Source organism: Pseudomonas sp. LBUM1640, from assembly GCF_059716225.1.
In genome coordinates this window covers 3903217-3959040 of the sequence record NZ_CP166816.1, presented here as the reverse complement: position 1 = coordinate 3959040, position 55824 = coordinate 3903217, and the positions used below count along the sequence as shown (strand labels likewise).

Here is a 55824-nt window from a genome sequence, read left to right as displayed (position 1 = left end):
AAAAACTCGGTGGTTATGCCGTCGACGGTTTTGCTGATGCGCCGACCAAACGGGTCATAGCGATAGCTGGCGGTTTGCCCGTTGGGCTGGGTGATGCCGATCAAGCGGTGCTGGCAGTCGTAGCGATATTCGGTGACGAGTTGGTGGCCTTTACCGCGCCGTTGGCGGGTCAGGTTGCCAAAGGCGTCATAGTCATAATGATGATCGCCCTGAATAACCAACCGATTCCCCGCCACGATGTCCGGGCCGGGGCGGTCCTGCATCAGAAGGTTACCGGCCGGGTCGTGGCCAAAGCGTTCCTGCTGGTCTTGCGAATGATCCGCGCGGGTCAGGCGGGCGAGGGGGTCGTAGTGGTAGTGGTGTTCGCCTTTGCGGGTGTCGAGCAGGCGGGTGAGGTTGCCGGTTTTGTCGTAGTCGTAGTGGCGGCGGTAGTGCTTGTGGTCCTCTTGGGTCACTGCGTGGGCGTGCAGGCGGTTTTGTTCGTCGTAGTGATAGTGGCTGAGCAGTTGGCCTTGCTGGCGTTGGCGTTCGCGGCCGGTTTTGAAGAGGTGGGAGGTGAGGGTTTTGCCATTTAGCTCGACGGTGGCGAGGTGGCCGCCTTTGTCGTGGTTGAAGGCGACGCGGTTGTTGTCTGGCAGGCGCAGGTTTTTCAGTTGGCCGCAGGCGTCGTAGCCGTAGCGCAGGGTGCCCCAGCCTTGGTGGTCGGCGGTGAGGCGGTTTTGGCTGTCGTACTCGTAGGCTAACGCCCAGTGGCCGTCGTCTACGCTGAGAAGGTTTCCCTGGCGGTCGTAGGCGTAATTAACGACTTCGCCGTCGGGCAGGGTTTTTCGTACGAGGCGGCCGGAAGGGTCTCGCTCGTAACGGGTGATTAGCTGACTGCCATCGTCGCCGTGTTCGGTTTTTTCCAGCAGGTTGCCGTTGAGGTCGTAGACGTAGGCCGTACGCTGGCCGTCAAAACCGGTTTCCTGCTGGATCAACCCGTTGGGGTGGTAGTCGAGTTGGTAGGTTTCACCGACTTCGTTTTCGATCTCGGTCAGGAGTAACCGAGTGTTGTCGTAGCGGTAGTTGACCTGGGTGCCGTCAGAATTAATGCGGCGGCTGATCAGGTGCAGGCCGTCGGCGTATTCGTAGCGGGTGACGTGGCCCAATTCGTCACGTTCAGAGGTGATTTTTCCGTACGGATTGTAGCTGAATTCGCGCGTGGCACCGCCTGGAAGTAGGACACGTATCAACCGCCCAACACTGTCCCACTGATACTGGGTCAGCGCGCGATGCTCATCCTCGCGCGCAACCTGTCGTCCAACATCGTCATAGCGATAACGCTTGATACCGCCATTCGGCAGCTGTTCCTCAACGAGCTGCCCACGCTCATTCCAGACCAGCCGATGACACCCGTTATCCGGATACCAAACCCCAATCAACTGCCCGTGCTTGTTGTAGGTGTAGTCCGTAACGTGGCCGTCAGGATCAGTCTTACGCGTAACGTCGCCTTGTTCATTACGCTCGTATTTCCAAACCGCCTCACCCCGCCGTACAACTCGTACGAATCCGTTGTCATGCTCGTAGGAAGTCGGCTCATCCTCCCCCGGAAACAACGCCACCAAACGCCCTGCGTCGTCGTACTGATACGCCGTCACCGCCCCCAGCGGGTCCTGCTCAACCGTCAGTCGGCCCTTGTCGTCATAGGATTTGAAGTGCTCAGCGCCGTCCGGATCAACCCGCTGCACCAGCCGCGCGCGCTGGTCATGGACATACACTTCCTGGCTGCCATCAGCGTTGTGAACCGTGACTCTGCCTCCGTCTTCCCACGCATACCGCGTGTCCATCTGCGAAAAACTGGCCCAGTGCCGAACACATCGCGCGGCCTTTCCAGACCGTTCCCACTCCCAAAAGAAACTCGCCCCACCGGCCAACTGCCGCTCAAGAATTACGTGCTGGTCGTCGTACCGATAAACCTCGCTTTCACCGACAGCGTTGGTCGCCGATACCAGTCGTCCCGCCTCGTCATAGGCGTAGGAAACGACGTTCTGTTCAGTTACCCACACATACGGCTCACGCCCTTTGGCGCGATGAACCTGATAGTCCACCGCCACAATGCGGCCCAGTTCGTAGCGCAAAAACAAACAACGGCCGACACCGTTATCCAGCCGCTCAATCCGCCCCAAACGATCACGAGAAATGCGCAACCGGTTGTCATACGCATCGCTGATTGCCGTCAGCACACCGTCGCGGAAATGGTAGAAACGCGACGCCTGCGCCAGCACCAACTCATCGGGCAGAGCACCCAAATAGATCGCCGCTTCGGCCAAACTATTGGTAATCGCCGGACGAGCAACAGTCGGCAAGGGCAGGGCAGTCGAGCGATTCTCATGATCCGTCCAAACCACTGAATCACCGTCCACCACCAACCGCTGCGCCAGCGCATGACTCCAACCAAACCCCAACCCGCAATCCACTTCGACCGCACTGGTGCGGTACAACCGCGTCCACTCAAACGGCAAAATCCCGTCCAGCGCACCGTCGGTAAGGGTCAGCAATTCCTCCCCGGTGACCATCGACACCGGGCAGCCATTGGTGGCGGTTTTATCCGCAGGCGCCGCCGCATCTCCCTGCGGGTTCTTCGCAGCAGCAGGCACATCATCCACATGCTCTTTGTGCTTGAGCACTGCGTTCTGCCGCGCCCGCCAGCGCATCTGCATCGTGCCTTGCTTCAGCCCACCGACCACTCCGCGAACCGCCACTGCCTTGTAGCGATCCACCGCTTGCATGAACTTGGTCAGAATCCCGAGCACGCTCCTGACAAAGCCAACAGCCGCATCAAGTATCTGTGCGCCATACTTGACCAACCGCAAGCTCAGGTACGCCACACCCGCCGCAGGCAGCGCGATCATCAACACCGCGCCAATCACCAGGTCGATCAACAGCGACACCACAAACCCCGCCGCCGCCTCGGCTATATCGCCGGGCGGCAGTGCGTCGAGCCACAGCATCGCCGTGCGCACCATCAGGTACAGCGCCGCCTCATCACTGGCCAGCAACATCGCCTTTTCCATGACCTGCGGCGCATCGGTGGCCAACTGCGCCAACTTGGCGGCCTCGCTGCCGAGTTGCTCGACGTACTTCAGCGGGTCTTCAAGAATCGCCTGCACCAGCTTGATGCTGTCCCACACGTCCCTGATCGCCGCCCAACTGCCCGCCAGCACGCCGCTGCCAATCGCGCTGGCGGTGGATTGCTGCCAGGACGGTTTGAAGCCGTTCCATTGTTCGCGAAGCCATTGCTCCAGGTCGGCTGTCAGCCCGGCGTAGGACGCAAACAAGGCGTCTACTTGCTGCGCAGAGACGCCGCCTTGTACGCGTACCTGATAGCGCCCGCCGGCCACGCACGTGTGTGAGCCTTTGCCATGCTCATCGAGCATGACAACGGTGGTACTGCCATCCTCCAGCCGAATCACCTCAACCGGAATGTTGCCGATCGGCACGTCGTACACCGACTCGAATTTGCTCTCGATCTTCAGCTCGCCCCCCGCCGGGCAGCGCGCAACCGTGGAAAAATCCGCATCGGAAATACTGAAAGATCGTTGCGACCCCCCAACCCGCAGCACCCGATCCATCCCCAACAACGACGGCATGTCCGCTGCATGGCTGACCGAGTCCAGCGCCCGCGCATACCAGGCGCCCATCTGCTGGCGATACTCCGCCAGGCTCTGATGGAAGCCATTCAGTTCATGTTCGATAAAGGCAATGTGGGCGGCGTTGGTCATCCGTGACGTCTCGGCAAAAGGGCAAGGCGTCGGAGCATGCCGCAGGAAAAAGCGCCTGGATGAGCGGCTGGAAAAATCAGAAATGGACGACTTTAAGCGGGCGAAAACCGCGAAGAACTAGCCCGAAGGCCTACACCGAAAAGCGATAAAGCTGATTGCGCAAAAAGCTCGTCAAATAAAAACCACTCTCATCCTTGCCCGATTTTTCGACATGGCCGTCATGGTTAATAGAACCTCTATTACGCAGGATTTCCCATGTCGCGCCTTGCTCGTCCCTTGCACCCACTGGCCCTGTCAGTGGCGTTTGCCTTTGCCGCCGTGCCATTGCTGACGGTCCAGTCTTCCTTCGCTGAAGACAGCAGCAGCGCGTTGCGCCGTTTCTCGATTGCCGCCGGCGACCTCAGCCAGGCCCTCAATAGCCTGGCCGAGCAAGCCGGCCTGGTACTGGCGTTTGATGCAAGCTTGACCCGTGGCAAGCGCAGCAATGGCCTGAGCGGGCAATACGACACCGACGTGGCGCTCACCCAATTGCTTGCCGGCAGCGGCTTGCAGGCGTTGAAGATCTCTGCCGACCGCTACCGCGTGGAGGCTATCCCGGAGAGCGGCGGCGCCATGGAGTTGCAGGCCACCACCATCAGCGGCGCCTACCACAGCGAAAGCCCCACCGGGCCAGTGGTTGGTTATGTGGCCACTCGCAGCCTGTCGGGCACCAAGACCGACACCGCGCTGATCGAAACCCCGCAGTCGATTTCCGTGGTCACCAAGGACCAGATGCGCGCGCAAAACGCCGAAAGCCTCAACCAGATCCTGCGCTACAGCGCCGCCGTAGTCCCGGAAACCCGTGGCGCCACGGCCTCGCGTCTCGACCAGTTGACCATCCGCGGTTTCGCCCCGGCCACTTACCTCGATGGCCTGCGCATGCCGTCGAGCCGGGATGCCTTGCCGCAAAAAGACGCCTTTGACCTGGAACGCGTTGAAGTGCTGCGCGGCCCGGCCTCGGTGCTGTACGGGCAGGGCACGCCGAGCGGGGTGATCAACATGGTGACCAAGCGCCCATTGGACACGCCGTTTCATGAAGTCGGCGTCGAGTACGGTACCTTCAACAAGAAGCGCACCACCTTCGACCTCAGCGGCCCGCTGGATGATCAGGGCGTGTATTCCTACCGGGTAGCGGGGTTGTTCGATGACGCCGATGGCCAGGTCGAACACACCGAGACCCGCCGCCAGTCGCTGTCCAGCGCCTTCACTTGGCGCCCGGACGATGCCACTTCGCTGACCTTGCTCGGGCATTTTCAGAAGGACCCCAAAGGCGCGTCCTACGGTTCCGTGCCCGCCTGGGGTTCGGTATTGCGCAGCCCCACCGGGCGTAAGATCGACGTGGACTTTTACGACGGCGAAAAGAGCTTCGAGAAGAGCGACCGCGAGTACTACTCCATCGGCTACGCCTTCGAGCATCACTTCAACGATGTCTGGACCGTGCGCCAGAATGCGCGTTACCTGCGCGCCGAGGGCATCTACCGCAGCATTTACAACAGCAACCTGCAGGCCGATTACCGCACCTCCACGCGGTCGACCATCGCCACCGATGTCGACATGGACGCCTACACCCTCGACAACCAAGTGCAAGCCAAATTCGACACCGGGCCCTTGCAGCACACGCTCTTGATGGGCCTCGACTACCAGAACACCCGCACCGACACCAAGGCCGGTTACGGCAAGGGCCCGAACCTGGACATCTTCGACCCGGTGTACGGCGCGCCTGTGGTTACGCCGGCATTCGCCACCGACGCCACCTCCCGCAGCGAGCAGACCGGGGCGTACCTGCAAGAGCAAATGAAGTGGGACAAATGGGTGCTGTTGCTCGGTGGTCGTTATGACTGGGCCAGCACCGACAGCACCACCAAAACCATCAGCTCCGGCGCCAAGAGCAAGTCGTCCCTGGACAGCAAGGCGTTTACCGGCCGTGTCGGCCTGGTCTACCTGTTCGACAACGGCCTGGCGCCGTATGCCAGCTATGCGGAGTCGTTCAACCCGCAATCGGGCACCGGTTACGGCGGTTCGGTATTCAAGCCGACCGAAGGCAAGCAGTATGAAATCGGCATCAAGTACCAGCCACCGGGCAGCAACAGCTTTATCACCGCGGCGATTTTCGACCTGCGCCAGAGCAACGTGCCGACCCTGGACCCGGACCCAAGCCACCTGTGTGGCAATGGCCGCTGCAGCGTCCAGGACGGCGAACAACAATCGCGTGGCTTTGAACTGGAAGGCAAGGCCAGCCTCAACGATAACCTGGACATCACCGCGGCCTACGCCTACCTGGACAACCGCGCGAGCAAGTCCAACAGCACCGTGCAGTACGCGCCGCTCACCGATAAAGGCATCGGCCCGGCGATCCCGGTTGAAGGCACCACCACCTACGGCGTGCCGCGCCACACCGCCTCGGCGTGGGCCGACTACACCTTCCATGACGGCCAGCTCAAGGGCTTCGGCGTCGGCGCGGGCGCGCGTTATGTGGGTTCGTCGTGGGGCGATACCGCCAACACGCTGAAAGTGCCGGGTTACACCTTGATGGATGCGGCGGTGCACTACGACATCGCGAATATCGCCAACCCCAAGGACAATCTGCGCCTGGCGTTGAATGCGACGAACCTGGCGAACAAGGAATACGTGGCGTCTTGTTATTCCTATTCATGGTGCTGGTATGGCTCGCAGCGCACCGTGCAGGCGAGCGCAACGTACCAATGGTAACTGGGTAAGTGCGCTTTCTGTGGCGAGCGCGCTTGCTCGCGCTGGGGCGCGCAGCGGCCCCTCATCAGCACACCCGTGTACGTCAGGCAGAATGTGGTGTCGGTGGTGGGGCCACTTCGCAGCCCAGCGCGAACAAGCTCGCTCGCCACAGGTGTGTTTGCTTAAGCAGATAAGGCAATTTAATGGCCCCTTTGTAACAAAATTCTCGCCAGAATCACTTTTATTTTCAGGTGGTTAGGTGAGGAAGCAAATGCGCACTGTTGGAATCATGCTGATCGCTTGCTCATTGGCAGGCGGCGCAGCTGCCGTGCAGGCACGGGAGCTGCGCGAGGGTGACAAGTACATGTGCAGTTGGGGCGCCGGCACCGCCGCCAGGGCCCAGGAACTCAAGCTGTCGGGCGTGTCGCTGTATGCCGCGCGGCAAAAGATCCAGACCATCAAGTTCAACAAGTCGTGGATGCGCATGATGGCCATGGGCATCACCGAACAGACTTACGACAGTCGCTCACGGCTCAAGCCCGAGGCGATTCGCCAGAGCTTTTACCAGGATTGCCTGCGCTACAAAGTGGCACGTAAGTAAATGCGGGCACTGCTCGGTGTGAGCGCGCGCCCACGCAAGCACCGGCCAGTGCAAAATCTGCGTAAGCCTGTCCAACTTTGCCGTGGCGCCGCTGGCCATACTGGCGCCAGGCATACCAAGAGGCGCAGGCCATGACTGATTATGTATTCACCCCCGAACACACCCCGTCGCTGGCCATCCAGGGCAGCACGGCGCGTTTCCCGTTGCGCCGCGTATTTTGCGTGGGCCGTAACTACAGTGAACACGCCCGCGAGATGGGGCATGACCCGGATCGCGAGCCGCCGTTCTTCTTCATGAAACCGGCCGATGCGGTGGTGCCGGCGGAGGGTGTGATCGCCTATCCGCCGCTGACCGCCGACCTGCACCATGAAGTGGAGCTGGTGGTGGCCATCGGCAAGGGCGGTGTGGATATCCGTCCTGAAGATGCTTTTTCCCACATCTGGGGTTACGGCGTCGGCATCGACCTGACTCGCCGCGACCTGCAAGCCCAGGCGAAAAAGCTCTCGCGCCCGTGGGAATGGGCCAAGGCCTTTGATGAGTCGGCACCGACCATTGCACTGCAACCCGTCAGCGCAGTAGGGCACCCGGCCACCGGTAAAATCTGGCTGAAGGTCAACGGCGAGCAACGCCAGGTCGGCGATCTGGCCGACCAGATCTGGTCCGTCGCCGAAGTCATCAGCCATGCCTCTCAATCCGTAGCGCTCAAGGCCGGCGACCTGATCTTTACCGGTACACCCGCTGGCGTTGGCGCGTTGCAGCGCGGCGATGTGCTCACCGCCGGTATCGACGGCATTGGCGAGCTGAGCTTCACGCTTGGCCAAGGTTGAGGCTAAAGTGGTGCCCAGGCCAATCGAGAGACCGTTATGCCAGGCACCCGCGTCACCACCTATGGCATGGAACAACGCAGCGACCGCCCCGATTTCTATATCCGCGACAAACGCGGGCGGGCGGCGCTGACCAACCCACATCGGCATGAATACTTTCAGATCCAGATCAACCTGGGCGGCGACACCGTGCAGCATATCGGCGGCGCGGTGCGGCCGTTTCCGCACAAGGCCCTGGCGTTTATCCTGCCTCACCGCCTGCACGTGATTCCCCATCCTGAAGACGGCGAATTCATGCTGATCAACTTCAGCCAGGCGTTTTTCCTGCCGCAGCTGACCTGCGACCCGCTGGACCTGGAAGACATTCCCATCAGCCAGGCGCCGGAACTGTCGCCGTTCCGCTTTCAGGAGCAACTGGATTTCATCCTCGAGGATGCGGCCTTTGACGAAGTGAAAACCTGGCTCGCGCACATGCGTGTCCTGGACGCCCATCGCACCTTCGGCGCCCGTGAGCGACTCAAAGGTTATCTATTCCAACTGATCGGCCTGGTGTGCGAGCTGTACGCCGAACCCTTGCAGGCGTTTGCCGCCAACAACGCCACCCGGCGCGGGCGTAAAGACGCCTTGGCGCGGGTGCAGGGCTACATTCGCGAGCATGTGCACGAGCCGACCCTGAACCTTACGGACGCCGCTGCAGCCGCCTTTCTGTCGCCCAACTACCTCACCCATCTGTTGCGCAAGGAAACCGGCAAACCCTTCTCGCAGTTGGTACTGGATCGCCGCATGCAATTGGCGCGCACCTTGTTGCTCAACAGCGCGCAGATGATCGGGGTGATCGCTTTGCGCTGCGGGTTTACCGATGAGGCCTACTTTTCTCGTTGTTTCCGCAAGGCCCATGGGCTGGCGCCGGGGCAGTTTCGTCGCCAGCAACAGGCGAATGCGCTGTAGTTGAGGTGGGCGGATTCGGGGGCTGCTGGCCGGGCTTTTTACAAATCCACGACAAACCTTATGTTTCTATTTGCATACAATTGCATCCTTCAACAGGAGGCCCGTATGCAAACGCTTATACGCGTGGCGACGCTGGACGATATCGACACGCTCTTCGCTATCCGCACCTCGGTGGTGCAAAACCATCTGAGCCGCGAACAGATGACCGACCTGGGGATTACCCCGCAGGTGTTGGCGCACAGCATTCGCCAAGCGCCGTGTGTGTGGATCGCCGAGGTGGAGGGCCAGCCTGCGGCCTTCTGCATGGTCGACCTGGCCGCAGGCGAGGTGTTTGCGATGTTCGTGCAGCCTGGCTACGAAGGCCGTGGCTTGGGCCGGCGCTTGATGGCGGTGGCTGAAAAGGCCTTGTTTGAACAGCATGAAACCGTGTTTCTGATCACCGATGGCCGTGACGAAATCCGCGCCAACGGGTTTTACCAGCGGCTGGGCTGGTCGAAGGTTGACCGGGCTGAGGGTGACGACGTTCGTTACGAGAAGAGCAGGGTGCCTTAATGCCATGAACCCACCAGAAGCCCCTTCGTCCTACAGCTTTCGCTACTTCGCGCTCGGGGTTCTGTGCGTCGCGGTATTACTGGGCGGCTATTTCGTACGGCTCAATGCCCAGGTCGATCGGGAGCGGGTCGCGGCGGCCGAGCGTTTGGCGCTTTGCAGGCAAGTGGAGCGCGTGGCCAGTGCGGCGTCGTCAAACAGTCTGGAACTTCGCGATACGTGCCGGCAATTAAACGGGCAGTCGTCTAACAGTGCCGCACCGCTTTAATCAATAACCATTTTTAATATAAGGAAATATAAGCGCTACTTGCACCAAAAAGTGGCACTTGTACGCTCGTCTACCTTAAAAAAGGTGTGGTTATTGAATGACTTACGACGCTTTTAATCCGACGAAAGGATTAAATTAATCTTGTTACAGCTTTTTCCAATCGGTACTATAGCCGGGCGTTCACCTCCCACGGTTTATGCATTTTTAAATCCCAAGTTTCCATCAGCTACTTGGGATTTTTTTTGCCTGGAATTTGACCTCGGCGTCAAACTTCACTATCGGCAAATTCTGCGCGCATTCGGCCATTACGTTTGGCCTGGTACAGCAACTTATCGACCGATTCGATAAACCCCAGCATGTCGCTGTTGGGTGTCACCAGATGCGTACCGACCCCCAGGCTCAGGGTCAGCAGCTTGGAGACCGCTGAAAAGCCATGCTCGATCTGCTGCTGGCAAATCAGGTGCAGGCAACGCCGCGCCACCTGCCGGGCAGACGCCGCGTCGGTTTCCGGCAGCAACCACACAAACTCTTCGCCGCCGATACGCGCGATGAAATCCCGTGGCCGGTTGGCCGCCAGCGACAAGGTGCGGGCCACCTGGCGCAAGGCTTCATCGCCCTTGATATGGCCGTAGTGGTCGTTGTACTGCTTGAAAAAATCGATATCGAGGATGATCAACGACAGCGGCAACTGGCTGCGTTGGGCGCTGGCCCATTCACGCTCCAGCACGGTGTCGAACATGCGGCGGTTGGCAATGCCGGTGAGGCCGTCCTGGAAGGAATATTCCTCCAGTTGTTTCTGCAGGCGGATCAGGTGCTCTTCGTTCTTCTTGCGCTCACTGATATCAAACATGAAGCCGATCAACGCTTCGACCTCGTCGCCTTTGCGCACCACATGCACCACATCGCGGATCCACACATAGTCGCCGTTGGCCGTCAGCGCCCGGTAATCGGCCTCGTGATCCACGCCGGCACGTGATTGCGACACGCAAAAATTCACCACGTATTCGCGGTCGTCCGGGTGCATGCGTTCGACCCAGTCGTCCACGCTCACCCAGCTTTGCGGGGTCCAACCCAACAGCGCTTCGATCTGCGGGCCGATATAGCTGAAGGTCATCGTCTGCCAGTCGATGCGCCAGGGAATGGCCTTGGTCGACTCCAGCAGCGTTTTGTACACGTCACTGTCGGGCTGGCTCGGAGGAATGATGCTCATGGCGGGCGGCTCGCGGTGATGGCAAAGAGCCAAGAGCGTCTTTTGAACCACGCCTTGAGTCAAGCCTTCGCCACAGCAGCAGACGAGAGGTCGCGTGCTGGGTTTCTGGCGTCAGCGCCCCAGCGTTTGCGCGGCAAAATGCGGCACAGGTAGCACTTTTGAATTAATTGTTCAGTGGCCGGCAAAAGCTTATCTACGCTGGATGCATCACACCTACAGGGTAAAACCCAGGGACGGGGGCTTGTCATGATGTCGATCACCGATCTTAACCGCATCATGGCCGTGGGCTTCCTGCCGCTGTCCTGTGATTGCAGCCTCAACAGTGACGGTTCGCTGCGCATCCGCGTGTTTGAACCGGCGTCCGGGCGTGTCGACCTGTTGCTGACCCGGGTGTCGCCCCAAGGCCTGGACAGCGTCCGTTCCATCGCAAACCTTATTGGCGAATTGCGCACCGAGATCAACGCCGGGCGTCGGGGTTTTGCGGCAGTCAGTTAGCTGTTGACGGTGCTGCTGGGCGTGGAGACCGCGCCATAGTAGCGCCAGCAGCAATGCCGGTGTTCCGGCAGGATCACACAGCCGCTGAGGCTGGCAATGAGCAGGGCGGCAACAAGCATAGTCAGGCGACGAGACATGGTATTTCCTCATGGTGTGTGCGGTGTTACGCCTTGAACGCCGCCACCTGCACAAATCCGTCGCACTGCTTTCAAACATTTCATCAAGCGCCGCCATCCCCTGAGTAATACTCGCCTTAACCACCGTCGAAAAAATTTCACATTTCTCGCGACGGATTTTTCCTACCCCACCGTTCAACCCATCAGCAGCGAACACTTTCGTCCGCCGTATGAAGGAGTTGCCATGAACCCACTGGCCAAATTGCGCTACGCCTTGCTGATCCCGCTGGCGTTCGCCGCGCTTGTCAGCACCCCGACCTTTGCCCAGACCGAAGTAATCATCCGCCAGGCGCCACCGGCGCAGCGCGTCGAAATGATCCCCGCTGAACGCCCAGGTTACGCCTGGGACCGTGGCCACTGGCGCTGGGAACGCGGCGCCTATGCCTGGGTGCCGGGCCACTGGCAGCCGGTGCAGCGCAATGCCCGCTGGGAACCTGGGCACTGGGAATCCCGTGGCCCGAACTGGTACTGGCGCGAAGGTCATTGGATCCGCTGAACCTGAACCTTAGCCAGTGCATTGGGAACCACCCGATTGAAAGACACTGATCCGGACGTTGAGCTACTGGCGCGTATCAGCAACAACGAGCCTGCCGCCGTCAACGAAATGGTGACGCGCAAGCTCCCGCGTTTGCTGGCGCTCGCCAGTCGGATCCTCGGGGATGCCGACGAGGCCAAGGACGTGGCCCAGGAAAGTTTCCTGCGCATCTGGCGTCAGGCAGCCAACTGGCGGCCTGGCGAAGCGCGCTTCGACACCTGGCTGCACCGCGTGGCACTCAACCTGTGCCACGACCGGTTGCGTCGGCGCAAGGAACGCCCGTTGAACGAAGACGAGGTTGTCGAGCTGGCGGACAGCGCGCCGCCCCCTGATGAACAGTTGGAAACCGCCGATCGCAGTGCAAGGATGGCCGCCGCGTTGGCAACCTTGCCCGAGCGCCAGCGCGAAGCCATTGTGTTGCAGTACTACCAGGAGCTGTCGAACATCGACGCCGCGGCCCTGATGAACATCAGCGTCGAGGCACTGGAGAGCCTGCTGTCGCGGGCCCGACGCCAGTTGCGCAGCCAACTTGCCGACACACCCGGGCCCGCCCGCCCAGGAAGGGGAACACCATGACACCTGAACGATTTGCGCACCTGGCTGACGCCTACGGCGCCAGCTTGCATCGCTGGCCCATCGCCGAGCAGGCGCCGGCCCAGGCATTGCTCGACAGTGGTAACGCCAGCGCTCACCAGGCGTTGCGCGAGGTCAGTTGGCTCGATGCGCAGCTGGACAGCCATCAGCTGGCATTTGCCGACCCGGCGCTGGCGCGGCAGATTCGCGATTGCGCACCGCGCCGTGCGTCGTTCTGGTCGCGCTATGCCAACTGGCTGTCACCGGCCGGGCTGGTCGGCGCTGGCCTTGCCGGCATCGCCGCCGGGGTGCTGGTGGCGTCGCTGAGCGTGCCGCTGCCGATGCTGTCATCCGACGTGCTGCCCAGCGTCTTCGATCAGGGCGATGCCGACGTCGTCTTTACCGTCAACGCCGAGGAAGCTGAGCAATGACCCCCAAATCCCTTAAACCGTGGTTGCTCGTGTCGGTGTTGCTTAACGTGTTTTTGATCGGCGGCGTGGGCGGCGGCCTCTACCACTGGATGGCCGCTGCCAAGCCAACCGAAGCGGTGGTCAACCAGCACGGCTTGCGCCAGGCGATGATCAAATTGCCGGCGGAGCGCCGCAAGCAATTGCGTCAATTGCTGCGCCAGAACCGTGCCGACAGCCAGCCGTTGATTATGGCTGGCCGCGAGGCGCGCTTGGGCGTGATCAAGCAGCTGGAAGCGCCGAGCCTGGACCGCGAGGTGCTGGTTGCGGAACTGGCCAAGGCCCGTGAGGCCGACGTTGCGCTTAGGGCGTTGGTGGACACGACCCTGGCGCAGTTTGCGAGCAATTTGCCGCAGGATGAGCGGCAGAAACTGGTTGAGGCGTTGTACCAGCGTGGGCAGGCCAAAAGTCGCGAGAAACTTCCCCAGGTAGCGGGGAATAAACCGCGCTCTTGAAGGAAGGGGCGGTCTTCGAGACTGAAGAGATCCAATAATGTGGGAGCCGTCGAGCTTTATCGAGGCCGCTTTTATGAGGGCAGATTGTGGTTTCCCTGATACATGGAGATCTAAATGTGGGAGCGGGCTTGCTCGCGAAAGCGGTGTGCCAGGCACTGAATATATTGGCTGACCCACCGCATTCGCGAGCAAGCCCGCTCCCACATTTTTGACCGAGCAAGGCTCCAACAACTTTACAGCTACGCCTTTCTGTGGGAGCTGGCTTGCCGGCGATGCCCTCTCTGAAACCCACCACATCCCCAGAAGAGTCAACGTGGAGCCATTAAAAAGTTGTGTAGATACCTATGGCCATCGGGGGCAAGCCCCCTCCCACATTAGATGTGTGTGGTGCCTACCAGCACTTCCTGCTCGCGCCCCGCACTGTTGACGTTAACCGTGCGCGCAACGCTCACACCATCCCCTTCAAACACACACACCACCCGATCACGAAACGCCGTTTGCGGGTAGATCCAGGTCATCTCCAAGGTCTTCGCATCCAGCCAGCGGGCGCCGGCGACGATCTGTGCGTCCTTGAATGCATAGCCGTGGTGCAACGCCCGGCCGGGCATGCTGGTACTGCCTGCGCGCCAATGGTCGATGCCTACCGCCAGGCGATGGGTCGTCTCGGCGTCGGTGAGTTCGAAGGTCAGCACGTCGTCTTTAAAGTCAAACGCTAACTCGCGCACACCCAAGCCGTTTTCCGCCACCGCAAACACCCGTTTCGAATCGGCAGGCGCTGCACAGGCCGATACCAGCGGCGGTCGCTCTGCCATGTTTGCCAATCGAGCCTCCAACCGCGTATCCGCCTCAGGCGCTGCACTGCCGTTAAATGCCGCGGGGAAATGCCGCTCGATAAACGGCATGATCTCTGCTGAGTTCTTCATGCCGCCCACCAGCACCAGTGTGGCGCCGTGTTCGCGGTACACGGCGGCCATTTGCACAAACACGCCCAATGCGCTGAAGGCGCCGCTGGGTTTCATCATCCAGTGGTAGCCGTAGCGGCTGTCCGGCCCGCCCTGGGGTTGGGTCGCAGCCTTGACCCAGGCGGCGGGCAAGACTTGCCGGCCGTTCCACATGCCGTCCTGGGCGTGCAACACCGCCAGTTTCAAAACCGCCGACACCGGCGCGCGCAGGCCGTTGCCACCGGGGTTGACGCCATCCGGGCCGATGTCCCAGGCGTGGTTGTGAATCTCCAGCGGCGCAAACAGGCGTGGCGTGAGGTAGTCGTGCAGGGTTTGCCCGGTGACGCGGTTGATCAGCGCCGAGAGCATGTAGCTGGCCGCGCTGGTGTAGACGTATTCGGTGCCGGGCGCGTAGGCCAGGGGGATTTTGAAGAACTCGGCAATCCAGCTGCTGGTGATGCCGCGCCAGACCGAGCCGGAAGTGTTGCTGGCGTGGCCGGTGCGCATGGTCAGCAGGTGCTCGACGGTCATGTCGGCCAGGCGCGGGTCGGCGTCGGCGGGGACTTCGTCGGGGAAGAAGCTGACCAGGCGATCCTCCAGCTTCAGCAGCCCGGCGTCGATGGCCAGGCCAATGGCGCAGCCGGTGAAGCTCTTGGCCATGGAATGCAGCACGCGTGGCTCGTTGGGGTCGACCGGCCAGGTCCAGCCTTCGGCAACCACGTGGCCGTGGCGGTGCAGCATGAAGCCATGCAGGTCGAGGCCGGCAGCCTTGACGGCATCGAGAAACGCGATCACCTGATCGGGGTCAACGCCCATGCTGCTGGCGCGGGTACGGGGTAATCCATCGTAAGAAATTGGCGGCATGAAAAGGCTCTTGAACAGTGAAGATCAACGGCTGCGATGCACCAGCCGGGAATAGGAAATCAGCATGCTGGTGAGTTCCTGGCTGACGCCGGTCAGCGGCGAGGAACGGCGGCTGATCAGGCACACATCGCGGGCCGCCAGCGGTTCTTCGATGGCAATGGTGGTCAGGGCGCTGGAAAACAGCTTCATCCCCGGCAGCATGCGTGGTTCGATGGTCAGGTAGTCGGTTTCGGAGACGATGTGCAGGGTTTCCAGCAGCGAGTCGGTGGTGATCGCAATTTTCGGCGGCGCCAGGCCCTGGGTGCGAAACAACTCCACCAGGCGGTTTTCCGCGCCGCCGACCACGCCGGACGGGCGTACGCTGATCCACTGGCAGTCCACCAGCGCCTGCACGGTTTTGGCCTGGGCCAGCGGATGGCCCTTGCGCGCAATAATGCCGGCGTTGGAGCTGTAGAGGCGGTCGATGGCCAGGTCAATGTCGGTGACATTCGGCGCCAACGGGCACAGCACGAAGTCCAGGCGGCCGTCGCGCACCTTCTCGACCAGGCCTTTGGTGGTGCCGCTGGCCACATGCACCTGGATACGCGGGAAGCGCTGGGTGAAGTTGCTCAACACCGGCAACAGCAATTCGGCCAGCGGTTCGGAAGTCACACCCAGGGCGATATGCCCTTCGGGTTCGCCTTTCCAGGGTTGCAGGTCGAGCAGGGCGCGTTCGCAATCGAGGGTGATGGAGCGCGCGCGCACCAGGAACACCTCGCCGGCGGGCGTCAGGTTGATGCCTTGGTTCGAGCGTTGCAACAGCACCACGCCGAGTTCTTTCTCAAGGGTTTGGATCGATTGGGTCAAGGTGCTTTGCGCCACATCCAACTGGCGCGCGGCAGAGCGGAAACTGCCTTTTTCAACCACGGCACAGAACGCACGAAGATGGGTGAGTGTCATGAAGGCCTGCCTCGAGTGTGGCGCATTTAAACCATTGAATGCCCGCCAGCTTATCTGATGACTATAGGTGCGCCCAGATCGGTTTGAACGATCAGGTTCATTATTTATGATCACCTGAAAACAGCTTCAACCCCCGATTTTTCGGTAGGCTCGGGGCAGGGCGACACAGCCATTGCCGGTGATCGGAAATACCGAGCCTGATCACCTGGAGCGTTCTTCTCAAGTGTGCGGCGTGAAGAATAAGATCGGTCCAGGAACATGCGCCGACCGTGAGCGGCGACTAAAACAACAACAACTATTCAGGTGTTCGGCCGTGCCTCGTTTTGGGTCCTGCCAGCGTCCGAACCCAAGCGTAAGGATCACTTAAGGTGCATTTATTGATGAACAAGACTTTAATCCTGGCAGGCGCCTTGTCTGCGGCGCTGATGGGCACTGCCCACGCTGAAAGTGTCTTGAAGGTGGCGCTTAACGCCGATATTCGCAGCACCGACCCCGGTGTAAACCGCGACACCAACTCTGACGCGGTGATCATGCACATCACCGAAGGGCTTGTAGCGTTTCGCGAAGACGCGACCGTTGGCCCGCTGCTGGCCAAGGACGTGCAGGTGTCCGACGACGGCCTGCGCTACACCTTCCACTTGCGTGACGGGGTGACGTTCCAGAACGGCAAGCCGCTGACCTCCGCCGACGTACTGTGGACCTGGAAGCGTTTTCTCGACCCCAAGACCCAATGGCGCTGCGCACCTGAATTCGACGGGCATGGTGGCGCCAAAATCGTCGACATGAGCGCGCCGGACCCACTGACCGTGGTGTTCACCCTCGACCAGCCCAACGGCCTGTTCCTCACCAGTACCGCGCTGCCGGAGTGCGGTGGCAGCGGCATCCTGTCGCCGGACTCGGTTGCCGCCGATGGCAGCTGGAAGGCGCCGATCGGCACGGGGCCGTTCAAATTGGGCGAGTGGAAACCCGGCCAATACGTCGAACTGCTGCGCAACGCCAACTACAGCGCCCGCGACGAGAAAGAACCTGACGGCTACACCGGCAACAAGACCACCACGCTGGACCGTGTGCGCCTGCTGGTGATCCCCGACCCGGCGGCGGCCAAGGCGGCGTTGCTGTCGAAAAACGTTGACCTGCTGATTGACGTGACGCCAATGGATGCCACCGAACTGGCCGCCAACCCCGGTGTGCGCGTGTCCTCCAGCGGTACGATGTCGGTCAATGCCTTGCTGTTCCAGACCCGCGACCCATTGCTTAAAGATGTGCGCCTGCGCCAGGCCATTGCCCACGCCCTGGACTCGGCGCAAATCGTCGAAGCCCTCACCGGTGGCCGCTCCAAGGCCAACAATTCGATGGTCGCGCGCGGCAGCCATTACCACACCGCCGTCGAAGACCAGGGCTACACCTTTGACCCGGCCAAAACGGCGCAACTGCTGCGCGAAGCCGGCTACAAGGGTGAGCCGATCAAGTTGATCGTCAACAAACGCTACGCGGCGATCTTCGACATGGGCGTGTTCGTGCAGGCCATGGCCAAGGCCAGCGGCATCAACCTGGAGCTGGAAACCCTGGAGTGGGGCACGCAATTGGAGCGCTACCAGAGCGGCAACTATCAAATGATGGCGTTCCCGTATTCCGAGCGCCTCGACCCGGCCCTGAGTTTTGACTCGATGACCGGCGACAAAGACAAGGAAGCGCGCAAGGTCTGGGACAACCCCGAGGCGCGGCACTGGCTGCGTGAAGCCCAGCGCGAAGGCGACATCAGCAAACGCCAGGCGCTGTTCGACCAATTGCACCAGCAAATGCTCAAGGACGTGCCGCTGATCCCGATGTACAACGGCAATGCGATTGCCGCCAGCCGTGACTACGTCAAGGGCCTGCGCACCTGGCCGGTGTCCAAGCCGCGTCTGTGGACCGTCAGCGTGCCAGCGTTGGGGAGCAACTGAGGATGTTTCGTTTTATCTCTCAACGCCTGGCGATGTCGATTCCGACCTTGCTGCTGATCTCGCTGATGGTGTTCGCGATCATCCGACTGGTGCCGGGTGACCCTGCGTTGCTGATGCTCGGCGATATGGCCGATGCGCATAGCCTGGAAGTTGCACGCGCATCTTTAGGCTTGGACCAGCCGTTGCCGGTGCAGTTTGTGATCTGGCTCAAGGCGGTGCTCAGCGGCGATCTCGGGCATTCGATCACCACCAACGAGGCGGTGCTGCCGCTGATTCTGGACCGCTTTCAGGTGAGTGCCGGGATTGTGCTGGTCTCGGTGCTGCTCGCGGCCTTGATCGCGGTGCCGGCGGGCTTGCTGGCGGCGTGGAAGCAGGACAGCGCGCTGGATTTTGGCGTGGTCTCTACCGCAACCCTGTTGCTGTCGATCCCCAGTTTCTGGCTTGGCCTGCTGTTGCTCTACGCCTTCGGCATCAAGCTCGGCTGGTTGCCGGTGGTGGGTTACGTGTCGTTCGGCCAATCGCCGTGGCAGGCCTTGAGTTTTATCGTGCTGCCGATTGTCACCTTGACCCTGGTGGAACTGGGCGCAATCACCCGGATGGCGCGTGCCAGTGCGATTGAAGTGCTGCGCCTGGAATACATCACCCATGCGCGGGCCAAAGGTTTGTCGGAGCGTGCGGTGCTGTGGCGGCATGCCTTGCGCAACTCGTTTGCGCCGACACTGACCTTGATCGGCCTGATCCTCGGCAACCTGCTCAGCGGCATCGCGGTGCTGGAAACCGTGTTCACCCTGCCGGGCATTGGCCGGCTGATGGTCGACGCCATCTACGCCCGGGACTACCCGGTGCTGCAAGGCTGCCTGCTGCTGGTGACCTTTGTTTATGTGCTGGTCAACCTGTTGGTGGACCTGCTGTACCCGCTCTTCGACCCCAGGGTTAAGTTATGAATAAGCCACTTCCTGTTGCTCCCGAGGTGCTGCTGGCCGCACCTGCGCGTGCCCCCAGGGCCTGGCGTGTGCCGCCGTTGAACGCGCTGATCGGCGTGAGTTTGCTGGCCTTGCTGTTGATCATGGCCGTGCTGGGCCTGGTGTGGACGCCCCATGACCCGTTGGCGCTGAACCTGCTGGCGCGTTTGCAGGCGCCCACCGCCGCGCACTGGCTGGGCACTGATGAATACGGCCGCGATGTCATGAGCCGCTTGATGATCGGCGCGCACACCAGCCTGTGGGTGAGTGTGTTGACGGTGACCATGGCGATTGTCGCCGGCACGTTCCTGGGCTTGCTCGCCGGGTTCCTGCGCGGCTGGGTCGACCGCGGCCTGATGATGATCAACGACGCGCTGCTGGCGTTCCCCGGCATCCTGTTGGCGCTGGGTTTGATGGCGATCATCGGCCCGAGCCTGTATGGCATCGTCTTCGCCCTGAGCCTGGCCTACACGCCGTCGGTGGTGCGCGTGGTGCGCGGCACGGTGTTGTCGCTGCGCGAGAAGGAGTTTGTCGAAGCCTCGCGGGTGATCGGCAACTCCGAGCTGTACACCATGTTGCGCCACATCGCACCGAACTGCGTGGCGCCGGTGTGTGTGCTGGCCACCAGCATGTTCGGCTGGGCGATCCTCGCCGAAAGCGCCTTGAGCTTCCTGGGCCTGGGCGTGCCGCCACCGGCTGCTACGTGGGGCAACATGCTCGCGGCCAGCCGGCCGTATATCGCCACGGCCAGCTGGCTGGGGCTGTTTCCCGGGGTCTGCATCGCCATGGCGTTGCTGGCGTTCAACCTGTGTGGCGACGCGTTGCGTGACCGCCTTGATCCACGGATGAGTAAATAACCATGACCGACGTATTGCTGGCAGTCGATCACCTCAAAATCCGCGTCGGCGCCCACGGCCCGCTGGCGGTCAACGACTTGAGTTTTACCATTGCGCCGGGCGAAATCGTCGCGCTGGTCGGCGAGTCGGGCAGCGGCAAGACGTTGGCTGCCCGCGCCGCGATCGGCCTGTTGCCACCGCCGCTTGCGCAGTGCGGTGGCCAGGTGCGGTTCCAGGGCCACGACCTCAACAGCCTCAAGCCCGAGCAACTGCGGCAGTTGCGCGGGGCCAAGATCGGCATGGTGTTCCAGGAACCGATGGTCTCGCTCAACCCGTCCATGAGCATCGGCGAGCAAATGGCCGAAGGCCTGCGCCTGCACACCAAGCTCAGCGAGGCGCAGATCCGCGAACGCAGCCTGGAGATGCTCGGCCATATCGGCATCAAGGATGCCGAGCGCTGCCTGGCTGCATTCCCTCACGAGTTTTCAGGCGGCATGCGCCAACGCATCATGCTCGCCTCGGTGATGCTGCTGCGCCCGGCGCTGCTGATCGCCGACGAGCCGACCACCGCGCTGGATTGCCTGGCGCAACTGGACGTGTTGAAGCTGATGCTCGACCTCACCCGCGAGCAAGGCACCGCCATTTTGTTTATCAGCCATGACCTGTCGCTGGTGGCGCGCTACGCCGACAAAGTGGTGGTGATGCGCGAAGGCCGCGCGGTGGAGCAGGGCACTATCGAACAGATCCTGCTGGCGCCCAAGGCCGAGTACACCCGGCAACTGCTGGAAGCCCTGCCACGCCGCGGAGTGCTGGCGCCGTTGCCCAAGGCCAATGGCCCGCTGCTGACGGTCAAGGACGTGTGCATCGAACACCCCGGGCCGCGCAGCTTTTGGGGCCGTAGCCAGTTCAAGCGCGTGGTGCATTCGGCCAACCTGACCATCGCACCGGGTGAAACCCTGGCGCTGGTGGGCGGCAGTGGCTCCGGTAAAACCACCTTGGGCCGAGCGATTGTCGGCCTGAATAAAGCCTGCGCCGGCGCCATCGAGTTTGAAGGCGTGGACATTCTCAAGGCGGGCAATCGCGAACATCGCCTGCAATGCCAGATGATTTTCCAGGACCCGTATTCGTCCCTCGACCCGCGCATGAAGATCGGCGACATCCTCGCCGAACCTTTGCGCCACGTGCCCGGTATGAGCGCCGAGCAGCAGCGTGAGCGGGTGACGAAAACCCTGCTGGATATTGGCCTGGCCGAGCAGTTTGTCGACCGCTTCCCGCACCAGCTCTCCGGTGGCCAGCGCCAGCGCGTGGCGATTGGCCGCGCATTGGTCCGCCACCCACGCCTGGTGATTGCCGACGAGCCGATCTCGGCGTTGGACATGACCATCCAGAAGCAGATTCTCGAGCTGTTCGAACGCCTGCAGGCGCAGTACGGCTTTGCCTGCCTGTTCATCTCCCACGACCTGGCGGCGGTGGAGCGCATCGCGCACCGGGTGGCGGTGATGAGCGAGGGCAGGGTGGTGGAAATGGGCGCGCGCGATGAGATCTTCGACCGCCCGCAACACCCTTACACCCGCAAGCTGCTGGCCGCTGCCAGCCCTTTGGAGAAACTTGAAAACGGTGGTTATCGCATCCGCCAAGGCCCCGTACCGCTAGCGCTGTAACCCAGGACTGACGTTGCCCGCCGCGCACATCGCTGATGTGCGCGAACGGCGAAGCCATGCCCGAAGAACAATAAAAACACCCCCAACCCAGACTGCCAGGAGCTTAAAAAAATGAAAAAATCCCTGACTCAACTCATCACAGGCGTAGGCGTCGTGAGCAGCGGGATGATCCCGTTCGCCGCCCAGGCCGACTTCATCAAGGACAGCAGCGGTACGCTGGAATTGAAGAACTACTACTTCAACCGTGACTACCGCGAAAGCGCATCGCAGTCGATGCGTGCGGAGTGGGCCCAAGGTTTCATCCTCGGGATCAAATCCGGGTTTACCGAAGGCACCGTGGGCTTCGGCCTGGACTTGACCGGCATGCTCGGCGTCAAGCTCGACTCCAGCCCAGGCTTGTCGGGCACGGGTTTGTTGCTGCGTGACAGCGACAAAAACGTGCCCGATGACTACTCAAAACTCGGCGTGACCGCCAAGGCGCGTTTCGCCCAGAGCGAACTGCGCGTGGGCTACCTGGTGCCGGATTTACCGACCCTGCAACCCAACACCAGCCGCCTGTTCCCGCAGTCGTTCAGTGGCACGCAACTGGTGTCCAACGACATCAGCAACCTCAAGCTGACCCTCGGGCAGATCGACCAGGCCAAGGACCGCGACTCCACCAACTACGAAGACATGAAGCTGACCACCGTCAGCAAGGTCTACAAAAGTACGGCCCTGAGCGACAAGTTTCGCTTTGCCGGAGGTGATTACTCGCTGACGCCCAACACCTTGCTCAGCTACCACTATGCCGCGCTGGACAGCATCTACCAGCAGCAATTTGTAGGCTTCAAGAACAACTTCGGCCTGGGCGGCGGCACGCTGAAAACCGATGTGCGCTACTTCAACTCCGACAAGGACGGCGCAGGCCTGGCCGGCAAGGTCGACAACAGTGCACTGAGCACCCGCTTCACCTACCAGTACGGCGGCCACAGCATCGGCGGCGGTTACCAGCGCCAGTACGGCACCACGCCGTTTACTTACCTGGACGGCTCGATCAGCTACCTGTTTACCGAGTACCAGTTCAGCAACTTCACCCAGACCCGCGAGCGTGCCTGGCACGCTCGCTATGACTACAACTTCGCCGACCTGGGCTTGCCAGGGCTGTTGTTCGGTATCAAGTACGCCAAGGGTGACTCGGCCGAGGTACTTGGTTTCAACCGCGAAGGCCGCGAGTGGGAGCGCGACCTGGACCTGGGTTATGTGGTGCAGAGCGGCACGTTCAAAGGCGTGTCGATGCGCTGGCGCAACGCCCTGAGCAAGGGCAACTACTTCAATGATGTGAACGAGAACCGCGTGATGCTCGGGTACACCCTGGCGCTCTGGTAACGGCTCAATGTGGGAGCGGGCTTGCCCGCGATGGCGTTGTCATGGCCGACACCAATGTTGCCTGTTACATCGCTATCGCAGGCAAGTCAGCTCCCACAGTGATCGGATTGCCAGATCAAGATAGCCTCGGCCGCCCTTACAGGCGATCACCCGGTCTCGTTAGTATTTTTCTCAAGATCCATCACTCGAATATCGAGACTTCCGGTTTATGAAACTTAATCAACACCCCTTGCTGCAAGCGACACAAGGCACCCACAGGTACGTGGAGAGTGAGCATTACGGAGCGGCGGGTGCCGGTCGAAAAATTTATATCCAGGCGGCGCTGCATGCCGATGAAACCCCGGCCATGCTGGTGGCCGCGCAGCTGCGCAGGCACCTGGTGGCGCTGGAAAGTGCCGGCCGCCTGAATGCGCAGATCGTGCTGGTGGCCGTGGCCAACCCGGCGGGCCTGGGCCAATACATCATGGGCGCCCCGAGTGGGCGTTTTGAACTGGCCAGCGGGCGCAATTACAACCGGGGTTTCCCGGTGCCGTATCAGGCCATCGCCGACAAGGTCGAGCACCTGCTGGGGCAGGACATCAACGCCAACCGTGAGCTGATCCGCACGGCGTGGGGCGAGTGCCTGCGGGCCGCGCAACCGATGGATGAATACCAGTCGCTGCAACAGACCTTGATGCTGCTGGCCCATGACGCCGACGTGGTGCTCGACCTGCATTGCTCCCGCGAAGCGGCGATGCACCTCTACACCGGTGAGGCGGTGTGGCCGACCATTGAACCGCTGGCGCGTTACATCGGCGCCGAAGCCACGTTGCTCGCCACCGACTCGCAAGCTAATTCGTTTGATGAGGCGCTGTACCTGCTGTGGGTGAACCTGCGTGAACGCCTCGGCGCGCGTTTCCCGATTCCGGACAGCAGCATCGCCGTGACGGTCGAGCATCGCGGGCAGCGGGATGTGTCCTATGAACTGGCCAATCACGACGCTAACGCGATCATTGATTACCTGACGCACCTGGGCGCCATCGAAGGCACGCCACGGCCGTTGCCGGCGTTGCGCAACCCGGCCACGCCGTTGGCGGGCAGCGAGCAGTTTTATGCGCCGAGCGCTGGCGTGCTGGTGCACCGTGCAGCCGTCGGTAGCCGTATTGAAGCGGGGCAGGCGTTGTTTGACATTGTGGACCCGCACAGCGGCAAGACCGTGACGATTACCAGCCATAACACCGGGGTGCTGTACATGCGCCGCGATGTGCGCTTTGTGAAGCCGGGTGATCCGCTGGGCCGCGTCTCGGGCGCCACGCCGATACGCAGCGGAAAATTACTCAGCGCCTGATTTGGAATGCATTCAAAACTGTGGGGGCAAGCCCGCTCCCACAGTTGATCTTTATTGTTGGTTAACTCTTCTTTTGGCAGGACACCCTCATGCACCCCAACCCGGCAATCACCCTCGAACACCAATTCTGCGCCCACAACTATTCGCCGCTGCCGGTGGTCATCGTCAAGGGCGAGGGCGTCTGGGCCATTGGCGATGACGGCAAGCGCTACCTGGACATGATGTCGGCCTATTCCGCGGTCAGCCACGGCCATGTTCACCCACGTATCCGCGCTGCCGCGGTGGCGCAGATCGACAAGATCAGCGTGGTCTCCCGTGCGTTCTACAGCGAGCCCTTGGGCAACTTCCTCAAGACCCTGTGCCGCATCAGCGGTTTCGATTCGGCACTGCCGATGAACAGCGGCGCCGAAGCCGTGGAGACCGCGATCAAGGCCGCGCGCCGCTGGGGCTATCGCGTCAAAGGCATTGCGCCAAATCAGGCGAACATCGTGGTCGCCGACAACAACTTCCACGGCCGCACCTCGACCATCGTCGGTTTCTCTTCCGAACCGGATTACAAGGCGGATTTCGGCCCGTTCTGCGCAGGCTTCAGCGAAGCGCGCTTTGGTGATATCGAGAGCTTCCGCCAGGCCATCACCGCCGACACCTGCGCCGTGCTGATCGAGCCGATCCAGGGCGAAGCCGGTATTCGCGTGCCACCGGCCGGGTTCCTGCGTGAACTGCGCCAGCTGTGCGATGAGACCAACACGCTGCTGATCCTCGATGAAATCCAGTCGGGCCTGGGCCGTACCGGCAAGTGGTTTGCCTTCCAGCACGAGGGCATTCGCCCGGACGCGCTGATCCTCGGCAAAGCGCTGGGCGGTGGGATCATGCCGGTGTCGGCCTTTGTCGCCGATCACACGATCATGGACCTGTTCGACGCCGGCAGCCACGGCTCCACCTTCGGCGGCAACCCGCTGGCCGCCGCTGTCGGCCTCGAAGCCCTGAATGTGCTGGAAGAAGAGGGCTTGATCGACAACAGCGCGCAGCTCGGCCACTACCTGGTAGAGCGCCTGACCGCAATGAACTCACCGGCCATTCGCGAGATTCGCGGGCGTGGCCTGTGGGTGGGCGTGGAGCTGGACCGCGATGCGCGGCCGATCTGCGAAGCACTGCTCGGCGAAGGCCTGCTGACCAAGGAAACCCACGAAAATGTGCTGCGCATCGCGCCGCCGTTGTCCATCACCCGCGAGGAATTGGACTGGGGCCTGGCGCGTATCGAGCGGGTGTTCGCGCAGCTATGAGCGACTACCTCAACCACCTGACGATCGACGGCCAACGCTATGCCTACGTCGACCTGCACAAGCTGCTGACGCCGGTGCAATTGCATCGGCTGCCGTACTCGCTGCGCATCCTGCTGGAAAACATCGCCCGCTGCGCGCCGGCTTCGTTGCCGCAAGTGCTGGCGCGGGCGACGGGCACGGGGTCGGACTGCGAGGTGCCGTTCCAGCCCAACCGCCTGATGTTCCACGACACCACCTGCCTGCCGGCGTTGGCGGACTTTGCCGGAATGCGCGACGTGGTGGCGGAGCTCGGCGGCGACCCGACCGCGGTGAACCCGTCGATTCCGGCCGTGCTGACCATCGACCATTCGGTGATCGTCGAGCATTACGCCGAAGCCGGTGCGGTGGAAGCCAACCTCGACATCGACTTTCGCCGCAACAGCGAACGCTACCGCTTTATCAAGTGGGCCCAGGCCAGCCTGGACAACTTCAAGGTCATCCCGCCGGGCACGGGGATTATCCACCAGATGAACATGGAGTCGATTGCGCAGGTGGTGTGGGAGAGCCCGGCCGCCGATGGCGGCGTGCTGCTGCACCCCGATTGCATGGTCGCCACCGACAGCCATACGCCGATGATCAATGCCATCGGCGTGCTGGGTTGGGGGGTAGGCGGGCTGGAAGGGCAGGCGGCGATGCTCGGTGAGCCGGTGCCGATTCCCTTCCCGCAGGTGGTGGGAATTCGCGTCGGCAATGCCTTGCGCCCCGGCGTTACCGCCACCGACCTGGCGCTGACCGTGACCGAGCTGTTGCGCCAGCGCAGCATGGTCGGCAAGTTTGTCGAGTTCAGCGGGCCTGGGCTGGCGTCGCTGAGTTGGGCGGCGCGTGGCACGGTGGCGAACATGGCGCCGGAGTATGGCGCCACGGTGGTGTTTTTCCCGTTTGATGACCAGACCCTGTCTTACCTGGAATTAAGCGCGCGGCCGCGGCCGTTGTTGGCCAAGGTGGCGACCTACATGGCGGCGCAATCGTTGTGGCGCCAGCCAGGCGAGCCCGAGCCGCACTTCGATGAGCTGATCGAGCTGGACCTGGCCACGGTCGAACCGAGTGTCGCCGGGCCGCATCAGCCGCACCAGCGCCAGTCTTTGGCGAATGCCGCCGCGTCGTTTCACCAGCATGTGCAGGGCGAACCCGGTCAGCAATTTTTCGCGCCATCGTTCGACGCGCCGCTGACCCATGGCGCAGTGGTGATGTCGGCCATCACCAGTTGCACCAACACCGCCAACCCGGCGCAGATGATCCAGGCCGGGCTGCTGGCCCGCAACGCGCGGGCGCGTGGCGTGGGGCGCAGGCCGTGGGTCAAGACCTCGCTGTCGCCGGGCTCGCGGGTGGTGGCCGACTACCTGGAAGCCGCCGGGTTGCTGGAGGATTTTGCCGCGCTGGGTTTTGACCTCGCGGGTTTTGGCTGCATGACCTGTATCGGCAACTCCGGGAGCCTGGAGGCGCATGTCGAAGGCTTCGCCCGGCAGGGGCTCAAAGGCGTGGTGGTGCTGTCGGGCAATCGCAATTTCGAAGGGCGGGTCAACCCGAACGTCCCGGCGGGTTATTTGGCTTCGCCGGCGTTGTGCGTGGCGTATGCGATTGCCGGCAGCATCGATATCGACCTGTCGGCCTGCCCGCTGGCGCTGGATGCACACGGCAAGCCTGTGTACTTGCATGAGCTGATGCCCAGCGATGCCGAGGTGGCAGCGCAGGTCGCCCAGGTGGTGCGCCCGGCGTTGTTCCAGGCGCGTGGCGAGCTGTTGTGGCAGGGCACCCACCATTGGCAGGCGCTGGCGGCTGAGGGCAGTGTGCAGTTTGCCTGGCGCGCCGATTCCACCTATTTGCGTCGGCCGCAGTACCTGGCCGGCATACAGCCGCTGCCTGCGAAAAACCTGTCTTTGTGTGACGCGAGGGCGTTGGTGGTGTTGGGCGATAACGTCACCACCGACCATATCTCGCCTGCTGGCACGATCCCGGCCGACAGCCTCGCCGGTGCCTGGCTGCGCGAGCGCGGCGAAGCCGAGGCGGATTTCAACCAGTACTCGACCCGGCGCAGCAACCACGAAGTGATGGTGCGCGGCGCCTTCACCAACCCGCGCCTGAATAACCTGCTGGGCCCGCAGCAACCGCCGCGCCAGGGCGTGTGGGCGTGGAATGCCGACCACTCGGCGTATCAACCGCTGTACCTGGCTGCGCAAAGTTACGTGGGTACGCCGACCGTGGTGTTCGCGGGCATCAACTACGGCGCCGGCTCCAGCCGTGATTGGGCGGCCAAAGTGTTGAGCCTGCTGGGGATCAAGGCCGTGGTGGCGCGCAGTATCGAGCGCATTCACCGCAGCAACCTGATCGGCATGGGCGTGCTGCCGTTGGTGTTCAGCGCGGGTGCTTCGGTGCAGGATTTGGCCTTGGACGGCAGTGAGCGCCTGACATTTGAAGGGCTGGAGAGCCTGCAGGTCGGCCTTAACCCGATCACCTTGCAGGTCGTGCGCGCCGACGGCAGTGTCAGCCGCAGTGAGTTAGCGTTGCGCCTCGACTCGCTGCAAGAGCTTGGTTACCTTGAGCACGGCGGCGTATTGCCGTTTGTGATCCGCAAGACCGTACAACGGACCCGTCAAGGAGTGCTCGATGATTGACCCGCAAGTTCTGCAACAACTGGCCCCGATGGCGTGCTGCGTGCCGCGATCAATTTGGGCAACCCGGTATTGGCGCAACGCAGCGCGGGTGGCGAGCCCCAAGGCGTGTCGGTGGCATTGGCCCGGGCATTGGCCGAGGAGTTGGGTGTCGGGCTTGAACTGATCACGTTTGAGGCCGCTGGCAAGGTGTTTGCCGCCTTGGCCGATGACGTGTGGCGTGTGGCGTTTCTGGCCATCGAGCCGGTGCGCGAACAGCAAATCGCCTTCAGTGCGCCTTATGTGGCGATCAAGGGCACCTATCTGGTGGCAAGGGATTCGCCACTGACTCACGTCGCGCAAGTGGATGCGCCGGGCAAGCGCATCGCCGTCGGCCAAGGCGCGGCCTACGACCTGTATTTGAGCCGCACCGTGCAGCACGCCGAACTGGTGCGCGCACCTACCTCAGCCGCGGCGGTGGACTGGTTTATCGAGCAAGGCCTGGAGGCGGCGGCGGGTGTGCGGGATTACCTGCAAACCCAGGTTTCTGACCAATGGCGTCTGGTGGACGATGACTTCATGACCATCCACCAAGCGATGGCGGTGCCGGTGGCGCATGCAGCCGCTGCCGCGTTCGTCAAATCCTTTGTCGAACGGCAGAAAGCCAATGGTTGGGTAAAGCGAGGTTTACTGGACAGCGGGCAGAGCGCGGAATTACAAGCGGCGTAGGAAGGATCTGACGATGTGCCGCGTGGCGTCGGTGGTGTCCAGTTCGTCGAGGGCGCCATAGGCGTGCCACTGGCAAGCGACGATCTCGTTGCACGGCCGCGCGTCGGCAATGTTTACCACCGAGGCTTCGAACACATGGTGCACGGTGTCGCGGGCCTTCAACTCCTGCAAATACAGCAAACCATCCACATTCAACCCGGTTTCTTCTTCCAGCTCGCGTTCAGCCGCGCCGACCGGGCGTTCATTACTTTCGACCTTGCCACCTGGCAATGCCCATTTTGATCTGGCCTTGCGCACGAAGAGGATATGCCCCTCGTGTTCGCAAATGACCGTGGCCCTTATTTTCATCGTGTGTGCTCCCGCAGCGGGATGAGTGTCATAAAAGTGTAATGCAATTGTCATGCTAAGTGCTTATGGCGCACAGCGGTGGGGATGTGGATACTGACCGATTGATGAAAACCGACGAGGACAACAGATGAACACCGTACGTTGGGGCATGATCGGCTGTGGCAATGTCACTGAATTGAAGAGTGGACCCGCTTTCTACAAAGCGCCAGGTTCGGCGTTGGTGGCGGTAATGGGGCGGCGTGAGGAGGCGGTGCGCGATTATGCGGCACGCCACGGCATCGCGCGTTTCTACACCGACGCCCAGGCACTGATCGACGACCCTGAAGTGGACGCCGTGTACATCGCCACACCGCCCGACAGCCACCTTGAATACAGCCTGATGGTGGCGGCGGCCGGCAAGCATTGCTGCGTCGAAAAACCCATGTCGTTGAATGCTGAACAGAGTGCGTTGATGCAGCGCACCTTCGAACGCGCCGGGCTGCATTTGTTTGTGTCTTACTACCGCCGCTCCTTGCCACGCTTCCAAAAAGTACGCGAGTGGTTGCGGGACGGGCGCATCGGTGAATTACGCCAAGTGATCTGGACCTTCAGCAAGCCGCCGACAGCCGCCGATGCCAGCGCTGAAAACTGGCGTACCGACCCGGCCATCGCGGGTGGCGGCTACTTTGCCGACCTGGCCAGCCACGGGTTTGATTTGTTCCAGTACCTGGCCGGCGATATTGTCGAAGTCACCGGGTTTACTGCGCGACAGGCCGGGCAGTATGCGGCGGAAGATGCAGTAACAGCCTGCTGGACCTTCGGCTCCGGTGCACTGGGCATGGGCTGCTGGAACTTTGTTGCGCACTGCCGCGAAGACCGCGTCGAGCTGATCGGCAGCGGTGGCCGCATCACCTTTGCGGTGTTCGAAAACCAGCCACTGCGCCTTGAAGGCGAGGTTAACGAAGTGCTCGAAGTGCCACACCATGAACATATCCAGTGGCACCATGTGCTGGCGATGAACGCGCATATTCGTGGCGAAGCCGAGCACCCTTCATTGGCCCTCGAGGCGCTGAAGACCGACCGGATTCTGGACAAGGTATTGCAGCGCAATCCCAATCGTCCCGAGTAGTTTTCCAACCCCTTGTGTTGCTTTGGCCGCTATCGTTTATGGCCGCCGTTCTCAACAATGGTGGCTGACTTTTTTCAAGGAATAGAAGGATGAACTACAAAGCAACATCGATGGCAATCTGCCTGGTGCTGGCCAGTATGGCGACGCAAGCGGCACAACGGGAGCAGCGGCCAGCGGGAGACTTTGATTTTTATGTACTGTCGTTGTCGTGGTCGCCGACGTTTTGCCTGACGCACCCCGGCAACGAGCAGTGCACAGGCAAAGGCTACGGGTTTGTGCTGCACGGGCTATGGCCGCAGTACGCCAAAGGCGGCTGGCCGGCGTCGTGTGATGCGCAATCGCGGCTGTCGGCAGAGGACTTGGCCAAGGGCGCGTTGATGTTTCCCACCCAGGCCTTGCTCAAACATGAGTGGACCAAGCACGGCACGTGCAGCGGGCTGGGCGCGTCGCGCTATCTGGAGGCGACTGATACGGCATTGGCGGCCGTGCAGATTCCGCAGCAATTGCAGCCGTTCAATGTGCCCAATTATCTGGAGGCGCAGGAAATCGAAAACTTGTTCCGCCAGAGCAACCCGTCCATGGGCAACCATGGCATGGCGGTGATCTGCAAAGGCAAGGTGCTGTCCGAAGTGCGCGTGTGCCTGAGCAAGGAGCTGCGCTTTGCAGGCTGCCCCAGAAGTGTGAAAACCCAGTGCAAGGGCGGGGATATCCGGATTCCAGTGCAGCGTTGATCAGCTGCCCGAGTGCAAGGCGATGGCCGCCGGTGCCGTCGCACTCGAGGCCCCGGCGCGGTCTGCGAGGTAACGCGCCGGTGGCTGGCCCACAGCTTTGCGGAACATGGTGATAAAGCCGCTGGCGTTCTCATAACCCAGGTCCAGCGCCACCCGCTGCACGCTTTCACCCTTGGCCAGGCGTTGCAGTGACAGGATCACATGCAACTGCCGGCGCCAGCGGCCGAAACTCAAGCCCAGTTCTTCCAACAGCAAGCGCGTCATGCTGCGTTCGCTCATGCCAATGCGCATAGCCCACTGGCTGAGGGTGGCCTTGTCGCTGGGGTCGGCCAACAAACTTTCCGCCAGGCGCCGCAGCCTTGGGTCCTGAGGCATCGGCAAGTGCAGGGCCTCGATGGGGGCGTCGGCCAATTCATCCAGCAGGGTATTGATCAAGCGGCCCTGGGCGCCGTTTTCGTCATACAGCTGCGGGAAACTCACCGCCTTGCTGATCAGCTCATGCAACAGGCCCGACACGGCCAAGGTGCAGCATTGCGCGGGCAGGGCGCTGGCGGCGTCGGGGTCGATCAGCAGGCAATACACTTGGGCTTCGCCGGAACCCCGCGCGGCATGCGCCAGGCCACCGGGAATCCACAGCGCACATTGGGGCGGCACAATCCATATACCGGCCTCGATCTGACAGTGAATCACCCCGCGCAGGGTGTACATCAGCTGGCCCTTGCGATGCGAATGCGGGGTGTGCTCCCAGCTCTGGCTGGTGCTGGTGGCACTCACGGCTACCACCGCACGCGGGAACATGTCGGCATCCTTGGACATCGAGGGGTGATGCAGGTCCAGGCGATGGTGCTTCATGGCGGGTTCGCAGCTTGGCTGAATTGCGAAGTATTCTGGCTATTTTGTGCAATGCCGTCCACTGAGTTGAGCTTTATAGTGAGATCTACTCTCATTTAGGAGTTCTACCATGCGACTCGACAGCACAACATTCCCCGTGGTGAAAATCGTCTTCGACGCGCCCAACGAAGGCGGCCCGCAAGACACCTTCGCGATCTTCGAAAGCCTGTTGGCACGCGAGCAATCGTTCGTACTGCTGCACGAAAAAGCCGTGGACGAAAACAACCACGAACACTCCCACGAGGAGCGTAAACAAGCCTCAATCTGGATGAAGAAAAACAAACAGGCGTTGCGCACCTTCGTCAAAGGCATGATCCAGGTCGAACCCAGCGCGGCCCAACGTCTGGCCCTCAAACCGTTTGCCGCGATGTTCGGCAAGGCCTGGGGCTACCCGCTGCTGGTGGTGGAATCCAAGGACCAGGCGTGGGCGCTGGCGCGCGATGTGCTGGATGAACAGGTCTGTGACGTGGCGCACTTCTAACGTGTACGCGGTAAAAAATGTGGGAGCGGGCTTGCTCGCGAATGCAGTGGGCCAGCTACACATCCGGTGACTGACACGCCGACTTCGCGAGCAAGCCCGCTCCCACATGGTTTCGGTGGTGCCCATTATTTCGCGCAAGCCACCCGGCCCAGGGTGCTGAGCAAGTCTGCGAGATGGCGAATTTCTAAGCTGCGCCGCAAAAAACTGTGGGAGCTGGCTTGCCTGCGATGGCGGCGGGTCAGTCACATTGATGTCTGCTGACCCGGCCTCATCGCAGGCAAGCCAGCTCCCACATGGTTTCGGTGGTGCCCATCAGTTCACGCAAAACGCCCGGCCCAGAATGCTGAATGAGCAGGTCTGCGACGTGGTGAATTTCTAAGCTGCACCGCAAAAAAACTGTGGGAGCTGGCTTGCCTGCGATGGCGGCGGGTCAGTCACATTGATGTCTGCTGACCCGGCCTCATCGCAGGCAAGCCAGCTCCCACATGGTTTCGGTGGTGCCCATTAGTTCGCGCAAAACCCCCGGCCCAGAATGCTGAATGAGCAGGTCTGCGAGATGGCGAATTTCTAAAGTGTACGCGGTAAAAACTGTGGGAGCGGGCTTGCTCGCGAATGCGGTGGGTCAGCTGCACATCCGGTGACTGACACTGCGCCTTCGCGAGCAAGCCCGCTCCCACATGGGGATGTGGTGGGGCTCAATCCACGCAAATCGCCCGGCCCAGCTTGCCTTTCTCCACCGTCGCCGAGCAGCCGAAATGACTGTTATCCACCTGGCATGCGCCGGCTACAGGGCCGTTACCCGATTGCGTGGTCACACTGGTCTGGCACTCACCCTCGCACTGGCTCGAGTCGGTGCACGCCTTGCCCGCGTCCTTGTACGGCGTGATGCACTTCCAGCTCTGCAACTTGCCGACCTGCTTCATCGTGCCACCGCCCGCCAGGCAGGTGGACGCGGCGGAATCCTGTGCGGGGGCCGGGGCAGGCGCGTGGGTAGAGCAGGCCGATACCAGCAGCAGGGCGGCCAAGCCGATCATCAATTTCATGCAAAAGTCCTCATGGAGTAAGCGCAGCGGTGCAGTGTACGGGCTATTGGACTACTTTGATTGACGAGCGATCCCTTACCCGGAACTGACCTATGCACACCTTATGGAAACGTTATTTGGCCTTGCTGGAAAACGACCTGAGCACGCAGATCTTCGACAATGTGAAGAACCTGCTGGTCTGCGCGCTGCTGTTTGCGGCAGGGACCAACACCTTGCTCGGGCAGCGTGAGTTGTTTATCGGCGTGTTCGCCGCCAGCGTGGCGGGCTGGGGCCTGATTATCTTGTCCGCCGTGTTGATGGTGTTGAACATCAGCGACGGCATTCGCCGGCTGGCCAAGCTGCGGTATCACCTGGCACTGCAACTGCTGCTAATTCTGGTTTACCTGGTGATTGCCGAGCGGGTGGTGGAGATAGTGTGGGGCTTTCGGGCGCATTGAAGTATCCTCCGCGCCCCGCTTATCACTGATTCAAAGAAACATGACCGGACAAGACATGCAGGCACTGCTCGAGTCGATCCTCGACGAAGTTCGTCCACTGATCGGCCAGGGCAAAGTCGCCGACTACATCCCCGCGCTGGCCGACGTGCCCGCCAACCAACTCGGCATCGCCGTGTACGGCAACGACGGCGCGGCTTACCGCGCCGGTGATGCCGACACCTTGTTTTCGGTGCAGAGCATCTCCAAGGTCTTCAGCCTGGTACAGGCCATCGACCACGGCGGTGAAACCATCTGGGAACGCCTGGGCCACGAGCCGTCGGGGCAGCCGTTCAACTCCATGGTGCAGCTGGAATTCGAGCGCGGCCGCCCGCGCAACCCCTTCATCAACGCCGGCGCGCTGGTGATCTGCGACATCAACCAATCACGTTTTGCCGTGCCGATCCTGTCGATGCGCGACTTCGTGCGGCGCCTGTCGGGCAACCCGCAGATCCTGGTCAACAGCGTCGTCGCCGACTCCGAAGCCCAGCACGGCGCGCGCAACGCAGCCATGGCCTACCTGATGAAAGCCTTCGGCAACTTCCACAACGACGTCGACGCCGTGCTGCACAGCTACTTCAACTACTGCGCGCTGCAGATGAGCTGCCTGGACTTGGCCAAAGCGTTCAGCTTCCTTGCCAACGAAGGCACGAGCGCCCACAGCGGCGAGCAAATCCTGACCGCGCGCCAGACCAAACAAGTCAACTCGATCATGGCCACCAGCGGGCTGTATGACGAGGCGGGCAATTTTGCATATCGCGTGGGCTTGCCGGGCAAGAGCGGGGTCGGCGGCGGGATTGTCGCGGTGGTGCCGGGGCAGTTTACGGTGTGTGTTTGGTCGCCGGAGTTGAACGCAGCGGGGAATTCGCTGGCGGGGATGAAGGCGTTGGAGTTGCTGAGTGAGCGGATTGGGTGGTCGGTGTTTTAAGCGCTTCCACCTTGGGGGCGAACGCCGTAAACATTGGCTGAGAGGACATGGGATACATATTGAGGTAAAGTCAGTCCTGCGATCGACGCCCGAGGTGATCTATGCTAATTGTCATTGATCCTCCCTTGTCCTGAGCCGGAGACTTGCATGTCACGTAAAAAAGTTAAGCCACAGATTACCGAAGCACAGGTGCTTGCCCAAGAATCAAGTATCCCCTCTATTGCAGCAAAGGCATTTCGGGATGCTTATGAGGTTGCCCTGTCCAAGGGTGAGTCGGTCCTCGTGGTTCGTGCTGGCCAACTGATGAAAGTCTCAAATACCGAGACATTGGTTATTCGCCCAGTCGAAACTTACGGAACCATCAAGGCTGGCACCCGCTTGAAAACCAGAAAAGCTCTTTTGGATCGTCGAGCTGCCCAGGCGCAGATTCAGGCTTGAGCACGACGCCTCGAGTCCGGATGTTCGCCGGGCCGAATGGGAGTGGTAAGAGCACGTTCAATTCGAAAGTTCCGGCGCATTTGCTGGTTAACTACATTAACCCTGACGCCATTGAGTTAAACATCCGCGAAACGGGGACGTTTGAGCTGGCTGCATTTGGGCTTGAGCAATATGTAAGGCGGGCTATTCCATTCTTGCGTAGCCATACGCTACTTTTAAAATTTCCCGACTCACTTGCCAAGTTAGATAGTCTGGTTGTGGCGGATGATCAGATCGCCTTTCCTTCACGGCAAGTTGATTCCTATATAGCTTCTGCTCTATCTGACTTTATTCGCGTTTCTCTGATTGAGGAATGTGTGAGTTTCACTTTCGAAACCGTTATGTCGGATATCAGCAAAATTGAACTGCTGCGACATGCGAAAGCCGCCGGTTATCGCGTGTACGTTTACTACGTCGCTACGGCAGATGCCGATATCAACGTCGCCAGGGTCGCTTACAGAGCATCCAATGGAGGGCATGATGTCCCAGCAGACAAGATTCGATCTCGTTATCAGCGGTCCTTGGAAAATCTTTCCGAGGCAATATTGCTGTCAAATCGAGCTTACATCTTTGACAACTCACAAGATGGTGAACCCAGCTTTGCTCAGCTTGCTGAAATCACAGAAGGAGAGGATATCGATATCATCTCGGATACACAGCCCGCGTGGTTTCAGCAATACGTGATTGACAAGTTAACGTAGAAGTAGCGCGACGGTTTTGATTTTTCGATAGAGCGCCCGAAGATAGCTCAGGCGCTCTATCTCGTCTATTTCAAGCCCTCGGGTGGGCCACGCTGATCGTGCCCACGCTCTGCGTGGGCATGCATCCTGTGACGCTCCGCGTCACGTTGCGCAGGGCTTGTGCATCTCTAAAAGCGGGACGCGGAGCGCTCCGGGGCGGCGTTCCCACGCAGAGCGCTCATCGTTCTACATAACTCTGTTTTCGAGGTATTTTTAACTTGGGACAGAAATGGAGAACGATGATTGAACTGGGCACAAGACGAAATGATTACCGCCGACTTAGGCGACAAACGCCTCAACGCTAGGCTGGCTAGTTTTTTGGAGCGTTTGGCCGATCACCCAAGTAACAGTATTCCGACGGCTTGCCGGGGGCTAGCTGAAACAATGGCAGCTTATCGGTTCCTTGATAATGAAAAAGTCACGTTCCAAAAAGTGCTGCAACCTCATCAGGACGCGACTCTTGAGCGAATGCAAAGCAGCCCCGTGGTGCTGCTGGTTCAAGACACAATCGAGATGGATAAGTGGGTAAATCTTGGGCCCAAAGGGATGGGCACCCTCAAGGCGCAGAAAAAACACTCCCGGCGCTTACATCCCACCGTTGCCTTTACCCCTGAACGTATTTGCCTGGGCGTCGTCGACGCCCAATGGTGGAACCGCGATACGCCGAGCCCACGCCAAGAGCGGCGAGACAAAGGGATTGTGGAGAAAGAAAGTCAGCGTTGGATCGATAGTTATCAGACCAGCTGCGCGATTGCCGGACAAATACCGAACAATCTGGTCGTCAACTTGGCTGATGCTGAGGGCGACTTGTACGAATGGTTTGTTGATTATCAAGAGTTCAGCCCGGATACACGAGCTCAATGGATCGTGCGGGGGGCTCAAGACCGGCGCCTGTTGGAGCCTGAAAGTGAGAAATTGTGGTCGGCATTAGAGCAGGCACCGTCATTGGGGACGCTCAAGGTTGAAGTAAGAGCGCGACCTAAACGTCCGGCACGACTGGCTGATATTACGTTGCGTACAGCCACGGTGACGTTGCGAGCGCCCGATAGACCTGGCTACAAATTGCCCGACGTCACGATTAATGGGGTTTTAGCTCGCGAAGAAAACGTTATAGAGGGCGCCGAGCCGCTGGAGTGGTTGCTGCTGACCAGCTTGCCGGTCAGCACGCTTGAGCAAGCCAGCACTGTCGTGGAGTGGTATGGCGTTCGGTGGTCCATTGAGGTGTTTTTCAACGTGCTGAAAAATGGCTGTCAAGTCAGCCGCCTGCAATTGGAAACCGAGGAAAGGTTACTGCCATGTATTGGCTTGTATCTGATTACGACGTGGCGAGTGTTGTACAGCTTGATGCTGGGACGCACGTGTCCGGACTTAAGTTGCGAGATGGTATTCGACGTTTCGGAGTGGAAGGCAGCCTACATCGTGGTTAAACGGTGCCCGCCGCCTTCTGAGCCCCCCTCTCTAGGTGAAATGGTTTTGTTGGTAACCAGTTTGGGAGGCTACCTCGGGCGTAAAAATGACGGCCCTCCCGGTCCAAAATCAATGTGGATCGGGATGCAACGAATACGCGAATTTGTAATTGCGTTAGAAGCCCAGCGTGCGCTCATCGAGACTTGTGTAGAACGATGAGCGCAGAGCGTGGGAACGATCTTCATGCGGCCGGGTGGGCCACGTTCAGTGCTTTGTCCACCAGCAACTGCACGCCTTCCAGCATTCGGCAGATGCCCAGCGCGACATTGCGTTGCGAGCCGTCGATTTCAAAGGCCATATGGTTGGCGATTTCGCAGATGGACGCCAGGTCCTGGGAAGCATTGACCAGCAAGGTTTCGGTGCCCAGGTCGGCGCGCACGGTGAAGATACCTTCGCAGGGTTCGGGAATGGGTTTGCCGGGGTTGAGGTAGTGGCTGATCGCGCGGTAGGCCACTTCGTGCAGGGTGCTGATGTCGAAGTCTTGCTGGCCTGGGGGATTTGGGCTGTCTTTAATCATGGTGAATCTCTCCGGGAATGGAGCTGCCACGATTCGCGGTCATACGAAAGAGGGTGGCAGCTATACGCGGGTTGACCGACCGGTCCCAAAGAAGCCCGGCATACCCGAAGGTATCCCGCGTACAGCTGCCGCGACACGATACAACAGGCGTAGAAAAAACGCCTGATTGGATATGGCACAGATGCAGTTGGGAGGGCGGACGGTCAAATCCGGTCACTGAATTGGCAGCGACGACGAGAGGTTAGTCAGCGCACTTCCGAGCGACAACCTGAAACCACTGTGGGAAATGTCCGAGAGCACCCTGCCTCGAGCACTCTGCAATCGCGTAAGCTGCACCGACTCAAGGAAGAAGCCGACCATGCCCAAACCGCCTAATCATGTCGTCCAAACCGCAGCAAAGTGGGTGTTGCAGCAGCTCATCGCTTGCATCACGGCCGACTCGACAGAAACCTCCATCGCCCGACGAGCCACGCAGTTACTCAACGAAGCCGGCTACCCAGACACCTGGTACTACGACTGCCCGGCCTTTGTGTTACTCGGTTCGCGCAGCCTGCTTTCCGTGTCCGGCCGCGACTATCAGCCTGCTGAGGAGCCGGTGGGAACACACAACCTGATCACCGTGGACCTAAGCCCAAGGTCTGGCAGCCATTGGGGCGATTGCGCGCGTTCGTTTTACATGGAGGAGGGCGTCTGCCGAGCGGTGCCGACCGGCGTTGAATTCAGCCGAGGTCATGCAGCCGAGCACGCATTGCATGAGCGCATGCGGCGGTTTGTTCGGCCTGAAACCACCTTCAATGAACTTTATGAGTTCGCCAATGATTTGATCGAGATCACCGGTTTTGAGAACCTGGATTTCGCCGGGAACGTTGGTCACAGCATCTGCACGCAGCGTGATCAGCGGCTTTACATTGAAGCGGGCAACCACCGGCGTCTTGAGGAAGTGGCGTGTTTTACCTTCGAGCCGCATATCCGTGAGCGCGCAGGCCGCTGGGGTTACAAGCACGAAAACATCTATTTTTTTGATGGCGAGGGTGACGCCTGCGAGCTATGAGCCAGGCGCAAACCACTGTACCCAGCCCGCCAATAACAGCAAGAGTACCCCGACGCACAGCAGCGCGGCGTACGCCGGCCGTACGCGGCGGATGCGGTCTTGCAGTGCGCCGATGGCGCAGAGTGCGATGAGCAGCGCGAACACCCAGCTGGGCAGGTGGGCGGTGATGCCTAAACGGTTTCGTGCTCGTGGCGTGTGGGCTGCCTCTTCTGATGAACTCTCGGACGGCTTCTTTGCTGGGCTGGGCTTGTGCTTACTCATGCTCTTTTCTCTGTGCCGTGACGCTGCTCTTCGGCAGGGGCAATACCATGCTGACTTCTTGCTGGTAGCGCCGGTACCGTTCACCAAACAGCACCACCAAGTCTTTTTCTTCAAAGTAGGCGCCGATAAAGATATAGATCGTCATGCCCACCGCAAACAGCAGATGGCCCGCCGTCATATGTGGCGTGGCCCAGAAGGCGATCAGAAACCCCAGGTACAGCGGATGGCGCACGACCTTGTAGAACCATGGCGTTCTGAACACCGGCGCTTGTTGTGGCGTGTTGCGCCAGCGGTCGATGGCTTGCTTGAGTCCGAACAGTTCGAAGTGACTGATCAGCAAGGTTGCCAACGCCACAAGGCCCCAGCCCAGCCAGAACAGCACGGTCAACAATGCAGTGGCCCAGGTGGGCTCCACCTGCCACACCGTGAGCGTGAGCGGTTGCCACAGCCAGAACATCAACGTGAGCATCAGGCTGCTCAGCAATACATACGTTGAGCGTTCAGCCGCTGCGGGGACGAATGCTGCCAACCAGTGCTTGAAGCTTTTACGCGCCATTACGGTGTGCTGGACGCTGAACAGAATGATCAGCAAGCAGTTGACCGTGGCTGCCAGTGGCCAATCGACAAGAGGGCCGGAGTCGAGGTGTTTGGGCACGACTACGCCGCCTACAAACCCTATCAAATAGAGAATGGTGCATAGGAAGATCAGGTAGCAGCCGGTGCTGTAGACCAGCCCGGCAGCGCGTGCCGCAAGGTTGTTTGGATCTTTTTTCCGGTTCATGGACGAGTCCTTTCGCTCATGTTTAAGGGGTAAGCCAATCGATGATTGCGCTCTCGACTGGCTAAACTAGCGCAGTTCGTGGGGCGCGTAACCTGTGAGAATTGACAGTTGTTTAGACTGTTTTGGATCTTCAACTGATCCAGCAGGCTGTGTTGCGCCACGGCGCCGATTTATAACCGCTGCATTCCATACAACAACGAAACCTGGAGTCATTCAGTGTGACACTGATGCTGTTGAGCGCCTCACGCACGCCGAGCTAAATACACGGAATAACAGAGGCTAAAGATCCAAATGTGTGCTGACGAATCTCTCTGTGCCCAAACAAAAAATGCGCCCCAGAGGGCGCATTTTTTTGTTCGGTCAGCTACCGCCTATTCAGGCAATCGCATCCCACGCACGGTCACCGTGCTCGTCTTTAATGCGAGTCGGCAAGCCCATCACGTCCAGCGCTTTGAGGAACGGCTCGGCTGGCAGTTCCTCGACGTTGGCCATGTGCTTCACATCCCACTCACCACGCGCAACCAGCAGCGCAGCAGCCACCGGTGGCACGCCTGCGGTGTAGGAGATGCCTTGGCTGTCGGTCTCGGCAAAGGCTTCTTCATGGCAGGCCACGTTGTAGATGAACAGCTCGCGTGGCTGGCCATCTTTGGTGCCTTTGACCAGGTCGCCGATGCAGGTCTTGCCGGTGTAGCCAGGGGCGAGCGAAGACGGGTCGGGCAGTACGGCCTTGACCACTTTCAACGGCACCACTTCCAGGCCTTCTGCGGTTTTGACTGGTTTTTCGGAGAGCAGGCCGAGGTTTTTCAGTACGGTGAACACGTTGATGTAGTGTTCGCCGAAGCTCATCCAGAAACGCACGTTGGGCACGTCGAGGTTTTTCGACAGCGAGTGCACTTCATCGTGGCCGGTCAGGTACAGGTTTTGCGAGCCGACTACCGGCAGGTCGTCGGTACGTTTGACTTCGAACATGGTGTTGCTGGTCCACTGGCTGTTCTGCCAGCTCCACACCTGCCCGGTGAATTCGCGGAAGTTGATTTCCGGGTCGAAGTTGGTGGCAAAGTATTTGCCATGGCTGCCGGCATTGACGTCCAGAATGTCGATGGAATCAATGCGGTCGAAATGCTGTTGCTGCGCCAGCGCGGCATACGCGTTGACCACACCCGGGTCGAAGCCCACGCCAAGAATGGCGGTGATGTTCTTCTGTTTGCACTCTTCCAGGTGGTTCCACTCATAGTTGCCGTACCACGGCGGGGTCTCGCAGACCTTGCCCGGCTCTTCGTGGATGGCGGTGTCGAGGTACGCAACGCCTGTGTCGATGCAGGCACGCAGTACCGACATGTTGAGGAACGCGGAACCTACGTTGATGACGATCTGCGACTCGGTCTCGCGGATCAGGGCCTTGGTCGCTTCCACGTCCAGGGCGTTCAGCGCGAAGGCTTGGATGTCGGCGGGAACCTTGAGGCTACCCTTGGCCTTGACGCTGTCGATGATGGCCTGGCATTTGGAGATGTTGCGCGACGCGATAGCAATACGACCGAGTTCGTCGTTGTGCTGCGCGCACTTGTGGGCCACCACCTTGGCGACACCTCCTGCACCAATGATAAGAACGTTCTTTTTCAATTGCTTTATTTCTCCTATATCCGCCAGCTTACGAAAGGCTGGACAGGTAGTCGTCGTAACCAAATTCACGAACCACCTCGACTGTACCGTCGAGTTGTTTCACTACGATGGACGGCATTTTCAGGCCGTTGAACCAGTTTTTCTTGACCATGGTGTAGCCTGCGGTGTCGATGAACGACAGCCGATCGCCGATGGCCAGCGGACGATCAAATTGATACTCGCCGAAGATGTCCCCGGCCAGGCAGGATTTGCCGCACACCATGTAGGTGTGTTCACCCTCGCTCGGTGCCAGCTTGGCGTTGAGGCGGTAGATCAGCAGGTCCAGCAGGTGAGCTTCGATGGAGCTGTCTACCACGGCCAGATTCTTGCCGTTGTAGAGGGTGTCGAGCACGGTGACTTCCAGCGAGGCGCTGTTGGTGATCGCAGCTTCCCCCGGTTCCAGGTAGACCTGCACGCCGTACTTCTCGGAGAACGCCTTCAACCGCGCGCAGAATGCGTCGATTGCGTAGCCTTCGCCGGTAAAGTGAATGCCGCCGCCGAGGCTGACCCACTTGACCTTGTGCAGCAACTCACCGAAGCGTTCTTCGATGGTGCCGAGCATCTTGTCGAACAGGCTGAAATCGCCGTTCTCGCAGTTGTTGTGGAACATGAAGCCGGAGATCTGCTCGATGACGCCTTCGATCTTCACCGGGTCCCATTCGCCCAGGCGGCTGAACGGGCGCGCCGGGTCGGCCAGCAGGTAGTCGGAGCTGCTCACCTGTGGGTTCACGCGCAGGCCACGGGTCTTGCCTTCGGAACGCTCGGCAAAGCGCTGCAGTTGGCTGATCGAGTTGAAGATGATCTTGTCGCAGTTATCCAGCATCTCTTCGATTTCATCGTCGGCCCAGGCCACGCTGTAGGCGTGCGCCTCACCTTCGAACTTCTGGCGGCCGAGCTTGAGCTCATACAGCGACGACGACGTGGTGCCGTCCATGTATTGCTGCATCAAGTCGAACACCGACCAGGTGGCGAAGCACTTGAGCGCCAGCAGAGCCTTGGCGCCGGACTGTTCGCGCACGTAAGCAATCTTCTGCATGTTGACCAGAAGCTTCTGTTTATCGATGAGGTAGTACGGCGTTTTGATCATTTTTGAGAGCCTGCGGCGGTGCCTGCCAAAAAAGGACACGCATTGTGCCCGCACTTGGATCAGATCGAAAGGTTAGTGGGCGGATTTTGCCGGGATAAGGTCACAACCGCCTATAACACTGGCGCAATCCCGTGACTGTTTGAGGTGCGGTGACGCAAATATTCACGGCTCATGGCGCGTCCTCGATGATGACGGTGGTGAAGCCCCAGCGCGCGAACTCAGCGGTAAACTCCTCCAACTGCAAAAAGCCCAGGCATGCAAACGCGCCGGTGTGTGCGAGCTGATTGTTCGCCAGCTTCAGCGCCAGCAGCAGGGCGGCCATGCACGGGATCTCCGGGCCGTCGCCGCCCGGTGCGGTCAGCTGCCAGGTCAGCGAGCCCGGCTGGCCGTTGCTGCGCAGGCCTTGCACGCGCACCTGCATGGCGCCGGTGGGGCTGCCGAAACGGTCAAGGAAGCGGCTGGAGAAGGCATCAAGCTGTGCGGCGTAGCGGCTGATTGGCAAGGGCACGCCGAGGCGGCGCAGCGCGGCGGCGAACCACAGCGCTACATGTTGCACGGGCAGTTCCAGCGCCGCGTGAAAGGCCACGTCGCGTACGCCTGGATAGCGCTGCGGGAACAGCGCCAGGTCGGGCACATCACACGCCGCGCCCCAGCGTTTGCCGATGCTCGCGAAGTGGAAGCGGCGCAGGTTCTGCCAGCCGAATTGGCGGGTCCAGGCGCCGCCATTCCAACGCTCGAACGCAAGGCCGGCATAGCCGAACACCGCCTGAATGGTCGCGACCCCACGCACGGCTTGTTGGCCGGGGGCGATGACGGTCTGGATACTGTCGATGCGGCTAAAGGACTGGGCCAACTGGTCGACCACTGCCGAGGACAACCCCGGCACGCTGCTGGCGCCGGAAATCGCCAGCACACCCGCGGCTTTCGCCGAGGCATCCACGTTGGCGGCGAACGCGGCGACAAACTCGCGGCCATCGGCCAGGTCCAGGTAATGCGCCCCGGCCGCGCAGGCCGCCTTGGCCACACGGTAATTCTGGCCTTGAAAAGGCCCCGCGCAATGAATCACCAGGTTGGGTTTGGCGTGGGCCAGGCGCTGTTCGAAGTCGTCGGCGCCAATGTCCAGGGGCAGGGTGGGCACAGTTTGGCCGTCGTTGAGTGTGTGCAGGCCTGAACGTGAGCGGCGGCTGGCAGCAATCACTTCAATCCCAGGCTCCGAGGCCAGGCGCCGACAGATACGCAGCCCGAAGTTGCCCAGGCCTCCGATGACGATGACACGCATGATTCATCCTTGAGCATTAGGGCTAGGCGCGCAGTATAAGGGCAGTTGGTTTGAGGGGCGCTAGCGCCGATCCAAAACCACTGCAATCAAACCGTCATCTCCTTACCACCTTGCTGCCATATTCCCTCGCTACTGTCCTCGCCAATGAGATCGATCTCAAGCGAGTGACAATGACTGACCTGAAAGACGTTGCGCAACTGGCCGGGGTATCCCGCGCCACTGCCGCCCGCACCTTTGCTTCCCCCGATCAAGTGCGCCCGGCCACCCGTGAGCAAGTGTTCGCCGCTGCTCGCGAGTTGGGCTTTCGGCCTAACCTGCTCGGCCGCCAGCTGCGCCTGCAAACCACTAACCTGATCGGCGTGGTGGTGCCCAACCTGCTCAACCCGGTGTTCGCCGAACAGTTCCAGGCCATGGAGCGCGCCGCACGGCTGCGCGGTTACAGCCTGTTGCTGGCGACCACCGACTACAGCAGCGAACGCGAAAGCATTGTGGTGGAAGAGCTGCTGCGCCAACGCGTCGACGGTTTGGTGCTGACGGTAACCGACGCCGAAAGCAACAGCGTGCTCAACAGCCTCGCCAGCGAACAAACGCCGTTCGTGCTGGCCTACCACCAACCGAGCAACCCCAGCTACAGCGCCGTGTCGGTCGACAACCGCGCGGGCATGGCCCTCGCCACGCGTTATTTGCTCGAAGCGGGGCACCGGCGCATCAGCATGGTTGCCGGCCCCGCGTTGCAGTCCGACCGCGCCCGGCTGCGCTACGCCGGCTATTGCGATGCGATGCGCGAGTACGGTGTGGACAGCCGCGCAGTGATCGAGATGCCGGCCCACACCCAGGCCGAGTTCACGGCGATCGAGCCGTTTCTTCAGGGCCCGCAGGCGCCGACCGCACTGGTGTGTTCCAACGACTTCCTGGCGATCAGCCTGATCGCTGAGTTGCGCCGCAACGCCTGGAATGTGCCCGAGCAACTCTCGGTGATGGGCTTTGACGGCATCGCCCTCGGCACCCAGATGCACCCGACGCTGTGCAGCGTGGTGCAGCCCATCGGCCTGCTGGCCAGCACCGTGATTGACCAACTGCTGGCGCAAATCGCCGGCAACGCCCCGATTTCCCATTGCCTGCCGTGCCATATCCGGCCCGGCGACAGCACTCAACCCCTTGAGGAGACACCCGATGCGCGCGTTCAGTAAAACCCTGGCAGCCGTGCTGCTGTGCGGCATGGCCCACCTTGCCCAGGCGGCCGAAACGGCGATTTGCTACAACTGCCCACCCGACTGGGCCGACTGGGGCAGCCAACTCAAGGCCATCAACGCCAGCACCGGCGTGCAAGTGCCGCTGGACAACAAGAACTCCGGCCAGTCCCTGGCGCAGTTGGTGGCAGAGAAAGCCGCGCCGGTGGCGGACGTGGTGTATTACGGCGTGACCTTCGGCTTGCAGGCGCAAAAAGCCCAGGTGGTCGGCACCTACAAACCCAAAGGTTGGGAGCAGATCCCCGCCGGTTTGAAAGACCCGGCCGGGCACTGGTTTGCGATTCACTCCGGCACCTTGGGCATCATGGTCAACGTGGATGCGCTGGGCGGCTTGCCCGTGCCGCAAAGCTGGGCCGACCTGCTAAAACCTGAATACAAAGGCATGGTCGGTTACCTCGACCCGTCCAGCGCGTTCGTCGGCTACGTCAGCGCCGTGGCGATCAACCGCGCCTTGGGCGGCGACCTGGATAACTTCGCCCCGGCCATTGACTACTTCCAGAAGCTGGCCAAAAACGCACCCATCGTGCCCAAGCAAACCGCCTATGCGCGGGTGCTGTCCGGTGAATTGCCGATCCTGGTGGACTACGACTTCAACGCCTATCGCGCCCGTTATAAGGACAACGCCAACGTCGCCTTCGTGATCCCCAAAGAAGGCAGCATCAGCGTGCCGTACGTGATGAGCCTGGTGGCCAACGCGCCGCACCGTGCGAATGCGCAAAAGGTTCTCGATTTTGTGCTCTCCGATGAAGGCCAGGCGCTGTGGGCCAAGGCTTACCTGCGCCCGGTGCGCCCGATGAAGATGCCGGCCGATGTGGCCGCGCAGTTCCTGCCAGACAGCGACTACGCCCGCGCCGGTGTGGTGGACTACGAAAAAATGGCCGCTGTGCAGGAAGCCTTCGCCGCCCGTTACCTGAACGAGGTCAAGTAAGTGGCAACATCGGCAAAACACGCCGCCTGGGCACTGGCCCCGGCCTTTGCGGTGCTGTTCGCGTTCTGGTTGCTGCCGCTGGCGCACCTGGTGGTGCTCGGCACCGAGAGCCGCGACAGCCATGGCAGCGGCTATTGGCAGGTGCTGAGCAGCGCGCAGTATTTAGGCAGCCTGGCACAAACCTGTGCGCTGGCCGTGTTCGTGACGCTCACGGCGTTACTGATCGGCGGCATCAGCGGCGTATTCCTCGCACGCCAGCAGTTCTTTGGGCGTTCGGCATTGGTGGCATTGCTGACGTTTCCGCTGGCGTTTCCCGGCGTGGTGGTGGGTTTCCTGGTGATCCTGTTGGCCGGGCGCCAAGGCCTGTTTGCGGCCCTGGGCCTGCAATTGGCCGGTGAGCGCTGGATCTTTGCGTACTCGCTGGCGGGGCTGTTTGTCGGCTACCTGTACTTCTCGATTCCGCGGGTGATCCTCACGGTGATGGCGGCGTGTGAAAGCCTCGACCGCAGCCTGGAAGAAGCCGCGCATTCGTTGGGGGCAGGGCATTGGCGCGTGGTGTGCGACGTGATCGTGCCAGGCCTGGCACCCGCGCTGGCGTCCTGCGGGGCAATCTGCTTTGCCACGTCCATGGGCGCCTTCGGTACGGCCTTTACCTTGGGCACGCGGCTTAACGTCACGCCGGTGGCGATCTACAACGTGTTCACCAACTACGCCAACTTTGCCGTCGCCGCCGCGCTGTCGGTGGTGCTCGGTGCGGTGACCTGGGCGGTGTTGCTGCTCACGCGACGCCTGGTGAAAAACGCGGGGACGGTCTTGTGAAGCGCTCATCGCTGTTTGTGATTCAACTGCTGTTTACCCTGCTGGTGTGCGCCTTCATGTTGGTGCCGGTGTTGCTGTCGTTGCTGGCCGGGTTGACGCGTAATTTTTTCGTCGGCCTGTCCAGTGGCTTGACCTTCGATTGGTTGGTGCAGGTGTGGCAGGCCTATTCGCCCACGGTGTGGCTGTCGCTGCAATTGGCCCTGGCCTGCGCGGTGTGCGTCTGCGTGGTTGGCGTGCCGGCGGCCTACGCGCTGGTGCGCATGAACAACCGCTTCAGTCGCGCCTTCGAGGAATTGATGGTGTTGCCGGTGGCGATGCCGGGCTTGGCCAGTGCGTTGGCGTTGCTGCTGACCTACGGCCAGTTCGGCAGCTTTCGCAGCAGTTGGCTGTTCATTCTCGTCGGCCACGTGCTGTTCACGTTGCCGTTTTTGGTGCGCCCGGTGATGGCGGTGATGCAACGCCAGCAACTGCCGGTGTTGGAAGAGGCGGCGGCCAGCCTTGGCGCGGGGCCGATCAAACGCTTTTTCAGCGTGGTGGTGCCCAATTGCCGGGCGGGCATTCTGGCGGGCGTGTTGATGGTGGTGACCCTGAGCCTGGGTGAGTTCAACCTGACCTGGATGCTCCACACGCCGATGACCAAAACGCTGCCGGTGGGCCTGGCCGACAGCTACGCCTCGGCCCGCCTGGAAATCGCCAGCGCTTACACCCTTATCTTTTTGCTGATGATCGTGCCGCTGCTGATTGCGTTGCAGGCCATCAGTGCCCGTTTGTCCCGTGGAGAGCGTCGATGACCGCTATCACTATCCGCCTGCAAGGCTGTCGCAAGGCATTCGCCGACGGCACCGTGGCCGTGCATGACTTGAACCTGACCGTCGAAGGCGGCGAAACCCTGGCGATTCTCGGCCCGTCCGGCTGCGGCAAAACCACCACCTTGCGCTTGATTGCCGGGCTGGAACGCCCGGATGTCGGCCAGGTGTTTTTCGGCGATCAAGACGTCACGCGCCTGCCCATCGAGCGGCGGGATGTGGGCATGGTGTTCCAGAACTACGCGCTGTTTCCCAACCTGGATGTGGCCGGCAACATCGTCTATGGCTTGAAGATTCGCGGTGTGTCGGCGCCGGAGCGCAACAAGCGCTGCGAAGAACTGCTGGAGCTGGTGGGCTTGCAGCACCACGGCCAGCGCAGCATCCATGAACTCTCGGGCGGCCAGCGTCAGCGCGTGGCCTTGGCCCGTGCCCTCGCGCCGCGGCCCAAAGTGCTGTTGCTCGATGAGCCCCTGGCGGCCCTGGATGCGCAACTGCGCGAGCGCCTGCGCAGTGAGCTGGATCAACTGCTGCGTGGGCTTGGCATTACCGCGGTGTTCGTCACCCACGATCAGGGCGAAGCCATGGCCCTGGGCGACCGCATTCTGGTGATGGAGCAGGGGCGTGTGGCGCAACTGGCCAGCCCACGCGAGATCTACCAGCAGCCGGCCAACGCGTTCGTCGCAGGTTTCGTCGGCAACCTCAATGCGTTTACGGTGCTGGAGCGCACCGCCCACGGCTTGAAAGTCTGCGGTGGCGAGCTGCCGTGGCACACCGCCGACTTACCGAGCACCGTCTACTGCCGGCCCGAACACCTGCGGGTGATGGAAGACGAGGGGCATTTGCACGGCCATCTGCTGGCGCAATTCTTCCAGGGCGCACAGAGCCGCCTGCTGGTGGACGTCGGCGGCCCGCAACCGCTGCTGGTGGACAGCAGCGACAACCAACTGCACCGCGTCGGCGCGCCGATTGCCTTGGCAATTGCGCCGCACATGTTGTTCACCCTGAATACGTGAGTCTCTATTTTGAACCGTCCGTTTATTGTTGCGCAGATCAGCGACCTGCATCTTAAAGCCGGCAACCGCCTGACCTATGGCGTGGTTGATACGTTGGGCGCACTGCGCCGTGCCGTCGACCACCTGAACGCCAGCTACCCACGGCCCGATATCGTGGTGATCAGCGGCGACCTGGTGGATTTTGGCCGCGCCGATGAATACGCCGTTTTGCACCCGGAGTTGGCGCGCCTGCACATGCCGTGCTACCTGGTGCCCGGCAACCACGACACGCGCGGGCCGTTACTGGACGCATTCGCTGATCACGCTTATTTGCCGGCGTCGGCAGACGGCCCGTTGGATTGGGTGGTGGATAAGCATCCGCTGCGCCTGATCGGCCTCGACTCGACCATTCCCGGCGGTCACGGCGGCCAACTGCTCGACAGCCAGTTGCAGTGGCTCGACGAACAGCTGGCACTGCGCCCCAAGGCACCGACTTTGCTGATCCTGCATCACCCGCCGTTTATCAGCGGCATCGGCCATATGGACCGCGAACCCTTTATCAATGCCGCCACCCTGGAGCGTGTCGTCGCCCGTCACCCGCAAGTGGAACGCCTGTTGTGCGGGCATCTGCACCGCCCGATGCAACGGCGGTTCGGCGGCAGCCTGAGTTGTGTATGCCCCGGCACTTCGCACCAGATCGTGCTCGACCTGCAAGACGCCGCGCCTGCGCATTTCAACCTGGAGCCGGCGGGTTACCTGCTGCACCGTTGGGATGAACAGCACGGCTTGATCAGCCACAACGGCGTGTTCGGGGATTACCCGGGGCCGTACCCGTTTTATGACGCTCATGGATTGATTGACTGAGGTTTTACGGAGGTTCACTTCACTCAACTAAATACTTAAACGTTGGTTAACGCTGCGGCCAAACTAACTTGGCCGCGTGCATCCTGCTGCCCTTTTTTTGCGCCCGGAACTTGGATTCCGCGCCGGAGTTCGTCCTGATGAAAGCCACTTTGAACGTATTAAGCGTATTGACCGGTGGCCTGGGCATTGCCCTCAGCCCCTTGGCCTCGGCTGATTTTTTGAGCGACAGCAAAGCCAACTTGAGCATGCGCAACTTCTACTTCAATAACGACAACCGCGACGGCGCCGCCGCACCGTCGAAGACCGAGGAGTGGGGCCAGGCGTTTATCCTCAACTACCAGTCGGGTTTCACCGATGGCACCGTCGGGTTTGGTCTCGACGCCGTCGGCATGCTCGGCGTGACCCTCGACAGCGGCACTGGCCGCCATGTGGGCAGCTCGATGATCCCCAATGATGACGGCAAGGCAGCGGACAGCTGGGCGCGAGGCGGCGCGACGGCCAAGGCGCGGTTCGCCAAGACCGAGCTGCGCTATGGCTACCTGCGCCCGAACCTGCCGATTCTGGTGAGTAACGATGGCCGGCTGTTGCCGCAATCCTTCGAAGGCGGGCAGGTCACCAGCAAAGACATCGACAACCTGACCCTGATCGGCGGCCAACTGCAGCACACCACCGGCCGTGGTTCCAGCGACCGCAGTGGTCTGGCGGCAGCGGGCGGCACCCAAGAGAGCAACAAATTCAACTACGCCGGTGCCGACTATCAAGTGAACAAGGACCTGCTGGTCCAGTATTACTACGCCAACCTCGAAGATTATTACCAGCAGCACTTTGCCGGGTTGATCCATGTGTTGCCGTTGGGTGACTACGGCTCATTGAAAACCGACCTGCGTTACTTCAAAACCACCTCCGACGGCAAAAACAGCAATGCTGCCGGGCGTGCCGAAGGGTACAAATTCAGCGGCTATACCAAGAACGGCAACGGTGAAATCGACAACAACACCTGGAGCGCCGCGTTCATCTACTCGCTGGGCCCGCACGCGATCACCGCCGGTTACCAGCAAGTCTCCGACGACAGCAACTTCGCCCAACTCAACCAGGGTGGCTTGGTCAACAAAGGCGAGGGCGGTGCCAGCTTGTACCTCTACACCGACCGCACCGTGCAAACCTTCATCCAGGCCGGCGAACGCACCGCCTTCGCGCAATACGCCTACGACTTCGTCGCGCTGGGCCTGCCCGGTTTGAAGGCGTCGGTGATGTATTTGAAGGGCGACCATATCCTCACCACCGCCGGCAACACTGCCAGCGAATGGGAGCGGGATATCTCCCTGGATTACGTGGTGCAAAGCGGTACGTTCAAGAACGTCGGGTTCGGCTGGCGTAACGGCGTGTCGCGCAGTGAAGTGGCACGCGACCAGGATCAGAATCGGGTGTTTGTGAGTTATTCGATTCCGTTGCTGTAAGGGCGGTACGCGCGGCGCCTCAATACGGTGTTGAGGCCCGCGCTTTCAGCGATTTTGCGTGCGTTGCAGTGTCGTCGTCGATGAGTTGAAAGCCACAGCGCAGATAAAACTGCGCGGCTTGCGGCGTATCGGTGGATAGACGTGCTTCTTGAAAATGAATCGCGGCGTGTTTCAGCAGCTGCTCTATCAAGGCCTTGCCGACACGCTGACCTCGCGCCGCGGGAGCGATGTAGACCCGGCGCAGGCGAGCAATTGCGGAGCCGGCATAGGGGTCGCAGGAAACACCGCCGACGCCAATCAATTGGTCGTGACGAAAGACGCCTAAAAGGCACTCACCCGGTTGGTCAAACCGGTTTACGCGGTTTTCCCATTCGGTGATAAGCCGCGTCAGGAACCTGAAACCTTCGGCAACGGCTTGCGCTTCGAGCACGCGAACCTGCTCGGGGAGTGCTTCCAGCTTGCGTATCGAAAGGTCTTCGCTGGGTTGTGTCATAAAGATTCCCAATAAGTACCCGCACAGTCTATTTCAGCGCGCAGAGGCTGTGGTGAATGCGATGCTGTGGCAAGCGGCTTGTTGTGGCGAGCGGGCTTGCCACAACAAAATGTGTTCACTTCCTGCGTGCTCAGGTGTTCGTCTTGAGCTTGGTCCACAACCGGGTAGCCAGCCGCGCAATGGCCGGGGGCAAGTCTTCGACGATGAACAATTTGTCCATCACACTTTTCGGCGGGTAGATCGCCAGGTCCTGCTTCACCGCCGGGTCGACGAATTCATCCGCTGCGCTGTTGGGGTTGGCGTAGTGGATGCTGTTGCTGATGTTGGCGATCACCTTGGGGTCGAGCAGGTAGTTCATATAGGCGTACGCGTTCTTTTCATGCGGCGCGGCCTTGGGCATCACCACCATGTCCAGCCACAACGTCGAGCCTTCTTCGGGAATGGAATAGGCGATCTGAATGCCGTTGTGGGCTTCCTTGGCGCTGGCGGCGGCTTGCACCACGTCGCCGTTGAAACCGATCACCGCGCAGATATTGCCGTTGGCCAAGTCGCTGATGTACTTGGACGCGTGGAAGTACTGGACGTAGGGCCGGATCTTCAACAAGGCCTGCTCGGCCTGTTTATAGTCGGCGGGCGCATGGCTGTGGTGGGGCAGGCCCAGGTAGTTGAGAGTGATGGGCAGGATCTGTGTGGGGTTGTCGATGATCGCCACGCCACAGCTGCTGAGTTTTTTGATCGTGTCTTCGTCAAAGAACATCTTCCAGGAGCGGGTGACGTCGGTGTTGCCGAAGATCGCCTTGATTTTTTCGACGTTGTAGCCGATGCCCGCCGTGCCCCACATATAGGGGAAACCGTAGCGGTTGCCGGGGTCGTTGACCTCGAGCTTTTTCATCAGCAGCGGGTCGAGGTTTTTCCAGTTCGGCAACTGGTTGCGGTCCAGCGGCTGGATCGCCCCGGCCTTGATCAGCCGCGACAAAAAGTGGTTCGAAGGGCTGACCACGTCGTAGCCGGTGTTGCCGGTCATTAACTTGGATTCGAGCACTTCGTTGCTGTCATGAATGTCGTAGGTGGCCTTGATGCCGGTGGCCTGGGTAAAGCGGTTGAGGGTGTCGTCGGCGATATAGCCGTTCCAGTTGGAAATATTCACCTCTTGAGCAGCATAGCCGGCCGCCGAAAACGCACCGAGCATTACCGCCACGGACAATCGCTTGATGTGCATTGCATTCACCTTTGTTGTTGTTAGATTTCGGAACGGGCGCGCACGGCTTCAATGCGCATGCGCAGCAGGGCGCCAAGGTCGAACAGTGGGCGCGGCGGCAACCAGCCCGGTTGCGCACGCTGGATGACCGACTGCAGTAACGGCGAGCTGTGCCCCGAGGCCCACTCGGCGAGCAATCGCCCCCACAAGGTGCCGCGCGCAACGCCGGAACCGTTGCAGCCGGCGATGGCGTACAGGTTGTTTTCGACCTTGGCGAAGTACGGCTGGCCGGACCGCGAGGCGCTGAGGTGGCCGGTCCAGGTGTAATGGATGTCTTGCTCGGTCAGCCACGGGAACCGCCGTTGCAAACCCAGCACATGGTGCTGGCGGCGCTGCAGCAAGTCGGCGTTGGACAAGTCGTGCGTGCGGTACTCGGCGGTGTTGCGGATCATCATGCGCCGGTCCGGGGTCAGGCGTACCGTGGCGCCGAGTGGCCGCGTGGACAACACGCCCCACGGCTCGGCGGCGCATTCTTTTTCCGTCAGCGGGCGGGTGAGGCTGGCGCTGAGTTCCATGGGGAAGGTGGCGCTGCGGTCCAGGCCTACGCGCGGCACAAAGGCGTTCAGGCACACCAGCACTTGCCGCGCTTGAATACTGCCGCCAGGGCTGGTCGCGCGAATGCTGCCGTTGCCCATGCGCTCAAGGCCGCTGATGTCGGTGTGTTCAAACAGGCTGACCGAGGCCGGTAACGCCGCCAGCAAACCCTTCACGTACTTGGCCGGTTGCAGCAGGGCGTTGCCATTGCCGCACCAGATCCCGGCCTGGTAATGCGCGGTGCCGAGCTTCTGGTGCAGGGCGTCGCCTTGCAGAAATTGCGCAGAGGCGCCGAGGGCGAGCAAGGTGGCGAGTTTGCTGTCGACGTGATCGAGCTTGTCGGTGTCATGCACCGCGAAGAAGTAACCGTTGTCGCGAAAATCGCAGTCGATGGCATGGCGAGTGATGCGTTGGCGCACCTCGTCACTCGCCGCGCGGGAGATCGCGGTGTCCACCTCGAAACCCTCAAAGCCCACATTGCCCAGCAACTCGCTTTCGCTCGGGTGTTCGTGCGCCACCACAAACCCGGAGTTACGCGCGGAAGCACCTTGGGCCGCGCACTGGCGGTCGATGATCACGATACGCGCTTCAGGGTGCATGGCCGCCAGGCTGTGCGCGGCACAGAGCCCGGTGATGCCGGCGCCGATCACCAGCCAGTCAACCTGTTGCGTGCCCGTCAAGGCGCTGCGGGCGGGCAGGGGTTCGGTTTGGGCTATCCAGCCACAGATATTGTCCATGGTGACCTCTGCTGCATGCGTTGATCGCATGGATGATTTAAGTCGATGGCTGGAATTTATAGGGGCTTGGGTGATACAACCAACGTTATAAAATCATCCAGCTATTCGGAAAACGCATGGATAAGCTCCGTCACGTGCCCTCTTTACAAGGCTTGCAGGCGTTGGTGGCCGTCAGCGACAGCGGCAGTTTCACCCAGGCCGCGCAGGCGCTGTGCCTGACCCAGAGTGCGGTCAGCCGCCAGGTCCAGCAATTGGAAAGTCATTTCGGCGTGGCGTTGTTCACCCGCACCAGTCGCAGCCTGCGGCTGACGGTCGAAGGCGAGCAGGTGCTGACCAGCGCACGCAGTATCCTGGCGCAACTCAGCGTGCTGGAGGAGCGCATCTCGCCGCAGAAACGCCCGTTCCGTATTCGTCTGCATGTGTCGCTGGCCGTGCGTTGGCTGCTGCCCAAACTGAGTGATTTCTACCGGCTGCACCCGGACATTTCCCTGGCTATCGAGACGGTTGCCACCGAAGTGGTCGAGCCGGCTGGCGACAGCGATGCCTATATTCAGTACTTGCCCAAGCCGCCGAGTGATCCTGCCTGCCTGACGTTGTTTCAGGAAAAACTGGTGCCGGTGTGTGCACCCACCCTGGAGCCGTTAGCCACGCTTGCCGACCTGCGGCATGTGGCGCTGCTGCACCGTTCGGTCGACCAGCAAGACTGGCGCGTATGGCTGGCCGCCAACGGCGCCGGCGTGCTGGAGGACTACCGGCACATTCCCTTCAACCTTGATGAGTTGGCGCTGGACGCCGCCGCGCGCGGGCTGGGCGTGGCGATGACCGACCTGACCTTGGCCGCCGAATCCATCGAACGAGGCGTGCTGGTAGTGCCGTTGGGGGAGCCGCTGGAAACGGGCGGGGTGTATGCGCTGTGCTTGCAACCGATGGCAGCGTCGCACACAGGGTGCGCGGTGGTCATGGCGTGGTTCGCACAACAAGCGCAGAGCTGAACCACAAACGTACAAGATTGCGCGCAAACCGCCTCAGTAGACTCGTCTGACTACTCCTACTGCAGGTTTCCCATGGACATTTTCCTCTACGCCTTCAGCGTCATGTACAGCCCCGGCCCCGTGAACCTGATGGGCCTGAATGCCGGGCTCACCGGCAAATTCCGGCGCTCCAGCGGGTTCTACCTCGGCGTGGGCAGCGCGATGCTGCTGATGTTCGTGCTGTTTGGCTACACCGGCGAGGCGATCATTTCCCAGGCGGCGCTGCCGTATATCTCGCTGGTCGGCGGTGTTTACACGCTGTACCTC

Annotated in this window: 54 protein-coding genes and 1 pseudogene (2 of these 55 cut by a window edge); 38 read left to right on the top strand and 17 right to left on the bottom strand. The window is 61.0% G+C overall.

From position 1 onward, the window contains the following. On the bottom strand, positions 1-3761 hold the 5' portion of the coding sequence (locus ACA065_RS17585; RefSeq protein ID WP_497690789.1) for an RHS repeat-associated core domain-containing protein. 853 nt of this gene lie to the left of the window's left edge; 3761 of the gene's 4614 nt are visible here — the first part of the coding sequence; the start codon lies at positions 3759-3761; the stop codon falls past the left edge of the window. Between the two features lie 255 nt (positions 3762-4016). Here ACA065_RS17585 and ACA065_RS17580 point away from each other — a divergent pair, with 255 nt between their 5' ends. From ACA065_RS17580 to ACA065_RS17555, 6 genes are all read left to right on the top strand, one after another. Further along, positions 4017-6509 carry a TonB-dependent siderophore receptor gene (locus ACA065_RS17580; RefSeq protein ID WP_497690788.1) on the top strand — a complete coding sequence of 831 codons (2493 nt, stop codon included), beginning with the start codon at positions 4017-4019 and terminating at the stop codon, positions 6507-6509. Between the two features lie 250 nt (positions 6510-6759). Next, entirely contained in the window at positions 6760-7089 is a 330-nt protein-coding gene (locus ACA065_RS17575) for a hypothetical protein (RefSeq protein ID WP_145164581.1), read from the top strand. Positions 7090-7220: 131 nt separating this feature from the next. Continuing rightward, on the top strand, positions 7221-7916 hold the full coding sequence (locus ACA065_RS17570; RefSeq protein ID WP_497690787.1) for a fumarylacetoacetate hydrolase family protein: 696 nt from the start codon (positions 7221-7223) through the stop codon (positions 7914-7916). A 36-nt stretch (positions 7917-7952) separates the two neighbouring features. Next, positions 7953-8861: a helix-turn-helix transcriptional regulator gene (locus ACA065_RS17565; RefSeq protein ID WP_497690786.1), complete on the top strand. Its 909-nt coding sequence runs from the start codon at positions 7953-7955 to the stop codon at positions 8859-8861. Between the two features lie 105 nt (positions 8862-8966). Continuing rightward, positions 8967-9413: a GNAT family N-acetyltransferase gene (locus tag ACA065_RS17560; RefSeq protein WP_497690785.1), complete on the top strand. Its 447-nt coding sequence runs from the start codon at positions 8967-8969 to the stop codon at positions 9411-9413. A gap of 4 nt (positions 9414-9417) precedes the next feature. Further along, positions 9418-9678, top strand: a complete 261-nt coding sequence (locus ACA065_RS17555) for a hypothetical protein (protein ID WP_497690784.1) — start codon at positions 9418-9420, stop codon at positions 9676-9678. Between the two features lie 265 nt (positions 9679-9943). On the opposite strand, the gene ACA065_RS17550 is transcribed toward ACA065_RS17555, so the two are convergent. Continuing rightward, entirely contained in the window at positions 9944-10888 is a 945-nt protein-coding gene (locus tag ACA065_RS17550; RefSeq protein WP_497690783.1) for a sensor domain-containing diguanylate cyclase, read from the bottom strand. A 246-nt stretch (positions 10889-11134) separates the two neighbouring features. On the opposite strand from ACA065_RS17550, the gene ACA065_RS17545 reads away from it, so the two are divergent. Next, positions 11135-11383, top strand: coding sequence for a DUF1652 domain-containing protein (locus ACA065_RS17545; protein ID WP_497690782.1), 249 nt, complete (start codon positions 11135-11137; stop codon positions 11381-11383). On the opposite strand, the gene ACA065_RS17540 is transcribed toward ACA065_RS17545, so the two are convergent. Continuing rightward, a complete protein-coding gene (locus ACA065_RS17540; protein WP_178119734.1) occupies positions 11380-11520 on the bottom strand; it encodes a hypothetical protein in 141 nt (46 codons plus the stop codon). The two genes, ACA065_RS17545 and ACA065_RS17540, sit on opposite strands and share 4 nt — an antisense overlap. A gap of 223 nt (positions 11521-11743) precedes the next feature. Between ACA065_RS17540 and ACA065_RS17535 the strand changes: the two genes are divergently transcribed. From ACA065_RS17535 to ACA065_RS17520, 4 genes are read left to right on the top strand one after another with little or no spacing between them, the layout of a single operon-like run. Continuing rightward, complete coding sequence (locus ACA065_RS17535) at positions 11744-12055, top strand: YXWGXW repeat-containing protein (protein ID WP_497690781.1); 312 nt, start codon at positions 11744-11746, stop codon at positions 12053-12055. Positions 12056-12091: 36 nt separating this feature from the next. Next, positions 12092-12670, top strand: a complete 579-nt coding sequence (locus tag ACA065_RS17530; protein ID WP_497690780.1) for an RNA polymerase sigma factor — start codon at positions 12092-12094, stop codon at positions 12668-12670. Beyond that, positions 12667-13098 (top strand): hypothetical protein, encoded by a 432-nt coding sequence (locus tag ACA065_RS17525; protein WP_497690779.1) that lies wholly within the window; start codon positions 12667-12669, stop codon positions 13096-13098. Before ACA065_RS17530 ends, ACA065_RS17525 begins: the two co-directional genes overlap by 4 nt. Beyond that, complete coding sequence (locus ACA065_RS17520; protein ID WP_497690778.1) at positions 13095-13589, top strand: periplasmic heavy metal sensor; 495 nt, start codon at positions 13095-13097, stop codon at positions 13587-13589. The genes ACA065_RS17525 and ACA065_RS17520 overlap by 4 nt, the downstream gene beginning before the upstream one ends. 374 nt (positions 13590-13963) lie before the next feature. Here the strand turns inward: ACA065_RS17520 and ACA065_RS17515 are convergent, their stop codons facing one another. Together ACA065_RS17515 and ACA065_RS17510 are read right to left on the bottom strand one after the other, a co-directional pair. Beyond that, on the bottom strand, positions 13964-15394 hold the full coding sequence (locus ACA065_RS17515; RefSeq protein WP_497690777.1) for a serine hydrolase domain-containing protein: 1431 nt from the start codon (positions 15392-15394) through the stop codon (positions 13964-13966). A 24-nt stretch (positions 15395-15418) separates the two neighbouring features. Continuing rightward, positions 15419-16333: a LysR substrate-binding domain-containing protein gene (locus ACA065_RS17510; RefSeq protein ID WP_197627821.1), complete on the bottom strand. Its 915-nt coding sequence runs from the start codon at positions 16331-16333 to the stop codon at positions 15419-15421. A 380-nt stretch (positions 16334-16713) separates the two neighbouring features. On the opposite strand from ACA065_RS17510, the gene ACA065_RS17505 reads away from it, so the two are divergent. From ACA065_RS17505 to ACA065_RS17465, 9 genes and pseudogenes are all read left to right on the top strand, one after another. Then, positions 16714-18276, top strand: a complete 1563-nt coding sequence (locus tag ACA065_RS17505; protein ID WP_497690776.1) for an ABC transporter substrate-binding protein — start codon at positions 16714-16716, stop codon at positions 18274-18276. Between the two features lie 2 nt (positions 18277-18278). Then, the gene (locus ACA065_RS17500; RefSeq protein WP_197627823.1) at positions 18279-19220 is read left to right on the top strand and encodes an ABC transporter permease; all 942 of its coding nucleotides are present in this window, start codon (positions 18279-18281) and stop codon (positions 19218-19220) included. Then, positions 19217-20095 carry an ABC transporter permease gene (locus tag ACA065_RS17495; protein ID WP_497690775.1) on the top strand — a complete coding sequence of 293 codons (879 nt, stop codon included), beginning with the start codon at positions 19217-19219 and terminating at the stop codon, positions 20093-20095. The genes ACA065_RS17500 and ACA065_RS17495 overlap by 4 nt, the downstream gene beginning before the upstream one ends. Positions 20096-20097: 2 nt before the next feature. Further along, positions 20098-21735, top strand: coding sequence for an ABC transporter ATP-binding protein (locus ACA065_RS17490; RefSeq protein ID WP_497690774.1), 1638 nt, complete (start codon positions 20098-20100; stop codon positions 21733-21735). Between the two features lie 111 nt (positions 21736-21846). Next, the gene (locus ACA065_RS17485) at positions 21847-23100 is read left to right on the top strand and encodes an OprD family porin (RefSeq protein WP_497690773.1); all 1254 of its coding nucleotides are present in this window, start codon (positions 21847-21849) and stop codon (positions 23098-23100) included. Between the two features lie 208 nt (positions 23101-23308). Further along, complete coding sequence (locus ACA065_RS17480; RefSeq protein ID WP_497690772.1) at positions 23309-24427, top strand: succinylglutamate desuccinylase/aspartoacylase family protein; 1119 nt, start codon at positions 23309-23311, stop codon at positions 24425-24427. An 89-nt stretch (positions 24428-24516) separates the two neighbouring features. Continuing rightward, complete coding sequence (gene rocD / locus ACA065_RS17475) at positions 24517-25710, top strand: ornithine--oxo-acid transaminase (RefSeq protein WP_497690771.1); 1194 nt, start codon at positions 24517-24519, stop codon at positions 25708-25710. After that, positions 25707-28361 (top strand): aconitate hydratase AcnA, encoded by a 2655-nt coding sequence (acnA, locus tag ACA065_RS17470; RefSeq protein ID WP_497690770.1) that lies wholly within the window; start codon positions 25707-25709, stop codon positions 28359-28361. The genes rocD and acnA overlap by 4 nt, the downstream gene beginning before the upstream one ends. Next, a pseudogene (locus tag ACA065_RS17465) lies at positions 28354-29066 on the top strand (transporter substrate-binding domain-containing protein). Before acnA ends, ACA065_RS17465 begins: the two are co-directional and overlap by 8 nt. Here ACA065_RS17465 and ACA065_RS17460 read toward each other — a convergent pair. Continuing rightward, on the bottom strand, positions 29052-29414 hold the full coding sequence (locus tag ACA065_RS17460; protein ID WP_497690769.1) for an NUDIX hydrolase: 363 nt from the start codon (positions 29412-29414) through the stop codon (positions 29052-29054). The pseudogene ACA065_RS17465 and the gene ACA065_RS17460 overlap by 15 nt on opposite strands. Before the next feature lie 127 nt (positions 29415-29541). Here ACA065_RS17460 and ACA065_RS17455 point away from each other — a divergent pair, with 127 nt between their 5' ends. After that, positions 29542-30522 (top strand): Gfo/Idh/MocA family protein, encoded by a 981-nt coding sequence (locus tag ACA065_RS17455; RefSeq protein ID WP_497690768.1) that lies wholly within the window; start codon positions 29542-29544, stop codon positions 30520-30522. An 89-nt stretch (positions 30523-30611) separates the two neighbouring features. Next, complete coding sequence (locus ACA065_RS17450; RefSeq protein ID WP_497690767.1) at positions 30612-31253, top strand: ribonuclease T2 family protein; 642 nt, start codon at positions 30612-30614, stop codon at positions 31251-31253. Here the strand turns inward: ACA065_RS17450 and ACA065_RS17445 are convergent, their stop codons facing one another. After that, positions 31254-32105 carry an AraC family transcriptional regulator gene (locus ACA065_RS17445; protein ID WP_497690766.1) on the bottom strand — a complete coding sequence of 284 codons (852 nt, stop codon included), beginning with the start codon at positions 32103-32105 and terminating at the stop codon, positions 31254-31256. A gap of 109 nt (positions 32106-32214) precedes the next feature. Between ACA065_RS17445 and ACA065_RS17440 the strand changes: the two genes are divergently transcribed. Then, the gene (locus tag ACA065_RS17440) at positions 32215-32625 is read left to right on the top strand and encodes a hypothetical protein (RefSeq protein ID WP_497690765.1); all 411 of its coding nucleotides are present in this window, start codon (positions 32215-32217) and stop codon (positions 32623-32625) included. 695 nt (positions 32626-33320) lie between these two features. On the opposite strand, the gene ACA065_RS17435 is transcribed toward ACA065_RS17440, so the two are convergent. Further along, positions 33321-33668, bottom strand: a complete 348-nt coding sequence (locus tag ACA065_RS17435; RefSeq protein ID WP_497690764.1) for a hypothetical protein — start codon at positions 33666-33668, stop codon at positions 33321-33323. A gap of 92 nt (positions 33669-33760) precedes the next feature. On the opposite strand from ACA065_RS17435, the gene ACA065_RS17430 reads away from it, so the two are divergent. The 5 genes from ACA065_RS17430 (at position 33761) to ACA065_RS17410 (ending at position 37912) form a co-directional block, all read left to right on the top strand. Then, on the top strand, positions 33761-34105 hold the full coding sequence (locus ACA065_RS17430; protein ID WP_497690763.1) for a hypothetical protein: 345 nt from the start codon (positions 33761-33763) through the stop codon (positions 34103-34105). A gap of 55 nt (positions 34106-34160) precedes the next feature. Then, complete coding sequence (gene glsB, locus ACA065_RS17425; RefSeq protein WP_414188767.1) at positions 34161-35069, top strand: glutaminase B; 909 nt, start codon at positions 34161-34163, stop codon at positions 35067-35069. A gap of 147 nt (positions 35070-35216) precedes the next feature. Continuing rightward, positions 35217-35507: a hypothetical protein gene (locus ACA065_RS17420; RefSeq protein WP_497690762.1), complete on the top strand. Its 291-nt coding sequence runs from the start codon at positions 35217-35219 to the stop codon at positions 35505-35507. Between the two features lie 20 nt (positions 35508-35527). After that, positions 35528-36247 carry an ATPase gene (locus ACA065_RS17415; RefSeq protein WP_414188718.1) on the top strand — a complete coding sequence of 240 codons (720 nt, stop codon included), beginning with the start codon at positions 35528-35530 and terminating at the stop codon, positions 36245-36247. A gap of 303 nt (positions 36248-36550) precedes the next feature. Continuing rightward, on the top strand, positions 36551-37912 hold the full coding sequence (locus tag ACA065_RS17410; RefSeq protein WP_497695370.1) for an IS4 family transposase: 1362 nt from the start codon (positions 36551-36553) through the stop codon (positions 37910-37912). Positions 37913-37934: 22 nt separating this feature from the next. Here ACA065_RS17410 and ACA065_RS17405 read toward each other — a convergent pair whose 3' ends face one another. Beyond that, positions 37935-38270, bottom strand: coding sequence for a DUF6124 family protein (locus tag ACA065_RS17405; protein WP_497690761.1), 336 nt, complete (start codon positions 38268-38270; stop codon positions 37935-37937). A gap of 358 nt (positions 38271-38628) precedes the next feature. Here ACA065_RS17405 and ACA065_RS17400 point away from each other — a divergent pair, with 358 nt between their 5' ends. Beyond that, on the top strand, positions 38629-39321 hold the full coding sequence (locus tag ACA065_RS17400; RefSeq protein ID WP_497690760.1) for a M24 family metallopeptidase: 693 nt from the start codon (positions 38629-38631) through the stop codon (positions 39319-39321). Here the strand turns inward: ACA065_RS17400 and ACA065_RS17395 are convergent. The 5 genes from ACA065_RS17395 to ACA065_RS17375 form a co-directional block, all read right to left on the bottom strand. Then, entirely contained in the window at positions 39316-39582 is a 267-nt protein-coding gene (locus ACA065_RS17395; protein WP_094952692.1) for a hypothetical protein, read from the bottom strand. The genes ACA065_RS17400 and ACA065_RS17395 overlap by 6 nt on opposite strands. Continuing rightward, a complete protein-coding gene (mddA, locus tag ACA065_RS17390; protein ID WP_497690759.1) occupies positions 39575-40363 on the bottom strand; it encodes a methanethiol S-methyltransferase in 789 nt (262 codons plus the stop codon). The genes ACA065_RS17395 and mddA overlap by 8 nt, the downstream gene beginning before the upstream one ends. Positions 40364-40738: 375 nt before the next feature. Then, a complete protein-coding gene (locus ACA065_RS17385; RefSeq protein WP_332847115.1) occupies positions 40739-41983 on the bottom strand; it encodes a saccharopine dehydrogenase family protein in 1245 nt (414 codons plus the stop codon). A gap of 28 nt (positions 41984-42011) precedes the next feature. Beyond that, positions 42012-43109, bottom strand: coding sequence for a carboxynorspermidine decarboxylase (locus ACA065_RS17380; RefSeq protein WP_094952696.1), 1098 nt, complete (start codon positions 43107-43109; stop codon positions 42012-42014). A 169-nt stretch (positions 43110-43278) separates the two neighbouring features. Next, positions 43279-44388 (bottom strand): saccharopine dehydrogenase family protein, encoded by a 1110-nt coding sequence (locus tag ACA065_RS17375; protein ID WP_497690758.1) that lies wholly within the window; start codon positions 44386-44388, stop codon positions 43279-43281. A 170-nt stretch (positions 44389-44558) separates the two neighbouring features. Here ACA065_RS17375 and ACA065_RS17370 point away from each other — a divergent pair, with 170 nt between their 5' ends. From ACA065_RS17370 to ACA065_RS17340, 7 genes are all read left to right on the top strand, one after another. After that, a complete protein-coding gene (locus ACA065_RS17370) occupies positions 44559-45578 on the top strand; it encodes a LacI family DNA-binding transcriptional regulator (RefSeq protein WP_497690757.1) in 1020 nt (339 codons plus the stop codon). After that, positions 45562-46566 (top strand): ABC transporter substrate-binding protein, encoded by a 1005-nt coding sequence (locus ACA065_RS17365; protein WP_497690756.1) that lies wholly within the window; start codon positions 45562-45564, stop codon positions 46564-46566. The genes ACA065_RS17370 and ACA065_RS17365 overlap by 17 nt, the downstream gene beginning before the upstream one ends. After that, positions 46567-47385 (top strand): ABC transporter permease, encoded by an 819-nt coding sequence (locus tag ACA065_RS17360; RefSeq protein WP_497690755.1) that lies wholly within the window; start codon positions 46567-46569, stop codon positions 47383-47385. Further along, positions 47382-48176 carry an ABC transporter permease gene (locus ACA065_RS17355; protein ID WP_497690754.1) on the top strand — a complete coding sequence of 265 codons (795 nt, stop codon included), beginning with the start codon at positions 47382-47384 and terminating at the stop codon, positions 48174-48176. Before ACA065_RS17360 ends, ACA065_RS17355 begins: the two co-directional genes overlap by 4 nt. After that, on the top strand, positions 48173-49204 hold the full coding sequence (locus ACA065_RS17350; RefSeq protein ID WP_497690753.1) for an ABC transporter ATP-binding protein: 1032 nt from the start codon (positions 48173-48175) through the stop codon (positions 49202-49204). Before ACA065_RS17355 ends, ACA065_RS17350 begins: the two co-directional genes overlap by 4 nt. A 9-nt stretch (positions 49205-49213) precedes the next feature. Further along, a complete protein-coding gene (locus ACA065_RS17345) occupies positions 49214-50047 on the top strand; it encodes a phosphodiesterase (RefSeq protein ID WP_497690752.1) in 834 nt (277 codons plus the stop codon). A 137-nt stretch (positions 50048-50184) separates the two neighbouring features. Further along, a complete protein-coding gene (locus tag ACA065_RS17340; protein ID WP_497690751.1) occupies positions 50185-51504 on the top strand; it encodes an OprD family porin in 1320 nt (439 codons plus the stop codon). Between the two features lie 19 nt (positions 51505-51523). Here ACA065_RS17340 and ACA065_RS17335 read toward each other — a convergent pair whose 3' ends face one another. From ACA065_RS17335 to ACA065_RS17325, 3 genes are all read right to left on the bottom strand, one after another. After that, positions 51524-51997, bottom strand: coding sequence for a GNAT family N-acetyltransferase (locus ACA065_RS17335; RefSeq protein ID WP_497690750.1), 474 nt, complete (start codon positions 51995-51997; stop codon positions 51524-51526). Between the two features lie 130 nt (positions 51998-52127). Continuing rightward, positions 52128-53216 (bottom strand): polyamine ABC transporter substrate-binding protein, encoded by a 1089-nt coding sequence (locus ACA065_RS17330; RefSeq protein WP_497690749.1) that lies wholly within the window; start codon positions 53214-53216, stop codon positions 52128-52130. Between the two features lie 20 nt (positions 53217-53236). Further along, entirely contained in the window at positions 53237-54526 is a 1290-nt protein-coding gene (locus ACA065_RS17325) for an NAD(P)/FAD-dependent oxidoreductase (RefSeq protein WP_497690748.1), read from the bottom strand. 116 nt (positions 54527-54642) lie between these two features. Between ACA065_RS17325 and ACA065_RS17320 the strand changes: the two genes are divergently transcribed. Both ACA065_RS17320 and ACA065_RS17315 read left to right on the top strand, forming a co-directional pair. Then, positions 54643-55518, top strand: coding sequence for a LysR family transcriptional regulator (locus ACA065_RS17320; protein ID WP_497690747.1), 876 nt, complete (start codon positions 54643-54645; stop codon positions 55516-55518). 72 nt (positions 55519-55590) lie between these two features. Then, positions 55591-55824, top strand: partial view of a LysE family translocator gene (locus ACA065_RS17315; RefSeq protein ID WP_497690746.1) — the beginning only. Its footprint extends 372 nt past the window's final position; only the first 234 of its 606 coding nucleotides appear in the window; the start codon lies at positions 55591-55593; the stop codon falls past the right edge of the window.

What these genes read in the sequence shown, in the direction of transcription:
- ACA065_RS17580 (WP_497690788.1), top strand. Translation starts at nt 4,017, where the DNA reads ATGTCGCGCCTTGCTCGTCCCTTGCACCCACTGGCCCTGTCAGTGGCG.
- ACA065_RS17575 (WP_145164581.1), top strand. Translation starts at nt 6,760, where the DNA reads ATGCGCACTGTTGGAATCATGCTGATCGCTTGCTCATTGGCAGGCGGC.
- ACA065_RS17570 (WP_497690787.1), top strand. Translation starts at nt 7,221, where the DNA reads ATGACTGATTATGTATTCACCCCCGAACACACCCCGTCGCTGGCCATC.
- ACA065_RS17565 (WP_497690786.1), top strand. Translation starts at nt 7,953, where the DNA reads ATGCCAGGCACCCGCGTCACCACCTATGGCATGGAACAACGCAGCGAC.
- ACA065_RS17560 (WP_497690785.1), top strand. Translation starts at nt 8,967, where the DNA reads ATGCAAACGCTTATACGCGTGGCGACGCTGGACGATATCGACACGCTC.
- ACA065_RS17555 (WP_497690784.1), top strand. Translation starts at nt 9,418, where the DNA reads ATGAACCCACCAGAAGCCCCTTCGTCCTACAGCTTTCGCTACTTCGCG.
- ACA065_RS17550 (WP_497690783.1), bottom strand. Translation starts at nt 10,888, where the DNA reads ATGAGCATCATTCCTCCGAGCCAGCCCGACAGTGACGTGTACAAAACG.
- ACA065_RS17545 (WP_497690782.1), top strand. Translation starts at nt 11,135, where the DNA reads ATGATGTCGATCACCGATCTTAACCGCATCATGGCCGTGGGCTTCCTG.
- ACA065_RS17540 (WP_178119734.1), bottom strand. Translation starts at nt 11,520, where the DNA reads ATGTCTCGTCGCCTGACTATGCTTGTTGCCGCCCTGCTCATTGCCAGC.
- ACA065_RS17535 (WP_497690781.1), top strand. Translation starts at nt 11,744, where the DNA reads ATGAACCCACTGGCCAAATTGCGCTACGCCTTGCTGATCCCGCTGGCG.
- ACA065_RS17525 (WP_497690779.1), top strand. Translation starts at nt 12,667, where the DNA reads ATGACACCTGAACGATTTGCGCACCTGGCTGACGCCTACGGCGCCAGC.
- ACA065_RS17520 (WP_497690778.1), top strand. Translation starts at nt 13,095, where the DNA reads ATGACCCCCAAATCCCTTAAACCGTGGTTGCTCGTGTCGGTGTTGCTT.
- ACA065_RS17515 (WP_497690777.1), bottom strand. Translation starts at nt 15,394, where the DNA reads ATGCCGCCAATTTCTTACGATGGATTACCCCGTACCCGCGCCAGCAGC.
- ACA065_RS17510 (WP_197627821.1), bottom strand. Translation starts at nt 16,333, where the DNA reads ATGACACTCACCCATCTTCGTGCGTTCTGTGCCGTGGTTGAAAAAGGC.
- ACA065_RS17505 (WP_497690776.1), top strand. Translation starts at nt 16,714, where the DNA reads ATGAACAAGACTTTAATCCTGGCAGGCGCCTTGTCTGCGGCGCTGATG.
- ACA065_RS17500 (WP_197627823.1), top strand. Translation starts at nt 18,279, where the DNA reads ATGTTTCGTTTTATCTCTCAACGCCTGGCGATGTCGATTCCGACCTTG.
- ACA065_RS17495 (WP_497690775.1), top strand. Translation starts at nt 19,217, where the DNA reads ATGAATAAGCCACTTCCTGTTGCTCCCGAGGTGCTGCTGGCCGCACCT.
- ACA065_RS17490 (WP_497690774.1), top strand. Translation starts at nt 20,098, where the DNA reads ATGACCGACGTATTGCTGGCAGTCGATCACCTCAAAATCCGCGTCGGC.
- ACA065_RS17485 (WP_497690773.1), top strand. Translation starts at nt 21,847, where the DNA reads ATGAAAAAATCCCTGACTCAACTCATCACAGGCGTAGGCGTCGTGAGC.
- ACA065_RS17480 (WP_497690772.1), top strand. Translation starts at nt 23,309, where the DNA reads ATGAAACTTAATCAACACCCCTTGCTGCAAGCGACACAAGGCACCCAC.
- rocD (WP_497690771.1), top strand. Translation starts at nt 24,517, where the DNA reads ATGCACCCCAACCCGGCAATCACCCTCGAACACCAATTCTGCGCCCAC.
- acnA (WP_497690770.1), top strand. Translation starts at nt 25,707, where the DNA reads ATGAGCGACTACCTCAACCACCTGACGATCGACGGCCAACGCTATGCC.
- ACA065_RS17460 (WP_497690769.1), bottom strand. Translation starts at nt 29,414, where the DNA reads ATGAAAATAAGGGCCACGGTCATTTGCGAACACGAGGGGCATATCCTC.
- ACA065_RS17455 (WP_497690768.1), top strand. Translation starts at nt 29,542, where the DNA reads ATGAACACCGTACGTTGGGGCATGATCGGCTGTGGCAATGTCACTGAA.
- ACA065_RS17450 (WP_497690767.1), top strand. Translation starts at nt 30,612, where the DNA reads ATGAACTACAAAGCAACATCGATGGCAATCTGCCTGGTGCTGGCCAGT.
- ACA065_RS17445 (WP_497690766.1), bottom strand. Translation starts at nt 32,105, where the DNA reads ATGAAGCACCATCGCCTGGACCTGCATCACCCCTCGATGTCCAAGGAT.
- ACA065_RS17440 (WP_497690765.1), top strand. Translation starts at nt 32,215, where the DNA reads ATGCGACTCGACAGCACAACATTCCCCGTGGTGAAAATCGTCTTCGAC.
- ACA065_RS17435 (WP_497690764.1), bottom strand. Translation starts at nt 33,668, where the DNA reads ATGAAATTGATGATCGGCTTGGCCGCCCTGCTGCTGGTATCGGCCTGC.
- ACA065_RS17430 (WP_497690763.1), top strand. Translation starts at nt 33,761, where the DNA reads ATGCACACCTTATGGAAACGTTATTTGGCCTTGCTGGAAAACGACCTG.
- glsB (WP_414188767.1), top strand. Translation starts at nt 34,161, where the DNA reads ATGCAGGCACTGCTCGAGTCGATCCTCGACGAAGTTCGTCCACTGATC.
- ACA065_RS17420 (WP_497690762.1), top strand. Translation starts at nt 35,217, where the DNA reads ATGTCACGTAAAAAAGTTAAGCCACAGATTACCGAAGCACAGGTGCTT.
- ACA065_RS17415 (WP_414188718.1), top strand. Translation starts at nt 35,528, where the DNA reads ATGTTCGCCGGGCCGAATGGGAGTGGTAAGAGCACGTTCAATTCGAAA.
- ACA065_RS17410 (WP_497695370.1), top strand. Translation starts at nt 36,551, where the DNA reads ATGATTACCGCCGACTTAGGCGACAAACGCCTCAACGCTAGGCTGGCT.
- ACA065_RS17405 (WP_497690761.1), bottom strand. Translation starts at nt 38,270, where the DNA reads ATGATTAAAGACAGCCCAAATCCCCCAGGCCAGCAAGACTTCGACATC.
- ACA065_RS17400 (WP_497690760.1), top strand. Translation starts at nt 38,629, where the DNA reads ATGCCCAAACCGCCTAATCATGTCGTCCAAACCGCAGCAAAGTGGGTG.
- ACA065_RS17395 (WP_094952692.1), bottom strand. Translation starts at nt 39,582, where the DNA reads ATGAGTAAGCACAAGCCCAGCCCAGCAAAGAAGCCGTCCGAGAGTTCA.
- mddA (WP_497690759.1), bottom strand. Translation starts at nt 40,363, where the DNA reads ATGAACCGGAAAAAAGATCCAAACAACCTTGCGGCACGCGCTGCCGGG.
- ACA065_RS17380 (WP_094952696.1), bottom strand. Translation starts at nt 43,109, where the DNA reads ATGATCAAAACGCCGTACTACCTCATCGATAAACAGAAGCTTCTGGTC.
- ACA065_RS17375 (WP_497690758.1), bottom strand. Translation starts at nt 44,388, where the DNA reads ATGCGTGTCATCGTCATCGGAGGCCTGGGCAACTTCGGGCTGCGTATC.
- ACA065_RS17370 (WP_497690757.1), top strand. Translation starts at nt 44,559, where the DNA reads ATGACTGACCTGAAAGACGTTGCGCAACTGGCCGGGGTATCCCGCGCC.
- ACA065_RS17365 (WP_497690756.1), top strand. Translation starts at nt 45,562, where the DNA reads ATGCGCGCGTTCAGTAAAACCCTGGCAGCCGTGCTGCTGTGCGGCATG.
- ACA065_RS17350 (WP_497690753.1), top strand. Translation starts at nt 48,173, where the DNA reads ATGACCGCTATCACTATCCGCCTGCAAGGCTGTCGCAAGGCATTCGCC.
- ACA065_RS17340 (WP_497690751.1), top strand. Translation starts at nt 50,185, where the DNA reads ATGAAAGCCACTTTGAACGTATTAAGCGTATTGACCGGTGGCCTGGGC.
- ACA065_RS17335 (WP_497690750.1), bottom strand. Translation starts at nt 51,997, where the DNA reads ATGACACAACCCAGCGAAGACCTTTCGATACGCAAGCTGGAAGCACTC.
- ACA065_RS17330 (WP_497690749.1), bottom strand. Translation starts at nt 53,216, where the DNA reads ATGCACATCAAGCGATTGTCCGTGGCGGTAATGCTCGGTGCGTTTTCG.
- ACA065_RS17325 (WP_497690748.1), bottom strand. Translation starts at nt 54,526, where the DNA reads ATGGACAATATCTGTGGCTGGATAGCCCAAACCGAACCCCTGCCCGCC.
- ACA065_RS17320 (WP_497690747.1), top strand. Translation starts at nt 54,643, where the DNA reads ATGGATAAGCTCCGTCACGTGCCCTCTTTACAAGGCTTGCAGGCGTTG.